This window comes from Anaerococcus hydrogenalis (assembly GCF_002871895.1).
Lineage (GTDB): Bacteria > Bacillota > Clostridia > Tissierellales > Peptoniphilaceae > Anaerococcus > Anaerococcus hydrogenalis.
In genome coordinates, this window is the sequence record NZ_PNHP01000001.1 from 230686 (window position 1) to 288356 (window position 57671).

52 protein-coding genes and 3 pseudogenes (2 of these 55 only partly in view) are annotated in these 57671 nt (G+C 30.1%); 52 read left to right on the forward strand and 3 right to left on the reverse strand.

All coding sequences use genetic code 11. The features are described 5' to 3' along the window. From CJ192_RS01080 to rpe, 21 genes are all read left to right on the forward strand, one after another. A protein-coding gene (locus tag CJ192_RS01080) for a prepilin-type N-terminal cleavage/methylation domain-containing protein (RefSeq protein ID WP_102197444.1) crosses the window boundary here: on the forward strand, positions 1–57 show its 3' end. The gene continues 312 nt to the left of window position 1, outside the view; the window shows 57 of its 369 coding nt (coding positions 313–369); the start codon falls outside the window, past its left edge; its stop codon occupies positions 55–57. Beyond that, on the forward strand, positions 54–749 hold the full coding sequence (locus CJ192_RS01085) for a prepilin peptidase (RefSeq protein ID WP_102197445.1): 696 nt from the start codon (positions 54–56) through the stop codon (positions 747–749). Before CJ192_RS01080 ends, CJ192_RS01085 begins: the two co-directional genes overlap by 4 nt. Positions 750–756: 7 nt before the next feature. Then, positions 757–1188 (forward strand): type II secretion system protein, encoded by a 432-nt coding sequence (locus tag CJ192_RS01090; protein ID WP_102197446.1) that lies wholly within the window; start codon positions 757–759, stop codon positions 1186–1188. Continuing rightward, positions 1157–1468, forward strand: coding sequence for a competence type IV pilus minor pilin ComGE (gene comGE, locus CJ192_RS01095; protein WP_102197447.1), 312 nt, complete (start codon positions 1157–1159; stop codon positions 1466–1468). Before CJ192_RS01090 ends, comGE begins: the two co-directional genes overlap by 32 nt. After that, entirely contained in the window at positions 1465–1935 is a 471-nt protein-coding gene (locus CJ192_RS01100) for a prepilin-type N-terminal cleavage/methylation domain-containing protein (RefSeq protein ID WP_102197448.1), read from the forward strand. The genes comGE and CJ192_RS01100 overlap by 4 nt, the downstream gene beginning before the upstream one ends. Beyond that, a complete protein-coding gene (locus CJ192_RS01105) occupies positions 1932–2840 on the forward strand; it encodes a hypothetical protein (protein ID WP_102197449.1) in 909 nt (302 codons plus the stop codon). The genes CJ192_RS01100 and CJ192_RS01105 overlap by 4 nt, the downstream gene beginning before the upstream one ends. A gap of 11 nt (positions 2841–2851) precedes the next feature. Continuing rightward, positions 2852–4039 carry an acetate/propionate family kinase gene (locus CJ192_RS01110; protein WP_102197450.1) on the forward strand — a complete coding sequence of 396 codons (1188 nt, stop codon included), beginning with the start codon at positions 2852–2854 and terminating at the stop codon, positions 4037–4039. Positions 4040–4108: 69 nt separating this feature from the next. Further along, positions 4109–4288, forward strand: coding sequence for a 50S ribosomal protein L32 (gene rpmF / locus CJ192_RS01115; protein ID WP_004812473.1), 180 nt, complete (start codon positions 4109–4111; stop codon positions 4286–4288). 48 nt (positions 4289–4336) lie between these two features. Then, positions 4337–5311: a phosphate acyltransferase PlsX gene (gene plsX / locus CJ192_RS01120; RefSeq protein WP_102197451.1), complete on the forward strand. Its 975-nt coding sequence runs from the start codon at positions 4337–4339 to the stop codon at positions 5309–5311. After that, the gene (locus tag CJ192_RS01125; RefSeq protein ID WP_004812467.1) at positions 5308–5532 is read left to right on the forward strand and encodes an acyl carrier protein; all 225 of its coding nucleotides are present in this window, start codon (positions 5308–5310) and stop codon (positions 5530–5532) included. Before plsX ends, CJ192_RS01125 begins: the two co-directional genes overlap by 4 nt. Further along, positions 5532–6248 (forward strand): ribonuclease III, encoded by a 717-nt coding sequence (rnc, locus tag CJ192_RS01130; protein ID WP_102197452.1) that lies wholly within the window; start codon positions 5532–5534, stop codon positions 6246–6248. The genes CJ192_RS01125 and rnc overlap by 1 nt, the downstream gene beginning before the upstream one ends. Beyond that, positions 6241–7317 carry an elongator complex protein 3 gene (locus tag CJ192_RS01135; protein WP_102197453.1) on the forward strand — a complete coding sequence of 359 codons (1077 nt, stop codon included), beginning with the start codon at positions 6241–6243 and terminating at the stop codon, positions 7315–7317. The genes rnc and CJ192_RS01135 overlap by 8 nt, the downstream gene beginning before the upstream one ends. Next, a complete protein-coding gene (smc, locus tag CJ192_RS01140; RefSeq protein WP_425319618.1) occupies positions 7313–10834 on the forward strand; it encodes a chromosome segregation protein SMC in 3522 nt (1173 codons plus the stop codon). Before CJ192_RS01135 ends, smc begins: the two co-directional genes overlap by 5 nt. Before the next feature lie 10 nt (positions 10835–10844). Then, a complete protein-coding gene (gene def, locus CJ192_RS01145) occupies positions 10845–11306 on the forward strand; it encodes a peptide deformylase (RefSeq protein ID WP_004818110.1) in 462 nt (153 codons plus the stop codon). Next, positions 11281–12240 (forward strand): methionyl-tRNA formyltransferase, encoded by a 960-nt coding sequence (gene fmt / locus CJ192_RS01150; protein WP_102197456.1) that lies wholly within the window; start codon positions 11281–11283, stop codon positions 12238–12240. The genes def and fmt overlap by 26 nt, the downstream gene beginning before the upstream one ends. 1 nt (position 12241) lies before the next feature. After that, positions 12242–13522: a 16S rRNA (cytosine(967)-C(5))-methyltransferase RsmB gene (gene rsmB / locus CJ192_RS01155; protein WP_102197457.1), complete on the forward strand. Its 1281-nt coding sequence runs from the start codon at positions 12242–12244 to the stop codon at positions 13520–13522. Continuing rightward, entirely contained in the window at positions 13519–14550 is a 1032-nt protein-coding gene (gene rlmN / locus CJ192_RS01160; protein WP_102197458.1) for a dual-specificity RNA methyltransferase RlmN, read from the forward strand. The genes rsmB and rlmN overlap by 4 nt, the downstream gene beginning before the upstream one ends. Before the next feature lie 2 nt (positions 14551–14552). Beyond that, on the forward strand, positions 14553–15281 hold the full coding sequence (locus tag CJ192_RS01165) for a Stp1/IreP family PP2C-type Ser/Thr phosphatase (RefSeq protein WP_102197459.1): 729 nt from the start codon (positions 14553–14555) through the stop codon (positions 15279–15281). Positions 15282–15288: 7 nt separating this feature from the next. Further along, positions 15289–17304 (forward strand): Stk1 family PASTA domain-containing Ser/Thr kinase, encoded by a 2016-nt coding sequence (gene pknB, locus CJ192_RS01170; protein ID WP_102197460.1) that lies wholly within the window; start codon positions 15289–15291, stop codon positions 17302–17304. Beyond that, on the forward strand, positions 17301–18164 hold the full coding sequence (gene rsgA, locus CJ192_RS01175; RefSeq protein WP_102197461.1) for a ribosome small subunit-dependent GTPase A: 864 nt from the start codon (positions 17301–17303) through the stop codon (positions 18162–18164). The genes pknB and rsgA overlap by 4 nt, the downstream gene beginning before the upstream one ends. Continuing rightward, positions 18158–18820 (forward strand): ribulose-phosphate 3-epimerase, encoded by a 663-nt coding sequence (rpe, locus tag CJ192_RS01180; RefSeq protein ID WP_102197462.1) that lies wholly within the window; start codon positions 18158–18160, stop codon positions 18818–18820. The genes rsgA and rpe overlap by 7 nt, the downstream gene beginning before the upstream one ends. An 83-nt stretch (positions 18821–18903) precedes the next feature. Here rpe and rpmB read toward each other — a convergent pair whose 3' ends face one another. Further along, a complete protein-coding gene (rpmB, locus tag CJ192_RS01185; RefSeq protein ID WP_004812430.1) occupies positions 18904–19092 on the reverse strand; it encodes a 50S ribosomal protein L28 in 189 nt (62 codons plus the stop codon). A 158-nt stretch (positions 19093–19250) separates the two neighbouring features. Between rpmB and murB the strand changes: the two genes are divergently transcribed. The 16 genes and pseudogenes from murB to ltrA all read left to right on the forward strand — a co-directional run bounded on the left by murB (position 19251) and on the right by ltrA (position 41404). Continuing rightward, positions 19251–20153: a UDP-N-acetylmuramate dehydrogenase gene (gene murB, locus CJ192_RS01190; RefSeq protein ID WP_004818068.1), complete on the forward strand. Its 903-nt coding sequence runs from the start codon at positions 19251–19253 to the stop codon at positions 20151–20153. After that, complete coding sequence (rapZ, locus tag CJ192_RS01195) at positions 20153–21007, forward strand: RNase adapter RapZ (RefSeq protein ID WP_004818049.1); 855 nt, start codon at positions 20153–20155, stop codon at positions 21005–21007. Before murB ends, rapZ begins: the two co-directional genes overlap by 1 nt. Further along, positions 20995–21717 (forward strand): tyrosine-protein phosphatase, encoded by a 723-nt coding sequence (locus CJ192_RS01200; protein WP_004818060.1) that lies wholly within the window; start codon positions 20995–20997, stop codon positions 21715–21717. The genes rapZ and CJ192_RS01200 overlap by 13 nt, the downstream gene beginning before the upstream one ends. A gap of 11 nt (positions 21718–21728) precedes the next feature. After that, the gene (gene whiA / locus CJ192_RS01205; protein ID WP_102197463.1) at positions 21729–22646 is read left to right on the forward strand and encodes a DNA-binding protein WhiA; all 918 of its coding nucleotides are present in this window, start codon (positions 21729–21731) and stop codon (positions 22644–22646) included. Then, positions 22646–26095, forward strand: a complete 3450-nt coding sequence (locus tag CJ192_RS01210) for a DNA polymerase III subunit alpha (RefSeq protein WP_102197464.1) — start codon at positions 22646–22648, stop codon at positions 26093–26095. Before whiA ends, CJ192_RS01210 begins: the two co-directional genes overlap by 1 nt. Positions 26096–26105: 10 nt before the next feature. Then, positions 26106–27065, forward strand: coding sequence for a 6-phosphofructokinase (gene pfkA, locus CJ192_RS01215; RefSeq protein WP_004818136.1), 960 nt, complete (start codon positions 26106–26108; stop codon positions 27063–27065). Between the two features lie 19 nt (positions 27066–27084). After that, the gene (pyk, locus tag CJ192_RS01220; RefSeq protein WP_102197465.1) at positions 27085–28857 is read left to right on the forward strand and encodes a pyruvate kinase; all 1773 of its coding nucleotides are present in this window, start codon (positions 27085–27087) and stop codon (positions 28855–28857) included. Further along, positions 28857–30383, forward strand: a complete 1527-nt coding sequence (gene rlmD, locus CJ192_RS01225) for a 23S rRNA (uracil(1939)-C(5))-methyltransferase RlmD (protein ID WP_102197466.1) — start codon at positions 28857–28859, stop codon at positions 30381–30383. Before pyk ends, rlmD begins: the two co-directional genes overlap by 1 nt. 150 nt (positions 30384–30533) lie before the next feature. Continuing rightward, entirely contained in the window at positions 30534–30794 is a 261-nt protein-coding gene (locus CJ192_RS09560) for a restriction endonuclease subunit M (protein WP_244897261.1), read from the forward strand. A 57-nt stretch (positions 30795–30851) separates the two neighbouring features. Further along, positions 30852–31049: a hypothetical protein gene (locus tag CJ192_RS09345; RefSeq protein ID WP_219721359.1), complete on the forward strand. Its 198-nt coding sequence runs from the start codon at positions 30852–30854 to the stop codon at positions 31047–31049. A 107-nt stretch (positions 31050–31156) separates the two neighbouring features. Then, positions 31157–31669 carry a hypothetical protein gene (locus CJ192_RS09350; protein WP_219721360.1) on the forward strand — a complete coding sequence of 171 codons (513 nt, stop codon included), beginning with the start codon at positions 31157–31159 and terminating at the stop codon, positions 31667–31669. A 162-nt stretch (positions 31670–31831) separates the two neighbouring features. After that, complete coding sequence (locus CJ192_RS09355) at positions 31832–32437, forward strand: hypothetical protein (protein WP_219721361.1); 606 nt, start codon at positions 31832–31834, stop codon at positions 32435–32437. Positions 32438–32545: 108 nt separating this feature from the next. Next, positions 32546–32713: pseudogene (locus CJ192_RS01240) on the forward strand (replication initiator protein A); the annotation flags it as partial. A gap of 195 nt (positions 32714–32908) precedes the next feature. Beyond that, positions 32909–39565: a S8 family serine peptidase gene (locus CJ192_RS01245; protein ID WP_102197467.1), complete on the forward strand. Its 6657-nt coding sequence runs from the start codon at positions 32909–32911 to the stop codon at positions 39563–39565. A gap of 444 nt (positions 39566–40009) precedes the next feature. After that, on the forward strand, positions 40010–40222 hold the full coding sequence (locus tag CJ192_RS09360) for a hypothetical protein (protein WP_219721362.1): 213 nt from the start codon (positions 40010–40012) through the stop codon (positions 40220–40222). A 9-nt stretch (positions 40223–40231) separates the two neighbouring features. Further along, complete coding sequence (gene ltrA, locus CJ192_RS01250; protein ID WP_219721364.1) at positions 40232–41404, forward strand: group II intron reverse transcriptase/maturase; 1173 nt, start codon at positions 40232–40234, stop codon at positions 41402–41404. Between the two features lie 77 nt (positions 41405–41481). Here the strand turns inward: ltrA and CJ192_RS01255 are convergent, their stop codons facing one another. Then, positions 41482–42447: a phage integrase SAM-like domain-containing protein gene (locus CJ192_RS01255; RefSeq protein ID WP_102197468.1), complete on the reverse strand. Its 966-nt coding sequence runs from the start codon at positions 42445–42447 to the stop codon at positions 41482–41484. Between the two features lie 602 nt (positions 42448–43049). On the opposite strand from CJ192_RS01255, the gene CJ192_RS01260 reads away from it, so the two are divergent. The 9 genes from CJ192_RS01260 to ureC all read left to right on the forward strand — a co-directional run bounded on the left by CJ192_RS01260 (position 43050) and on the right by ureC (position 50377). Then, positions 43050–43223 (forward strand): cobalt ABC transporter, encoded by a 174-nt coding sequence (locus CJ192_RS01260; protein WP_102197469.1) that lies wholly within the window; start codon positions 43050–43052, stop codon positions 43221–43223. A 93-nt stretch (positions 43224–43316) separates the two neighbouring features. Next, positions 43317–44987, forward strand: a complete 1671-nt coding sequence (locus tag CJ192_RS01265) for a recombinase family protein (protein WP_102197470.1) — start codon at positions 43317–43319, stop codon at positions 44985–44987. A gap of 325 nt (positions 44988–45312) precedes the next feature. Then, on the forward strand, positions 45313–45837 hold the full coding sequence (locus CJ192_RS01270) for an urease accessory protein UreE (protein WP_004816607.1): 525 nt from the start codon (positions 45313–45315) through the stop codon (positions 45835–45837). Then, positions 45830–46534 (forward strand): urease accessory protein UreF, encoded by a 705-nt coding sequence (locus CJ192_RS01275; protein WP_102197471.1) that lies wholly within the window; start codon positions 45830–45832, stop codon positions 46532–46534. Before CJ192_RS01270 ends, CJ192_RS01275 begins: the two co-directional genes overlap by 8 nt. A gap of 8 nt (positions 46535–46542) precedes the next feature. After that, positions 46543–47154: an urease accessory protein UreG gene (gene ureG / locus CJ192_RS01280; RefSeq protein WP_004816716.1), complete on the forward strand. Its 612-nt coding sequence runs from the start codon at positions 46543–46545 to the stop codon at positions 47152–47154. Continuing rightward, entirely contained in the window at positions 47154–47969 is an 816-nt protein-coding gene (locus CJ192_RS01285; RefSeq protein WP_102197472.1) for an urease accessory protein UreD, read from the forward strand. The genes ureG and CJ192_RS01285 overlap by 1 nt, the downstream gene beginning before the upstream one ends. Continuing rightward, positions 47960–48262 carry an urease subunit gamma gene (gene ureA, locus CJ192_RS01290; protein ID WP_004816472.1) on the forward strand — a complete coding sequence of 101 codons (303 nt, stop codon included), beginning with the start codon at positions 47960–47962 and terminating at the stop codon, positions 48260–48262. The genes CJ192_RS01285 and ureA overlap by 10 nt, the downstream gene beginning before the upstream one ends. A gap of 9 nt (positions 48263–48271) precedes the next feature. After that, positions 48272–48655 carry an urease subunit beta gene (ureB, locus tag CJ192_RS01295; RefSeq protein ID WP_004816630.1) on the forward strand — a complete coding sequence of 128 codons (384 nt, stop codon included), beginning with the start codon at positions 48272–48274 and terminating at the stop codon, positions 48653–48655. Beyond that, a complete protein-coding gene (gene ureC / locus CJ192_RS01300; protein WP_040397499.1) occupies positions 48656–50377 on the forward strand; it encodes an urease subunit alpha in 1722 nt (573 codons plus the stop codon). Positions 50378–50938: 561 nt separating this feature from the next. On the opposite strand, the pseudogene CJ192_RS01305 reads toward ureC, so the two are convergent. Further along, positions 50939–51920 (reverse strand): annotated as a pseudogene (locus tag CJ192_RS01305) (helix-turn-helix domain-containing protein). Positions 51921–52080: 160 nt separating this feature from the next. Here CJ192_RS01305 and CJ192_RS01310 point away from each other — a divergent pair. The 6 genes and pseudogenes from CJ192_RS01310 to CJ192_RS01335 all read left to right on the forward strand — a co-directional run. Next, entirely contained in the window at positions 52081–53835 is a 1755-nt protein-coding gene (locus CJ192_RS01310) for an ABC transporter ATP-binding protein (protein ID WP_102197473.1), read from the forward strand. Then, positions 53819–55540 (forward strand): ABC transporter ATP-binding protein, encoded by a 1722-nt coding sequence (locus CJ192_RS01315; protein ID WP_102197474.1) that lies wholly within the window; start codon positions 53819–53821, stop codon positions 55538–55540. The genes CJ192_RS01310 and CJ192_RS01315 overlap by 17 nt, the downstream gene beginning before the upstream one ends. Before the next feature lie 112 nt (positions 55541–55652). Next, a pseudogene (locus CJ192_RS01320) lies at positions 55653–55745 on the forward strand (energy-coupling factor transporter transmembrane component T family protein); the annotation flags it as partial. A 25-nt stretch (positions 55746–55770) separates the two neighbouring features. Beyond that, entirely contained in the window at positions 55771–56124 is a 354-nt protein-coding gene (locus CJ192_RS01325; RefSeq protein ID WP_244897262.1) for a hypothetical protein, read from the forward strand. A gap of 161 nt (positions 56125–56285) precedes the next feature. Beyond that, positions 56286–56936, forward strand: coding sequence for a response regulator transcription factor (locus CJ192_RS01330; RefSeq protein WP_102197475.1), 651 nt, complete (start codon positions 56286–56288; stop codon positions 56934–56936). 1 nt (position 56937) lies between these two features. Then, a protein-coding gene (locus CJ192_RS01335; protein ID WP_102197476.1) for a sensor histidine kinase crosses the window boundary here: on the forward strand, positions 56938–57671 show its 5' portion. 127 nt of this gene lie beyond the right edge of the window; only the first 734 of its 861 coding nucleotides appear in the window; its start codon is at positions 56938–56940; its stop codon lies beyond the right edge, outside the window.

A 57671-nucleotide genomic window follows, 5' to 3' on the forward strand; every position in this document is an offset into this window, starting at 1 on the left:
GTTACAATAAATCCGAAAGATTCATCAATAATCATAAATCCAGGTCCTATAGAATGATTTATTTATTTTATTTTTTTATAGGAAGTATTTTTGGATCATTTGCCCATCTTGCATGTCAAAGGTCAATAAAAGGAGAAAATATTGCCTTTCCACCAAGTCATTGTACATATTGTAATAAAAAAATATTAAAAAGAGACTTAATCCCTATAATTTCTTATTTATTTTTAAGAGGAAGATGTAGGTTTTGCCACAAAAAGATCCCGATTTCATATCTAATTTGTGAAATAGTAGGGGGTCTTTTATTTATATTTGCATTTAAAAAAAATTGTGGGATTCAAGGAGTTTTTATATTTTTATCCCTACTAATTGGATTAATAGTTTCAATTATAGATTTTAAAACATTAGAAATACATATGGTCTATCTTTATATTCTAGGATTTATAGGGCTAATTTATAGGATATTTTATATTAAAAATTATTTAGGACTTATAAAAATATTTCTTATATTTAGCCTTTTATTTCTAATAATATATTTTTTATCGAAGAAAAATATAGGAGATGGGGATTATTTTTTCTATATATCTTTATTTTTATTTTTAGAAAATGAAAAAATAATATACTTATTATTAGTATCGGTTTGGATAGGGGCCATACCTGCAATTTTTCTTGCTATAAAAAATAAAAGTACCAAAATAATAATGCCTTTTTGCCCTTATATATTTTTAGCCTACATAATAGCACTTTTGTGAGGAAGATATGAAAAAAAGAGCTTTCACCCTAATAGAACTTATAATTACACTAGCTATAATTTCAACGATAGCAAGCCTAATAATGATAAAAACAGGGATAATATCAAAATTTGAAGAGAAAAAAGAAATAGAAAATCTAATATCCGATTTTAATTATTGTAGGGAGAAATCTTTAGCAAGTGGGAATAATTTTGAAATCCAAATTAAGGATGATAAATACAAAATTATAAAATATGCAGACAATAGCCTGGTAAAAGAAGTTGACTTAAAATATATTAGTCCATTTAACTCTTATAGTTTGATTTTCAAGCCGACAGGAAGTGTTGAAAAAGCAAAAACTTTAGCCTTTTATTCAAAGTATTATAAATATAGGATAATAGTTTCGCCAATAGCGGGGAGGATAAGAAGTGAAAAAGAAAAAAGGATTTACCCTAATTGAAATCATAATAAGTCTTGCCTTAATAGGAATTATAAGCCTATATATACTTCCTTCTATTTTTTCTGTCTATAAAAATTCTAAAAAGATAAAGGATGATTCTAAATCATTATTTATAATGCAAGAAGTATTGGAAAGATCAAAAGAAAGAGAAATAGGCCAATATGAAGATGAAATAGATGGAATTAAAATTTATACAGAAATAAGTCCTTATAGCAAAAATTTGAAAATTGTAGAGGTGAATAATTCTAAATATAAACTAGAAGTGGTGGTCAAAAAATGAGAAAAAGAGGATTTACCCTTATAGAATTAATATGTGTTCTTGCAATTTCCTCTATTCTTATTCTTTTAATAGATAATATAGTAAAAACCAACTTGTCTATAAGTAAAAAAACTTATGAAGAAGAATTATCCTACAAAAATTCGACCAATTGTATACTTTATATAGAAAATATTATAAGAAAAGCAGACAAAATTATAGATATAAAAGATGAAGAAAATTTTAAATTAGAAATTAATGATGGCGATAAGACATCTACATATAGGTTTGGCCAAGAAGAAAATACGCTTTATGTATACATAAATAATATAAATTCATCAAGTCTTAATGAAGCAAAAATTCCTATAGGATTTTGTAAATCATCTAAAATATCCTATGATAAAAAAGACAAGGCCTTTACTATAGCTATAGATTTTTATGAAAAAGATAAAAATTCAAAATATAGAACTTATATTAGGAGGCTAGAATGAAAAAAAGAGGATTTTTATCAGTATATGTACTTTTAATCCTTGTTTTACTATCAATTAGCCTAAGTTTTATCTACAACCAAGCAGTAAATAATCAAGATTCAAACAAGGACATATACAATAGAAAAAAAGCAATCTACAAAGAAGAATCTATCTACTCAATAATTTTTGATGATAAGGAAAATTTAATAAAAACATTAGAAGAAGTTGATAAAATCAATGATCATTCATGGCATCCTTACAATATAAAATATTTTAATCAAATTGAGAAATTTAGGTGTAAAAAAATATCTGATACATATTTCTCTATAAATAGTGTAAATGAAATAGGTGATTCAAGAGCTGAATTACAAGTGTTATTATACTTAAAAGAAAAATATGAATTAAAAGAAGAAGAAAAAATTATTTTAGCTGATAAATTCGATGAGTTTTATAAAAATATAAAATTTAAGACAAAAAAATTTAAAGAATACGAAAATTATCAGATAAAAAATGATAGTGAAAATACTTTTTTAAAGATTAATAAAAACTTAAATATAAAAGATAAAAAAGAAAAATCAAATGAAATATCTGATGAAAAAAATCAAGAAAAAAATGAGAGTAACTTAAAAAACAAAGAGGAAAATTATTCCAAAAAAAGTAAAGCACCGATAAGAATTAGTGGTATAGTAATAATTGGAAATGATTTAATTTTGGAAAATGATTTGATTTTGGATGGTTTACTTATAATAAAAGGTGATATTATTTCAAAAAATAAAAGTAAGCTTACCATAAATGGACAAATAATATCAGAAAATGATTATTCTAATTTAGTAAAATATTCATACGATAAGGATAAAGCTTTAAATTATATAAATGACATAGAAAATCCAAAATATATAGAAATTAAATCGAAAAAAGTATTTTAATGGAGGAATAAATGAAAATATTAGTTATCAACTGTGGGTCTTCATCCTTAAAATATCAATTATTTGATATGGACAATGAAGAAGTTTTAGTAAAGGGGCTTGTAGAAAGAATTGGAATTGACGGATCAAGGCTTAAACAAGAAAAAGGCGAAGACGAATATATTATCGAAGAAGATATGAAAGACCATACTGAAGCTGTAAAACATGTATTTGATGCAATAACTGATAAAGAAAATGGTGTAATATCAGACCTATCAGAAATTGATGCAGTAGGACATAGGTTTGTTCACGGTGGAGAAAAAATTACAAAATCAGTTGTAATTGATGAAAATGTAAGAGAAGCTGTAAAAGAATATTCAAAATTTGCACCATTACACAACCCAGCAAATATGATGGGACTTGAAGCATGTGAGAAACTTCTTCCAAATGTAAAAAATGTTGCAGTATTTGATACAGCATTCCACCAATCAATGCCAGAAGAAAACTTCCTATACGGAATTGATTATAAATATTATGAAGATCAAGCAGTTAGAAAATATGGTTTCCATGGAACAAGCCATGATTTCATAACACAAAAAACAGCTCAAGTTTTAGAAAAAGATCAAAAAGATTTAAATATGATTTCTTGCCACTTAGGAAATGGATCTTCAATTTGCGCGATTAAAGAAGGAAAATCTTTTGATACAACAATGGGACTTACTCCACTAGAAGGACTTGTAATGGGAACAAGAAGTGGTGACTTAGACCCAACTGTTGTAACATTTTTAATGAATGAATATGGTTACGATACTAAAAAAATGGATAATGTATTAAACAAAGAATCTGGAGTTTTAGGAGTATCAGGAGTTTCATCAGATTTTAGAGATCTTGAAAATGCAGCAAATGATGGAAATAAAAGAGCAGATATAGCCTTAAAAATGTTTGCTAACAGAGCAAAAAGATATATAGCAGGATACATGGCAGAAGTTGGAAATGTAGAAGCTATTGTATTTACAGGTGGAATTGGAGAAAATTCTATAACAATGAGAGAAAGTATAATGGAAGGTTTCGAACAATTTGGTATTAAAATTGATCCAGAAAAAAATAATGTTCGTGGCGGATGTCATTTAGTTTCTACAGATGATTCTAAAGTTAAGGTATTTGTTATAGCAACTAACGAAGAATTAATGATTGCAAGAGACACTAAAAAACTAGTTTAACTTGACAATTTTAACATTTACTTATATAATGTTTAAGATTGCTAAAACTCATAACTAGGAGGTGTTAGAATGGCAGTACCTAAGAGAAGAACATCAAAAACAAGAAAAAATAAAAGAAGAGCTTCAGCTTACAGATTAAATAAATCATCTTATGTAGAGTGTCCAAATTGTCATGAACCAATGTTACCACATAGAGTTTGTCCAAGCTGTGGTTATCATAAAGGCAAAGAAGTTCTTGAGTTAAATTAAGATAGTGGTAACACTATCTTTTTTTATTATCAAAAATAAGGGGAAATTATGAAAATAATTATAGATACTTTTGGAGCAGATGATGGGATTGGAATTCCTATAGAAGGTGCAATTGAAGCTCTAAAAACTAAAGAATTTATACCATGTTTTTCTGGTGAAAAAGAAAAAATAGAAAAAATAATTGATGGTAGAATAAAATCTTATGAGATAATTGATGCTAAAGAAAAAATAGAAAATAATGAAGACCCGGTAAGGGCTATTAGAAAGAAAAAAGAATCAAGTCTTGTCAAAGGATTTAATAAATTAAACGAAGACGGTTATGATGGCTTAGTTTCTTCTGGTTCTACTGGAGCAATTCTTGCTAGTGGACTTTTTATTTCTGGAAGAATAGAAGGTATTAAAAGAGCCTGCATAGCAACAAGTCTTCCAACTTATGAAAATACAAGTCTTTTGTTAGATACAGGAGCTAATATGGATTGTAAGGCAGAATTTTTAAGAGAATTTGCAATTATGGGCCATGTATTTGCTAAAAATGTTTTAAATATAGAAAATCCTTCAGTATCTTTATTAAATGTAGGAATTGAAGAACATAAGGGAAATAAATTATCTAAGGAAACTTATAAATTATTAAAGGAATCTTCCCTTAATTTCGTTGGAAATATTGAAGCAAGAGATTTATTTACAGGAAAAACTAATATAATTATAGCTGATGGCTTTGATGGAAATATAGCTATAAAAACAGCTGAAGGAGTAATAAGTCTTTTTAGTAAAGAAATAAAAGATGCGATTTATAAGTCGGTTAAAACAAAAATTGGTGGAGCATTAATAAAAGATAGCTTAAAAGAGAATTTATCAAAATATAATTCTGATGGTATTGGTGGAGCACCACTTTTGGGGGTAAAACAATATGTATACAAGGCCCATGGAAATTCAAACAAAAGAGCATTTGCCTCAGCAATTCTTGGTTTAATAGATTATATAAATACAGATACAATAGAAAAAATTAAAGGAGAATTAAAATGATAAGAGATGAATTATTAGAATTAGTAAGGGAAAATTTAGATATAGATGTGGATGAAGTAGATTTTGATAAGGCTATTTCAGATTATGATATTGATTCAATAGATATGTTAGATTTTATCATGGCTATTGAAGACAAATATGATATAGAATTTTCTGATGACGAACTAGATGAAATTGAAAAATTTTCAGATGTAGTATCCTTAATAGAAAGCAAAAATTAATGACAATAAGCAAAGAAAGAAAAGAAGAATTAGAAAAACTTGAAGAAAGTATTGGCTACAGCTTTAAAAACAAAAATTTAATTGATGTAGCCCTTACTCATTCTTCTTATATAAACGAAAGTAAAGATAAAAATAGATCTTCTAATGAAAGGTTAGAATTTTTGGGAGACAGCATTTTGGATTTGGTGGTTAGCGAAGAATTATATAAAAATCACAAGTCATATCCAGAAGGAAAACTTACAAAAATTAGGTCAAGAATTGTTTGTACATCTTCTTTTTCAAAGGCAAGCGAGAAATTTAATCTTTCTTCTTATTTGTTATTTGGAAAAGGTGAAATTAGCCATAATGGTAGGGAGAAAAAGTCTGTAAAGGCTGATACCTTTGAAGCTTTTTGTGCTGCGATTTATCTTGATGCAGGATATGCTTTTTTGAAAAACTTTTTGATGGAAAATTATTATCAAACTGTAAAAGAACTTTTAGAAAATGACCTACTTTTTATTGATTATAAGACAAAATTACAAGAATATTTTAATAAAACAAATAGGACAATTTTAAAATATAAACTTGCAAAAGAAGAAGGCCCTGAACATAACAAGACATTTTATATGGATGTTTATGCTAAAAACAAAAAATTAAGCACAGGAAAAGGAAAAAATAAAAAAGAAGCAGAACAAATGGCTGCGATGAAGGCTTATAAGAAGTTAAACTATGAGTAAAAAAGAATATATAATACCAATCTTTATACCGTTTTTAGGTTGTCCCCATGATTGTGCTTTTTGCAATCAGGTGAAAATTACGAATTATAAAGATAGTATAAATAAAGAAAATACCATAAAGCAAATTGACCAATACTTATCCTATTTTCCGAATAATGATAATCCAAAAGAAATTGCATTTTTTGGTGGATCATTTACAGGTCTTGAAACAGATGTCATGATTTCTTATCTTGAAATTGCTTTAGCTTATAAAAAGAAGGGAATTATTGATAGAATCAGATTATCTACAAGGCCTGATTATATAAATAATTCTATTCTTGATATATTAAAAGAATATGAGGTTGATGTAATAGAACTTGGTATTCAATCTCTTGATAATGAAATATTGAATGCTAATGAGAGAGGACACAGTAGGGAAGATTCAATTAGGGCAAGTAAATTGATAAAAGAATATGGCTTTAAATTAGGCCATCAAATTATGCCAGGTCTTTACAAGGATACTTATGATTCAGCAATAAATACAGGACTAGAATCTATAAAAATGAATCCGGATATGGTAAGAATATATCCTACCTTGGTTATTAAAGATACAAAACTTGAGAAATTATATAAAGAAAATTTATATAAGCCTTTGACATTAGATGAAGCAATTGACATTTCTAGTAAGCTTTATATGATTTATTCTTATAAAAATATTCCAGTTATAAGAATAGGACTTCAACCAACAGAAAATATAAATGACAAAGAAGATGTTGTGGCTGGTCCATTTCATCCATCAATAAGACAATTAGTAGAATCAAATATACACAAAATTTATTTAGAAGAACTAATCAAAAACTTTGATTTTAAAGATAATATAATAATTCATGTAGGAAATAGGGAAATTTCTATAATTTCTGGAAATAAAAAATCAAATAAAGATTATTTTTACAAAAAATATGGTTTAATAATAAATTTTAAAAATGATAGTGAAGAATTTATTGAATGTAAAGACAAAAAAATCCCTTATGATATTGATGGATTTATAAAAAAATTTGTAGAAAAAACTTACGGTGGTGATTTATATTAGATTAGAAAGTGTAGAACTTAAAGGATTTAAGTCCTTTGCTGAAAGAACGAAAATAAAATTTAATAACCAAATAACTGCTGTAGTAGGACCGAATGGATCTGGAAAATCTAATATAGCTGATGCCATAAAATGGGTTTTGGGAGAACAATCTGTAAAATCTTTGAGAGGAAAAAAGATGGATGATGTTATATTTCAAGGCTCTGACCGAAAAAAACCTATGAATATGGCAGAAGTAAACTTGTCTTTCGATAATAAAGATAGGGCCTTATCAAGTGACTATGACTTGGTGAAAATTTCTAGAAGAATTTATAGAAATGGTGACAATGAATATAGGTTAAATGGAAAAAGAGTAAGGCTTAAAGATGTAAAAGAATTGTTTTTGGATACTGGAATTGGTAAAGAAGGATATTCTGTGATTGGTCAAGGAAGAATTGATGAAATATTGAATTCTTCTAACCAAGAAAGAAGAAATATTTTTGAAGAGGCAAGTGGAATTGCAACTCATAAATATAGAAGGGAAGAATCCTTAAAAAAATTATCAAAAGTTGATGATGATCTAGAAATAATTCAAAGGGAATGGGAATATAAAAATAAAGATAAAAATAAGTTAGAAATAGAAGCTAAAAATTTTGACAAGTATCACGAAATTGAAGATTTACTTGATAAAAAATCTTATTATTTTTATATTAGAAGGTCCAAATCTTTAGAAGAAAAAAATAAAGAATTAATTGAAGATATAAAAAATATAAAAAAAGTTCAAGAAGAGAAAACAAGAGAATTTGATAAGGTAAATGAGTCTTTACTTCCAATAGCAGATTCAATTAGAAATCTTGAAAAAAATTATGAAAAAATTTGCCAGGATATTTTAAATAAGGAAAAAAATATAGATAGGCTTACTAATAAAATTCAATTAGATGAGCAAAAATTATCTTACAATCAAAAAGATTTAGAAAGAAATAAAAAAGATTTCGAATCTTATGATGAAAAAATAAAAAAATATAAAATTTCCCTAGATGATCAAAAAAGTAAATTAGATCAAACTAAAAACCTTATTAAAAATCTAGAAATTGAAAATGAAGATTTTTTAAAAAAGAAAAAGCAAAATTTATCTACTTTATCAAATATAAAAAATGACCTTTTAAGTTTAAAAGACTCGGAGAAAAAACTAAATAAATTAATATATGATTATGATATAGACCAAAAAACAAGGTTAATTTTAAAAGAGAGAAGAGATAAAAATAATAAAGAAATAAAAGAAAAGATAAGTGATTTTGAAAAAGAACTTACTGATATAAAAAAAGATTTATCTGTTTTTGAAGAAGAAAAAAATACTTTATCAAAAAAAATTAATGATACAGATGAAAACATTAATAAAATAAAAGAAAAAATCTTAAGTGATAACAATCAAAAAGATTTATTAGAAAAAGAAATCAATCAAAATAATTTATCATGTAAGGAAGAAATTTCTAAATATAAGATTCAAAAATCAATGATTGAAAGAAATGATGGATATTTTTATTCTGTTTCAGATTTTTTGAAAAAAACAAAAAATACAGAAATTGAAAAATACTATATAAATACTCTGGCAAATCTTATTACAGTAAAGTCAGGCTATGAAGAAATAATTGAAAATCTTATTGGACAGGGCCTTCAAAATATAGTTACTTGGTCAAAAAATGATACTAGAGAAATTATTAACTTTGTAAATAAGAATAAACTTGGAAGAATAACCTTCTTACCTCTTGATTCAATTAAACAAAATAAAAAACCAAGAGTTGATGAGAAAGAAGTCATAGCTATGGCTTATGATCTAGTAAGCTATGATGATAGGCTTGAAAATATTATAAATCATTTTTTATCTAATACTGTTGTAGTAAAAAATATTGATGATGCTATTAGTCTTTCAAATAAAATAAAGGGTTATAGGATAATCTCCCTACAACTTGACCTCATAAATACATGGGGTTCTATGGCTGCAGGTGTAAATAAATCGAGAAAATCAAATATTAATATCTTAAATAGAAATAAAAAAATCAATGAAATTAAAGCTAGAATAAATAATCTTAGAAATGAAAGAAATGAATTATTGGATTCTTTTAATAATATAAAAATAGAAATCGAAAAAAATAAAGAAATATTAGTTGAAAATGAGCAAGTATCACTTGATTTAAAGGAAAAATATTCCAATAAAAATTTAGAGCTTGATAGGAAGACTTATCAAGAGGAAACTTTCCTTCAAAGAATTAAGGAGTTAAAAGAATCTCTAAGAGAGTCTTCGGAAGATGAAGAATTTAAAGATATTGAGAAAATAAAATTAGATTTAGAAGATATTATTAAAAAAATTAAAAACTTAGAAAATCAAGCTGATGAAAAAAATAACTTAATAAATGATTTATCTAACCAAATATTTAAAAATAAAAATAGTATTGAAATAAATACAAGAGACTTAAATATTTTAGAAAATAGGATTGGTGAAGATCAAAATAGCCTAATAAATTTAGAAGAAAATATTAAATTTAATCAAAAATTAAAAATAAGCTTAGATAAAACTTTGGAGAATTTAGAAAATGAAATTTCTTTGAGTAAGGAAAAAATTGAAAAATCTAAAAATAATCTAGATAAATTTGAACAAACAAAGCTTGATCTAAATAAAGAAATCGATGATAAGAAAAAGGCTAACCATGAACTTTTATCCTTATCCAAAAATATAGAAAATGAATTAAATGAATATTCTATGAAAATAGTTCAGTTTAATTACAAATTGGAAGCTATTAGTAAGGATTTGAAAAATTTAGAAGATGAAATCAGACCATTTATTTCAAAACCCTTGGATAAGTTAAAAGAAAATAATTATGAGGAAAAAGAGCTTTCTATAAAAAAAGAAGACTTGTTCGATCTTCAAAAAAAACTTGGAAAGATAGGATTTTTTGATGAAAATTCAAAGGAAAATTTCAAGAAAATCAATGAAGAATTTGAGTTTTTAGACAAACAAAAAATAGACTTAGAATTAGCTAAAAAAGATATTGAAAAAATGATAAAAAAATTAGAAAATGACATGAAAGATGAATTTATCAAAAATTTCAATATAATAGATAGAAAGTTTCAAAGAATATTTAAAGAATTATTTATGGGTGGAAATGCAAAATTAAGTTTAGATTCTAATGAATTATTAGATGCTGGAATTGATATTTCTGCTTGTCCTCCAGGAAAAAGTACTAAGAATATTTCACTTTTATCTGGTGGAGAGAAATCACTTACAGCAGTAGCACTTTTATTTGCAATATTTGAAACAAATCCTGCACCATTTTCACTATTAGATGAAATTGATGCAGCTATGGATGAATCAAATATAAAAAGATATATAGACTATCTAAAATCCTTATCAAATAATACTCAATTTATAATGATAACTCACAGGCAAACAACCATGCAACTTGCAGAAAAAATACATGGAGTAACAATTGGAGATGGTGGGATATCAAAAATTTACTCAATTGATTTTGAACAAAATAAATAAAGGAGAAGTTATGGCAATTAGAAATATAAGACAAGTAGGAGATCCAATTTTAAGAAAAACTTCAAAAGAAGTTAAAGAAGTTAATGATAGAATTAAAATTTTGTTAGATGATATGGCTGAGACTATGTATAAGGCTGACGGAGTTGGACTTGCAGCTCCCCAAGTAGGTCTTTTAAAAAGAGTAATAGTTGTAGATATTAGAGATGAAGATGGGCTAATAAAACTTGTAAATCCAGAAATTATTGAAAAAGATGGAGAGCAAGTTGGAGTTGAAGGATGTCTTTCAGTTCCAAACTTTAATGCAAATGTAAAAAGACCTGCCCATGTAATAGTAAAATATTTAGATGAAAATGGAGAAGAGAAAAAAATTGAAGCTGAAGGATTAAAGGCTGTTGCTCTTTGCCATGAAATTGATCACTTAAATGGTGTTTTATTTATAGATAATTATGAAGAGGAAGTTAAATTTGACTAAAAAAATAAATATATGTTTTATGGGAAGTCCAAAGTTTTCACTAGAAACTTTGGATATTCTTAATAAAAATGAAAATATAAATGTAAGTTTAGTAGTAAGTGGAAAAGATAAAAAAAGAAATAGGAATAAATTCAAACCAACTGTAATCAAACAATATGCTTTGGATAATAATTTGGAAGTACTTACACCAGATAGTGTCAATACAGACGAATTTATTAGTATTTTGAAAGAAAAAGAGATAGATTTTATTGTTGTGGTTGCCTTCGGTCAACTAATAAAAGAAAATTTATTGAAAGAATTTGAAAATAAAATTATAAACCTACATCCTTCATCCTTACCAAAATATAGGGGACCAAGTCCTGTCCAATTTAGCTTATTAAATGGTGATAAAACAACTCATGCATCAGCCATGCTTATAGAAAAAGGAATGGATTCTGGAGATATTTTATATCAAAAAGAATTGGAAATACAAGATGAAGATGATTTTACATCATTGAGTGAAAAATTATCTAAAATTGGAAGCCAGGCAATTTTATATTCCTTATTAAATTACAATGATTTAATTGAAAAAAGTATAAAACAAGATGATGAAAAGGCTACATTTACCAAAAAAATATCAAAAGATATGGGAAAAATCGATTTTTCTAATGATAAAGAAGATATAATCAATAAAATAAGGGCTCTTGTAGAATTTCCTAAGGCTTATTTTACTTATAAGGGAGAAAACGTAAAAATTTTAAAGGCAAGTCCTGTTCAAATAGAAAATCCAAAAATATCTTTTGTATATAAGGCAAATAAGGAAGATAAGATTATTATAGGCTGCAAAAATGGTGGGATAAAAATAGAAAAAATTCAATTTCCTGGGAAAAAAGCCATGGATACGAAGTCATTTTTATTAGGAAATGATTTTGAAGAAGGAATTTATTTAGAATAATATGCAAGATTTCAAATTAATATTAGATGGACTTTATAGGATATGCTATAAAAATGAAAAATCTACAGATATTATAAATGATATAGCAAGAGAAGTTAGTGATATATCTTATATTACAAAAAATATCTATGGTGTTTTGGAAAATAAGCTTTATCTTGAATATATTATTGGGAAATTATCTAAAATAAAAATAAAAAGAATAGATAAAAAAGTTTTACTAATTTTAGAAATTGGAATATATAATATTCATTTTTTAGATAGAAAGAACTACGCCATAGTAAATGAACTTGTAAATTTAACAAAAAAAGTTTCTTATAAGTCTAAGTCTTTTGTGAATGCTATTTTAAGGTCATACATTAGAGATGAAGAAAACCTATCAAAAATAAAGGCAAAAAATAAAGAGCAGTTTCAATCTATAAAATACTCTATCCCTTTATGGATTATTAATTATTTGAATGAATCTTATGGATATGACTACACAGAAAAATTTTTAAATTCCTTAAATAAAGAAAGAAAATTGTCAATTAGGGTAAATGAAAATAAGATTGATAAAAATAAATTAAAAAATCTTCTAGAAGATAAGGGATATCAACTTGCAGAATCTAAAATTTCTTCTAGAAGTTTGATAGTTAAAAACCCAAGCTCCTTGGCAGATACGAAAGAATTTAAAGAAGGCTTATTTACTATCCAATCAGAGGCATCAATTAAGGTTTGTGAAGTATTAAATCCTAAAAAAAATTCTCAAATACTTGACTTGTGTGCGGCTCCAGGAACTAAAACTTCTTTTTTGGCAGAGCTTTGCGAAAATTCATCTCGAATTGTAGCCAATGATATATCATTTAATAAACTTTCTAAGATAAATGAAAATATAAAAAGACTTGGCCTTAAAAATATAGAAATTACAAATTTTGATGCTAGTATAGTAAAAGACGAGTTTAAAGAAAAATTTGATTATATTTTGTGTGATTTGCCATGTTCAGGTCTTGGTGTTATGGATAGAAAACCAGAGATAAGATATAATAGGACTATGGAAGATGTGATAAATCTTTCAAAACTTCAAAAAAATATTTTGGATAGAGCTTTTTTATACCTTAAGAAGGGTGGCATTATGGTATTTTCAACTTGCACTATTGGAAATATTGAAAATAAAGATAATTTTACCTATTTAAGCAAGAAAAAAAGTCTTAAGAATATAAAAATTAATGGTGAGGAGTATTTGGAATATAATACTTTTGAAGATGAAACCGATGGATTTTTCCTTACAAAATTTGAAAAGATATGATTATGAAACAAACTATAAATGATAAGACAATAGAAGAGTTAGAAAAAATATTTTTGGACTTAGGATTTAAAAAGTTTAGGGCAAAACAAGTTTTCAGGCAAATTCATGTAAATAAAATAAATGATTTTTCTAAAATGACAGATTTATCAAAAAAGATGCGTGAAGATTTAGATAAGTATTTCTATTTTCCAAAAATAAAGGTAGTAAAAGAATTTAAATCCAATCTTGATAAAACTAAAAAATATTTATTTGAACTTGATGATAAAAATATAATAGAAGCTGTTTTTATGGAATATAATAATAGAAATACTATTTGTATTTCATCACAAGTAGGTTGTAGGATGGGGTGCAAATTTTGTGCATCTACAAAAAATGGCCTTGAAAGATCTCTTTCAGCAGCAGAAATAATTGAAGAAATTTATCTTTTGGAAAGAGAAAATTCTGATATAAGCAATATTGTAGTTATGGGAATAGGAGAACCTTTAGATAATTTTTCAAATATTGAAAAATTTATTAAAATTATAACAGATCAAAAGGGTAGAAATTTATCCCATCGTTCTATAACTGTATCTACTGTTGGCCTAGTTGATAAGATATATGATTTAGCAAATTTAGGTTATGATATTAATTTGGCAGTTTCCCTACACTATGCTTTCGATGAAAAAAGAATGACTTATATGCCAAGTGGGAAAAAATATAAAATAAAAGATATTATAAAAGCTTGTGACTATTATCTTGAAAAAACCAAAAGAAGAGTCTCATATGAATATGTTGTAATTGATGGGGTAAATAATTTAAGAGAAGACATTGACCAATTAGAAAATCTTTTTAAGGGGAAAAATATTCATATAAATTTGATCCCCTTAAATCCAATAGAAGAGTTTAAACATTCAAAAACTAAAAACAATGTAATGGATCAATTTCAACAAAAACTTACAAAAAAAGGCCTAAATGCTACTATTAGAAGATCGATGGGTTCTGATATTGATGCATCATGTGGTCAGTTGAGAAATAACTATGCGAGGTAAAAATGAAATTTAGTACTATTTCAAATATCGGCAAGGTAAGAAGCGAAAACCAGGATTATTATGGTAATTTAGAATTAGATAAGTATTGCTTTTTTATAGTTGCTGATGGTATGGGTGGATACAATGGTGGTGAGATAGCTTCAAAACTAGCTGCTAAATATTACATAGATTTTATTAAAGATGCAAATATTGAGGACTTTCCATCAATTATCGATTTACAAGAAGAAGCCTTAAGGGATGCAAATAATAAAATTTATTCACTATCAAAATCTTATGAACAATATTCTAATATGGGCACGACTGCTGTTTGTGTTTGTATTGATTATGAAAAAAAATCTTATCATATAAGCCACATTGGAGATTCAAGGGCTTATATTTATTCTGATAAAAAATTACAAAGAATAACCAGAGATCATTCCTTGGTTAATGATTTAATCGATTCAGGTTCAATAACAGAGGATGAAGCCCAAAATTTTGCTAATAAGTCTACTATTACAAGAGCAGTTGGAGTAGCTAGTAAAATTAAACCAGAGTCAAGGTCACTTGATATGAAAGATAGTGATATATTACTAATGGTGACAGATGGGTTGACAAATGAAGTCAGTGATGTAGAAATTGAGTCAATCATTGCTAATAACTCAACAGCTGATAAAATATCATCTAGCCTAGTTGATTTAGCTATAAGAAATGGTGGACACGATAATATCACTGTAACTACAATTTTGATTTGAGGTAAATATGGACAATATTATTTTAGGTAATAGATATCAATTGCAAGATCTCATTGGTGTAGGAGGAATGGCTAAAGTTTATAAGGCGACGGACAGACTCTTACAAAGAGATGTTGCAATTAAAATTTTAAAGGACCAATATGCAGAAGATGATGAATTTGTAAAAAAGTTTTCAAATGAAGCCTTATCTGCTGCAAGACTTACGCATGTAAATATAGTAAGTGTTTATGATATTGGTGAAGATTTGATAGAAGGCAAAAAAATCCATTATATAGTTATGGAATATGTGGATGGAGAAACCTTAAAGGATCTTATTGATAGGGAAAAAATTATATCGAACCATGATATAGTTGATTATTCAATACAAATTGCTCAAGCTTTAAACCAAGCGCATTCATCAAATATTATCCATAGAGATATTAAACCACAAAATATTTTGATGGATAAGTATGGTTTATTAAAAGTAACGGATTTTGGAATAGCAAGAGTCTCAACAAATGCAACTATAACTTATACTTCATCGATTTTAGGAACTGTTCATTATATTTCACCAGAGCAGGCCAAGGGTAAATTTGTTGACGAAAAATCAGATTTATATTCTCTTGGAGTTGTAATGTATGAAATGGCTACAGGCAAAGTTCCTTTCGATGCTGATAACTCTGTTGGAATTGCTGTTATGCATATTCAAGATGAACCAGAAAGTCCAATAAAATTAAATGAGAATTTATCACCAAGATTAAACGATATAATAATGAAACTTCTTGAAAAAGATCCTCAAAAAAGATTTAAAAATGCAAATGAATTGATAAGAGCTTTGGAAGATAACTCTTATGATATAGGACTTATAAAAAAGGAAGATACTGCAAAGATAGAAAAACCAAAAGAAATTACAGAAACAACTTTTATTCCTGTCGTTGAAAATAAAAAGAAAAAAGATAAAGAAGAAGGAAAAAAAGAAGAATTAGAAAATGAAGCAGTTTATGTAACTCCTACAGATAAGGATGAAAAAAATCCTAAGGAAAAAAAGAAAAAGAGAAAATTGTGGCCTTTTATTTTACTTTTAATAGCTGTTCTTGCTGGAGGACTTTATTATGTAAAATCAAGTAATTCTAATATGGTTCAAGTTCCAACAGTGTTAAATTTAAGCGAAGAAGAAGCAGTAAAGATTCTAGAAGAAAAAAATCTTAAAGCTAATATTTCTCGTTATGCTCAAAGCAATAACTATGAAGCTGGCAAAGTAATGGAACAAGATCCAACACCAAAGACTAAAGTTAGGAAAAATTCAACAGTAAACTTAGTTGTAAGTCAAGGAAGAGAAGTAAAAGTTCCAGATCTTTCAGGTCTAACTTTAGAACAAGCTGAGGAAAAATTAAAAGAATTGGATTTAGAACTTGGAAAAACCAGTACAGATTTCAGTGAAAGTGTAAAAAAAGATAAAATAATAGACCAAGATCCAAGGAAAAATGAAAAGGTTCAAGCTGGAAGTGAAATAGATGTTACAGTAAGTTTGGGTAAAGAAGAAGACGATGTAAAAAATGTAAAAGTTCCAAATTTTGTAGGAAATTACGAAGAAGATGCAATAAGTTTGGCAAATGAAAATGGTCTTACTGTAGGTAATATAACATACAAATACTCTGATAAATATGAAAAAGGAGTTGTAATTAGCCAATCAATAGCAGCTAAAACTCAAGTAGCAGAACACTCTAGTATAGATTTTGTTGTATCAAGAGGAAAAAATCCTAATGATTCTAGTGATGAGGGTACAGATGATGAAAATAAATCACAACAAGTGAATGTTAAATTTACTATTTCAGTTCCTACTGATAAGGATTCATTTAATGTAAAAGTTTATAAGCTAGGAGATAATAACAAAAATTCAGATCTCTTATATAATCAAAACCATACAAAAGATGAACTAGACTCTAATGGAAATTTAAATTTAGATTTTAAATCTGTAGTAGGAACAAAGGTAAATATACTTATAGATGATAAGTCACAGGGAGTATATGAAGTAAATAGATGATTGGTAAAATTATAAAATCTCAAAAAGAAATATATTATGTGTTAAGTGATGAAAAAAGCTATATGTGTAAGGCTAGGGGTGTTTTTAGAAATAAAAATATAAAGCCCCTGGTTGGTGATAATGTTGAATTTGATGTTACTGAAGATTCTAAAGGTTATATAACGAAAATTTTAGATAGAAAAAATCAGATTAAAAGACCTAATATTGCAAATATTGACCAAATTTTGTATTTTATAACTATAAAAAATCCCAGTTTAAATCTTTTTAATATCGATAAGTATCTAGCTATGTGTGAATATATAAATATAGATGTTATAATTATTGTTTCGAAAAAAGATTTGGCTGATAAAAAAGATTTAGATTTTATAAAAATGTATGAAAAAATTGGTTATAAATTAATTTTTATAGACAATTATAAGGATTTTCCTGAATCTGAGATTTTAGAAATATTAAGAGGAAAAACTTCAGCTGTTTCTGGATCTTCCGGTGTTGGCAAGTCTACATTTTTATCTAACTTAGTTGAAAAAGATATTGAAATTGGCTCAATTTCGGAAAAATCAAAAAGAGGTAAAAATACAACAAGACATGTTGAGATATTTAATCTAGAAAAAAATACAAATATTTTTGATACACCTGGATTTGATAGTTTTGATATAGACTTTATCGATGATGAAAAAGATTTGAAATATTGTTTTAGAGAATTTGATAACAATTCTTGCAAGTTCAAGGATTGTAACCATATTAATGAACCTAAATGTAAGGTTAAAGATGACTTATCTAAAAATATAATTGAAAAAACAAGATATGAGAATTATTTAACTTTATTTGAAGAAATAAAAAAAAGGAGACAAAAATGGTAGAAATATCTCCATCAGTTTTATCGGCAAATTTTGCTAATTTACAAAATGATTTAGACCAATTGAAAAAGACAAAGGTAAAATATTTACACCTTGATATTATGGATGGAAAATTCGTTCCAAATATTTCTTTCGGTTTTCCAATTATCAAGTCGATTCGTGAAGATAATGATTTTATTTTTGATACCCACCTTATGATTGATGAACCAATTAGATATATTGATCAGTTTAAAAAAAGCGGAGCTGACCTTATAACTGTTCACTATGAAGCATGTTCAAATTTGGATGAAACTATTGAAAAAATTAAAAATTCTGGTCTAAAAGTAGGCCTAAGTTTTAAACCAAAAACCGACATAGAAAAAATTATTCCTTATCTTGAAAAAATTGACTTATGTTTGGTAATGAGTGTAGAACCAGGTTTTGGTGGACAAAGTTTTATTGAAGATTCTATTGGAAAAATTCAAAAATTAAGGTCTTATATTGATGATAATAATCTATCATGCTTAATTGAAGTTGATGGTGGAATTAAAGATCATAATTTGAAAAAAGTTATAGATGCAGGAGTGGATGTCGTTGTTAGTGGATCAGATATTTTCTCCCATAAGGAAAATTCTATAATTGATCAAGTAAATAAATATTATGAGATAATAAATGAATAAAAGAAATTAAAAAAAGAAAGTAGTTCAAGGCTACTTTCTTTTTTTAATGAAAAAATAGTGCTTATCGCACTATAAAATTTCTATTAAGCTTTTTCTACTTTACCGCTTTTTATACATTTTGTACAAACGTTGATTGTTTTTACGCTTCCATTAATTTTAGCTCTTAATTTATGAACGTTTGGTTTAAAGTTTCTATTTAGTCTTCTGTGTGAGAAAGTTACTTTATTTCCAAATTTTGTACCTTTTCCACAGATATCACATTCTCTTGCCATACTTTACACCTCCAAGTCTTAATTTTATCTTAGTTATTATACCAAATTTATTAAAAATTTACAAATATAATCGCTACTTGCTATTATATAGAAAAACGGACAAAAAATCAAATAAGAGTATAATAAGATTAGATTTTAGTAAGTTAGAAGGAGTGTTTATGGATTATAAATCATTGTATGAAGGAAAAGATTTTGGAATTATTAGATTTAATGAAAAACTAAAAAATTATACAAATTTTGGCATTGGGGGATGTGCCGATGTTTTGGTTGAGGTTGAAGAGGAATATCAACTTGTAGATTTGATTAAATTTAATAAGGAAAATAATATAAAAACTACAATTATAGGAAATGGTACAAATATTTTGGTCACCGATAAGGGGATTAGGGGCTGTGTTATAATAATTTCTAAAAATTATAATAGGATTTCAGTAGATGGAAATCTTTTAAAGGTTAGTGCTGGTGCTCTCTTATCTGAAGCTAGTAAATTTTCTTTCAAAAATTTTTTGACAGGAATGGAAGAAGTATCAGGAATTCCAGGTACTGTAGGCGGAGCTGTTGCAATGAATGCTGGAGCTTATGGGGTAGAGATGAAAGATATTATAAAAACTGTTAAATTAATTTCAAGAGATGGTCAAATAATTGAACTTTCTAACCAAGATATGGATTTTTCTTATAGACATTCAAAAGTCTTTGATGATGACTTAATTGTTTCTGAAGCTATTTTTGAACTTAAAGAGGGAAATCAAGAAGAAATTAATGAAAAATATAATGATTTTACAAATAGAAGGGTTACAAAACAACCTTTAGAAAAAAAATCAGCTGGATCAACTTTTAAAAGACCAGTGGGCTCCTATGCATCAAAGTTAATTGATGAATGTGGACTTAGGGGATATAAAAAAGGAGATTGCCAAGTAAGTGAAAAACACTGTGGATTTTTGATAAATAATGGGGATGCAACTTACAATGAAATGATTGATTTTATTGAAGAAGTTGCAAGCATCGTCTTTGAAAAAACAGGTTTTAAACTTGAAAGAGAAGTTAAGGTTATAGGTGAGAAATAATGAAGGTAAAAATTATAACAGGTCTTAGTGGTTCTGGAAAAACTACTGCCCTTAGAATTTTTGAAGACCTTGATTATTATGCCATGGATAATGTCCCATCAAGCCTGATTGAATCTTTTATTAAATTAAATATGTCCCAGGATAATCCTATTGATAAACTTGCTTGTGTAGTTGATTTTAGGTCTATGGAAGTAGATAAAAACTTAGTTAAAAATCTTGAAAATCTTAAAAAAATAAATGAGGATACCAAAATAATTTATCTTACAAGCCAAGATGAAATAATAATGAAAAGATATAATGAGCTTAGGCGTCCTCACCCTTTAGGATCTTTTGGTGATGTAGAAGATGGGCTTAAAAAAGAGAAAAAAGAATTAAAGAGTGTCGAAAAATTAGCAGATTTAATAATAGATACTAGTAACTATAATAATAAAGACCTTAGAAAGGTAATCTTAGATGTTTCTGAAAAAAAGGAAAATTTCATCATAAATTTATTTTCTTTTGGTTACAAAAACGGTCTAAGCCTGGATGTTGATGTTGTATTTGATTTGAGATTTTTACCAAACCCTTTTTATATAAAAGAATTAAAACACCTAAATGGTAGTGATAAAAAATTACAGGAATATCTTGATAAATTTGAAATTGCAAATGATTTTAAAAACACAGTTTATGAAAATTTGACCAAATTAATACCTTATTTTGTAAAAGAAGGCAAAAATTCTATTTCTATAGGATTTGGTTGTACTGGCGGCCAGCATAGGTCAGTTTATATGTGCGAGAAAATATATGAGCTTTTAAAAGATAGCAATTATATTGTGGTAAAAAAACATAGGGATAGGGAAAAATGGAAAAAATAAAGTATTTAAAAATCTTACCCTTTGAAAATATAAAAAATGCCAGGAGTTTGGGAGGATATCCAACTTATGATGGAAATATTACTTCCTGGGATTCTTTTATAAGAAGTGCAAATCTAGATAGTCTTACAGAAAAGGATATGGATTTGCTAAAAGATTTAAAAGTATCTACAATAATTGATTTAAGAAGAGAAGAAGAGACAAAAAACAAGGGTGAGAAAATTGAAATTATAAAAAATAATTTTACCTATAAGCAAATCTCCCTTATGCCTTGGCCTATGAAACAAGAAGATATACAAAATATTATTGAAAGAAAAATTTCTATAGGAAATTCATATATATCCTTGATAGATAATTTCCCAGCTATCAAAGAAATTCTTGAAATAATGGCAAGTTCTGATGGACGTGTCTTGTATCATTGCCAAGAAGGAAAGGATAGGACTGGAATAATTTCTATGATTCTTCTTTTAATAGCAGGAACTTCAAGAGAAAACATTATGGCAGATTATGAAATTTCATCTGCAAATTTAGGCTATATTGATAGGTTTGAAGCTGATGAGGCAGAATCAATTTTTAGAATTACAAGTCCATATAATATGAAGGAAGCCATGGACTATCTTGAAAAAAAATATAAAAATATAGAAACCTACCTAAAAAAAGTTGGAATTGATGAAAAAACATTTAAGAAATTAAAAGAAAAAATGATTGAATAGAGAGTGATTTGATGTCTTTTTCAAAAAGATGTAAAAAAGAAATATTAAAAAAAGAGCCTGAATATAAAGAGATTGATATGGAACTATTAGCCTACTTTTATTTTCAAGGCTCTATTAGGATTGTTAAAAATTCTTACCAAATTTTATTTAAGGCTAGTGAAAATATAGAGGCGAGATATATTTATAAAATAATAAAAGAAAAATATAAGTATTCTCCGGCTATGGAGATACAAAATAAGAGAAAATTTTCAAAGGAAAGGTCGTTTATAGTTTTAGTAGAAGATAGCCTTGTTTCTGATAAGATTTTAAAACTTGCAGATACTTATAATCTTTATGAAATGGAAAAATTTTATGAAAATTTGAAAACAAGGGAGCAAAAAAAGATAATTTTAAAGCTAGCTTTTTTATTAAAAGGCTCAATAAACGATCCCTACAGGGGCTATAATCTTGAAATAAATCTTCAACAAAAAGAAGAGGCTCTTTTGATTGGAAAAATTATGGAAGATTTTTATATAAATCCTAAATTAAACTTAAGAAATGATTTATATTGTGTTTATATAAAAGATTCAGATAAAATATCGGATTTTTTGGCTATTATTGGGGCTAATAAGTCTCTTTTTGACCTTGAAAATGTTAGAGCAATGAAATCAATAAGAAATGACATAAATAGGCAGACGAATTTTGATAAGGCAAATATAGATAGGACTGTAAAGGCAGCCTTTAGGCAGATTGATGCCATAAATAAATTAAAAGATAAAAATATTTTAGAAAATTTATCTGAAGACTTACAAGAAATATCAGAACTTAGACTAACTTATCCCTACATTTCCCTAGAAGAATTAGGAAAAATGATGACACCAGCCCTTTCCAAGGCAAAGGTGAATTATAGGCTACAAAAACTTATAAAACTTGCAGAAAGTGAGGATTAATGACAAATAATTTTACCCACCTCCACCTTCATACCGAATATTCTCTTTTGGATGGCTTTACCAAGATAGATAAATTAATGGAAAAATTAAAAGAATATAAGATGAATTCTTGTGCCATAACAGATCATGGAAATATGTATGGGGTTATAGAATTTTATAAAAAATGTCAAGATAATGGGATAAAACCCATAATAGGATGTGAAGTTTATGTAAGTGAAAATGATCATAAGATAAAAAATCCTCAAAATAAAAGATATTATCACTTAATACTATTGGCAAAAAACAATAGGGGCTATCAAAATCTAATAAAAATAGTGTCAAAGGCCTACACAGAAGGGTTTTACTATAAACCAAGAATTGACTTTGAAGTTTTAGAAGAATATAAGGATGATATAATCGCCCTTTCTGCCTGCTTAAATGGAGAAATAAACCAAAGAATTTTAGAAAATGATATAGAAAAAGCCTACCAAACAGCCCAAAAATATTTAGACTTATTTGGAAGGGAAAATTTTTACTTAGAAATTCAAAACCATGGACTTAAAGAGCAAAAAATAGTAAATCAAAGCTTACTAAAAATTCATGAAGATTTGAAAATTGAAATGGTCTGTACAAATGATGTCCACTATGTAGAAAAAAATGATGCCTTCTACCAAGACGTTTTATCGTGTATACAAACAGGCTCTCTTTTGGAAGATGAAAAAAGGATGAAAATGCCTTGCGATGAATTTTATTTAAAAGATCAGGAAATGATGAGAGAAATTTTTAAAGATTTTCCAAGAGCCTACGAAAATAGTCAAAAAATAGCAGATATGTGCAATGTGAAATTAGAATTTCACAATCCCCATCTTCCATATTTTACAAAAGTTCCAGAAAATATGACAAATTTAGACTATTTAAAATATTTGGTAAATGAGGGACTTTCAAAAAAATACGGAAAAGTTGATGAAAAAATTAAAAAAAGATATGAAAAAGAAATATCTGTAATAAATAATATGGGCTATGTCGATTATTTTTTGATAGTTTGGGATTTTGTAAGATATGCAAAGGATAATAAAATTGCAGTAGGACCAGGAAGAGGTTCTGCTGCAGGATCTATAATTTCATATGCTCTAGATATTACACAAATTGACCCAATCAAATATAATTTACTTTTTGAAAGATTTTTAAATCCTGAAAGAGTGTCCATGCCCGATATAGATATAGATTTTTGCTATGAAAATAGGGACAGGGTTGTGGACTATGTATATGATCTTTATGGAAAAGACCACGTTTCTCAAATTGTAACCTTTGGAAGGATGAAGGCAAGAAATGCTATAAGAGATGTGGGAAGAGTTATGGATATTTCCTTTAAAAAAGTCGACAAAATAGCCAAATTAATTCCTCAAGCTATAGGAATGACCATTGATAAGGCTCTAGAAAATACAGAAAAATTAGCCTACGAATATGAAAATGACGTAGAGACGAAAAGAATGATTGATACGGCAAGAAATATAGAAAATCTTCCAAGACATACCTCAATTCATGCTGCAGGAGTTGTAATTAGTAAAGAAATATTGACTGACATTGTCCCACTCGCCCTTTCAAATGACCAAATAGTTACTCAATTTAATATGACTGAAATAGAAGAATTGGGACTATTAAAAATGGATTTTTTGGGACTTAGAAACCTTACAGTAATTCAAGATACCATAAAAGATGTTAAAAAATATAAAAATATAGATATAAATTTGGATGAAATTGATGAAAATGATCCTAAAGTTCTTGAACAATTTAGAAAGGCAGAAACTATTGGTATATTTCAGTTTGAATCTGCAGGGATGAGAAATTTTTTAAAAAACTTAAAGCCAACAAGGTTTGATGATTTAGTTGCAGCAAATTCACTTTTTAGGCCAGGGCCAATGGACCAAATACCAAATTATATAAAAAATAAAATGCACCCACAAAATATATCCTATATTGACCAATCCTTAAAGCCAATCCTTGAAGTTACTTATGGAATAATTGTCTACCAGGAGCAAGTTATGCAAATAGTTCAACAACTTGCAGGTTTTTCTCTAGGAGAAGCTGATAATTTAAGACGAGCTATGAGTAAGAAGAAAATGAGCGTAATGGAGGCAAATAGAGAAATATTTGTCTACGGAAAAAAAGATGCAAAGGGAAATTATGAAGTATTAGGTTGTGTAAATAATGGAATTTCAGAAAAAAATGCCAATAAGATTTATGACGAAATGATATCTTTTGCCAAATATGCCTTTAACAAATCACACTCTGCTGCATATTCTTTGGTTGCCATCCAAACTGCATATTTAAAATGCTATTTTAAGGAAGAATATATGGCAAATTTATTAACATCTATAATGGGAGATAGCTCCAAGGTATATCTTTATATATCAGAGGCAAAAAGATTGGGGATAGAAATTGTTCCTCCAGATATAAATAAATCTGAAAGAAGGTTTATAGCTGAAAAAAATAAAATAATTTTTGGAATGTCGGCTATAAAAAATGTTGGTGATAATCTGATAGATTTGATAGTAAAACTTAGGTATGAGAAAAAATATAAGACCTTTAAAGATTTTCTAGAAAGAATTGAATCAAACGATCCTACAGCCTTAAATAAAAAAGCCTTAGAATCTTTAATAAAATCAGGTGCCTTTGATTCACTTGGCTACAAAAGATCAGAACTAATAGCAGTCCATGAGACAGCCCTTCAATCAATCCATGACAATGAAAAAGTGAATTTAAAAGGACAAATGAACCTGCTTGATTTCGACCAAAAAGATCAAAATGAGGAAGATGATATAAAATTTCCTCCTGTAAATGAATACAAAAATAAGCAAAAACTTAGTCTTGAAAAGGAGGTTTTAGGTTTTTATATATCGGACCATCCTCTAAACTCACTTGGTGATAGGGTAAAAAAATATACAAATTTTTCAACAGAAATTTTAAGTGAATTAAGGCCAATTGATCTTGATAAATATGACAATAAAGAAGTAGTAATGGCTGGAGTTATCACTAACAAATCTGAAACTATGACTAAAAAAAATACCTTAATGGCTTTTTCTACGCTTGAGGATATGTATGGATCAATAGAGATGATAATTTTTCCAAACATCTATAAAGATTTTAGAAATGTTGTTGAAAATGATACACTAGTTATGGTTAAGGGAAATCTTCAATCAAGTGATGATGAATTGAAATTGATTGTATCAAATATAAAAGAAATAGATGAAAATTCTTTTAAAAATTTATATATAAAAATGGATTATATAAGGTATAATAAGATACGAAAAGATTTATTAGACAATCATGGCACAACGCCTGTGATAATTTATTTTACTGACAAGAAAAAGACAGTCAAGCTTGATGAAAGTTTGTGGATTGATCAAAATTCAGATATAATAAATTATCTAAAGTTAAAGATTGGAAAGGATAATGTTAAATTAAATTAAAGGAGATACTATGAAGACAATAGGTATACTTACTAGTGGTGGAGATGCACCAGGAATGAATTCAGCGATTAGAGCTGCAGTAAGAACAGCCCTAAACAATGGGATGAGAATTAAAGGAATTAGAAATGGTTATGATGGACTAATGAAAGGTGATATATACGAAATGAATGTATCATCAGTTGCAGACATCATACATAAGGGTGGTACAATTCTAGGAACAGCAAGATCGACAGAATTTAAGCATGCAGAAGGTCAAAAAAGAGGTGCTCAAATTCTTAGAGATTATGGAATTGAAGGACTTATTGTAATCGGTGGAGATGGATCATATAAGGGAGCGAAAGCCCTTAGTGATTTGGGAATTAAAGCTATAGGTATTCCGGGAACTATTGATAATGATATGGGATATACTGATTTTACAATTGGATTTTTTACTGCAATTGAAACAGTTACAGATGCAATTGGAAAATTAAGAGATACTTCATCATCTCACGGTAGAGCAGTTGTAATTGAAGTTATGGGACGTAACTGTGGAGATTTGGCCCTATTTTCAGGACTTGCTGGTGGAGCAGAATCAATAATAGTTCCTGAGCATAAATTTTCAATTGATGAAATAGTTGAAAAAGTAAACCATGGAAGAAAAAGAGGAAAATTACACCACCTAATAGTTCTTGCAGAAGGTGTAGGTAATCCATATACAGTAGCAAAAGAAGTTGAAGAAAGAAGTGGTGTTGAAACAAAAGTAACAGTTTTAGGTCACGTTCAAAGGGGTGGATCACCATCAGCAACTGATAGGCTATTAGGATCAATTATGGGTGCAAAGGCTGTTGAATTATTAAAAGAAGAAAAAACAAATATTGCACTAGGATATACAGGTGGTAAAATTACTCAAGTAAGCCTAGATGAAGCTGTTTCAATAAAAGGCGACTTTAACGAAGGTCTATACGCATTAGCAAATAAATTGTCAAAATAGAAATCAGTGGAGGATTATTATGAAACCAGATATTTTAAAGAAAACAAAAATTGTATGTACAATAGGTCCAGCTTCAGAATCACCAGAAGTTTTGGAACAATTAGTAAAAAACGGAATGAACGTAGCAAGATTAAACTTCTCTCATGGATCTCATGAAGAACATCTTGAAAAAATCAAAACAATTAAAAAATTAAGAAGAAAATTAAATGTACCATTGGGACTAATGCTTGATACAAAAGGACCAGAAATTAGAATTGGTAGATTTGAAGAAAAAGAATATTTTTTAAAACCAGATGATATTTTTACAATCACAACTAGGGATATAATTGGTAATAAGGATATAGTTTCAGTTTCTTACTCAGGACTTCCAAATGATGTTGAAAAAGGATCAATTATTTCTGTAGATGACGGTTTAATTCAACTTGAAGTTATGGAAATAAAAGACGGTACAGAAATTGTATGTAGAGTTCAAAATAATGGTGTAATTTCAAACAACAAAGGAGTAAACCTTCCAGGTAGAGTTACAAATCTTCCAGCAATTACTCCAAAAGATGTTGATGATATAAAATTTGGTATCGAAAACGGTATCGATATGATAGCAGCATCATTTATAAGAAAAAAAGAAGACATTTATGATATAAGAAAAGTACTAGAAGATCACGGTGGAGAAGATATTTTAATTTTATCAAAAATAGAATCACAAGAAGGTGTTGATAATATTGATGAAATTATCGAAGCAAGTGATGGAATCATGGTTGCTAGGGGAGACCTTGGTGTAGAAATTAGAACAGAGCTAATTCCATTAGTACAAAAAGAAGTAATAAGGAAATGTAATAAGGCTGCAAAACCAGTAATTACAGCTACACAAATGCTTGATTCAATGCAAAGAAACCCAAGACCAACAAGGGCAGAAACAACTGACGTAGCAAACGCAATTATAGATGGAACAGACTGTGTTATGCTTTCAGGAGAAACAGCAGCAGGAAAATATCCAGTAGAAGCTGTAAAAACAATGAGAGATATCTGTATAACAACAGAACTTTCTGATGACTTCGAAGAAAATATCTACCAAGCAGAAATTGATAGAAAAATTACAACAACAAATGCTATTTCAAAATCAACATGTACAATAGCTAGTCAATTAAATGCAAAAGCAATTATTACCTGTACAGCATCAGGAAATACAGCAAAAGCAGTTTCTAAATTTAGACCAAAAACAAATATTATAGCATGTACAATTGATGAAAAAGTTGCAAGAAGACTTTCAGTTTCATGGGGTGTATATCCAGTAATAGTAGAAAAAGCACATGAAACAGACGAACTAATCGAAAGAGCTATAGTTGGTGCTTTAAAAGAAAACTATGTACAAGAAGGAGATATCACTGTACTAACAGCTGGAATTCCACTAGGAGTATCAGGAACATCTAACCTTATCAAAGTTCATGTAATAGGAGATATAATTGCAAATGGAACTGGTGTAGGAAACAAATCAGTTTCAGCAAAAGTTGTAGTTGGATCTACAAAAGAAGAACTTGAAGGAAAATTTGAAGACGGAGATATAATTGTTGCAAAATACACAGACAAAGATATCAATGAATTTATGGAAAGATCTTCTGGAGTAATAGCTGAAAACGGAGGATTAACAAGTCATACAGCAGTAGTATCAATCCACTTTGGAATACCTGCAATCTTAGGTGTAAAAGATGCAACAAGTTCATTAAAAGATGGAGATGTAGTAACAATCGATCCACTTGGAGGAATAATCTACAAGGGAGAAGCAAAGGTACTATAATGCAAATAAAAGATATCAAAATAGTTGATATCCTACAAGATGGCAGGGGAGTTGGAAAAGCCGATTCTAAAGTTTATTTTATAGAAAATGCTAGTTTCGGCGAAATTTGTGATATAGAAATAACAAATGAAAAGAAAAATTTCATAGAAGCAAAAAAAATAAAAACAATTAAACAAAGCTGCCATTATAAACAACCACCATGTCCATATTATTATGAATGTGGTGGTTGTTCTATTATGGATATAAATTATAAAAGTCAAATAAAATTAAAAGAAAACCTAATAAAAAATGCTCTACTTAAATCTGCTAAAATACAGTTAGAGGATATAGAAGTTCTTAATAGTAAAGAATTTTACTATAGAAATAAAATAAGACTACAAATTACAAAAGATGGAAAACTTGCATATAATAAAAAATATTCCAATGATCATGTAGAAATAAAAGATTGTATTCTGGCAAAAAACTTAATTAGAAAAAATTTAGGACAAATTGAAACCATAACAAAAGAAATTTCAAAAAACTATCCAAATAGCCTTGAAGAAATAACAATAAGGGCAAACGACAAAGAAATTCTTTTAAATATAAAAATAAAAGACGATAAAATAATCCCATATATAAAAAAGCAATATAAAAATTCATCTTATAACATTAACCTAATAAATAAAAAAGAAAAATTAAATATTTCAGGAAAAGACTATTTAATTTACAATCTTTTAGACAAAAAATTCAAAATATCTATGAACGATTTTTACCAAGTAAATGACTATATGACAGAAAAATTATACAAAACTGCCAAAGAATTTTTGGGAGAAAATCAAAAAGTCCTAGACTTATTTTGTGGATCAGCGACAAGCTCCATTGCCATAAATGATGACCATGTAGTAGGAATAGAAATAAATAAAAACGCCATAAAAGATGCAAAAGAAAATGCTGATTTAAATGGGTTAACAGATTATAAATTTATAGCAAAAAATGCAAACTATATAGACCATAAATTTATAAAAAAAGAAAAAATAGACGCCATAGTAGTAGATCCACCAAGAGCTGGTCTTGATAAAGAAATAATAAAAACTATAGCAAAAACAAAAATAAAAAAAATAGTCTACATATCCTGTAACCCACAAACACTAGCTAGGGACATAAATAGATTTCAAAACAAGGGTTATAAATTAGAAAAAATAAAAGCTTGTGATATGTTTTCTCAGACTATGCATGTAGAGACGGTAGCACTTTTGTCCAAACTCGATGTCGATAAGCACATAAGTGTTGAAATTGAGCTGGATGAGATGGATTTGACAAGTGCGGAGAGCAAAGCAACATATACTCAAATCAAAGAATATGTTTGGAATAAATTTCAATTAAAAGTTTCAACATTATATATTGCACAGATAAAAAGGAAATATGGAATAGAATTACGAGAACATTACAATAAGTCTAAAAAGGATAAACAAAATATTCCACAGTGTACACCTGAAAAAGAAGAAGCCATCACGGATGCCTTGAGACACTTCAAAATGATTGAATAGAAAGGAATGACTGCCTATGACTCTCAGCATTTAAGACATTCATGCTCGGTATAGGAACAGCTATTATTCCTTTCTTACAAGGTATCAGTGAGAGAACAAGCTCAATATAAAGATTGATAGGATCATTTTTATATTTAAAGGAGCGTTGAAATGATTGATAAAATCAACAAAAAATTTTGGGATAAATTTTCTAAGTTGTATGCCCCTTTTATGAAAAAAGATAAAGAGGTTTATGAAAAAGTTTGTGAATATCTTAGTCCTCATTTGAATAAAGATATGGGGGTGCTTGAACTTGCTTGTGGGTTTCGTGTCATAATAGCGATAGAGGCAAATAGTTATGTAAATATAAGGAGTTCAAAACTTCTACCAAATTTTAAAACTCAAAAAATAAATAGTTGGTGTGCTGCTTAGAGTAATTATTATATAATAATTATTGTAAAGAGTACATCAACATAAGGAGGTAGTTAGATGCCAAGAAAAGGGGTAACCATATATGATTTATTAATATCTTGTCCAGGCGATGTTACAGATTTTTTAGAAATAATAAAAGAAAGTGTTGAAAGCTTTAATAGAACTTTTGGTGATTTAAATAATATCGAAGTAGTTACTAAACACTGGTCTACAATAGTTATCCTGAATCAGGTGATAAACCACAAGAATTATTAAATAAACAATTTGTTAGAAATTGTGATGCTGCAGTTGCAGTTTTTTGGACAAGATTTGGTACACCAACTGATAAGTATGGATCTGGTACAGAAGAGGAAATAGAAGAGATGCTTTTAGCTAATAAGCAAGTATTTATGTATTTTTTGAATGCTCCTATTAATCCTTCCGAATTCAATCAAGAACAATATCAAAAAGTGTTAGAATTTAGAGGAAAATATAAGGATAAAGGAATATACGCAATAGTTCATGATAAATTTGATTTTCAGCTACAATTTACCAATCATTTATCATTATATTTTTTATCATTAATTTGGGATTCAGGAAACTCGAAAAGTGAAATATTAAATCCTATGTTAAAAATAAGAGATTTAAATACATTTTCAGAAGAATATTGTTCAATAAGTATGAATAAGTTGTTAGAGTCAAAATTTATTAACAATCAAAAAGATAAAATAATAGAGAGTATTGAAACTTTAAATAATTTTATTTTGCCAGAACGTAGTAAAGATATAAGTTCAGAAAAATATAATTTTAACGAATTAACTAATATTACCAAATCATATGGACAAATTAGTAAACTTAGTGGGATAAATAATTATGTAAAAATTAGTGACGAATAGATAAAAGCTATTAATGATTTTGCTAATAAAAATCAAATTAACATTGAAGAAAATTTTTGGAATTTGGGAAACTTAAAGAGTTATAGTTCTCAGCTACAGCTTCCATTTGGGAGTAGTGGACCTTCGTATTATGGAACTGATGAGGAGAAAAAACGCTATTCGTTGTTAAAAAAACTTTATATTAGTATAAAAGAATATAATGAATATAACGAGTATTTTGGATATATAGATAATGTTAAAGTTATTAAATTAATGATTTCAAATTTAGGTAATACATTTGATGAAGATATTGATATTAAATTGATTATACCAAAAGGATACATTCTTAAACATAAAGATTCACCTGATCCAGGCATGAATATTATAGAAGACTTACTTGAAATGAAACTTTTTGATTTCATATTTTCAATTCAAGAGAGTGATACTGTTAATAGATATGAAGATTCAAAAGTGGATAATTTAAATTTTAGACATGTTAATAGACTTAGTCCAATTTTAACAAAAAGCATTAAGGATGAATATGAAGATAACAAATATGATTATCGAGATTTATTAGATGAAATATTTTCATATAAGCAATTTGAAAACTCAGATTCTGATATTTTGATTTTCGATATAAAGTATTTAAAACACAACTCTTCAATGGCATTTCCTTCTATTTTAATGTTTAAAAACCTTCCAGAATCAATAGAATATGAGATTACATCAAAACATATACCTGAAATTATAAAAGGGAAAATATATATTAAAGACAATATTAGTGGATGAAAAAGAGTTTTTAAGGTTATCTAATGATGAAAATTTAATATGTGAATCTCAGACGATAGAAAGTAATAATTCTGTCGTCTTTTTTTATTTCAAAGAAAGGAGGTAAGAATGAATTTTGATTATTTTTATAATAGGCAATCTGAGATGTATTACTTCATTAGGTTACCTATGGTATTAATGAAAGATGAAATTTTTGAGAGTATTTCTATTGAAGCTAAAGTTTTGTATTCATATATGCTTAAATTATTTGCTAACCACAAAATAAATGGCTATATAAGCTTAATCTAGCGAGTGCGATAAATCTTGAAAAAGTGTTAAAATATTTAATGATTATATTGACAAGCTGATATAAAAGTGTTATTATGCTTTTGTGATACTGAAAATCGCTATCACATTTTTATATTTTGTATATTCATATGAATTAATATTTAACATGTTAAAAAAATATTTAGTAGAGGATATGGGGAATAAATGAATAATAAAAGAATTATTAAGGCGACATTAATTGCCGCCTTGTCTATTTCATTCTTATTTAACGAGCCTTCCTTTGCCAGTAGCGAAGAAGAAAAACCGCTAGAAGCAAATAACCAAGGTCTTTTTGAAGAAAATGAAGCAACTGTAGAAAAAAAGGAAGAAGCAAAAAAAGAAGAAGCAAAAAAAGAAGAAGCTTCTGATAAAGAAAGTGAACAAAAAAAAGAAGAAGCAAAAAAAGAAGAAGCTTCTGATAAAGAAAGTGAACAAAATAAAGAAGATGCAAACAAGGACAAAGCTCCTGCTTTGGAAACTTCCCTCAAAGAAGATAAGTCTGTTGAAAAAGAAGGGAAAGCAACAGAAGTTACACATAAAGCTGACCTTAATAAGGATTTATCTACTGAAGAAAAGAAAGATGATATAGCTGTAGAAAAGAAAGACGAGGGAAGGCTCATATACATAGCCGAATTTAAAGATAAAGAGGCTGGGGAAAGGGCAATGAAGGAAATATCAAAACTTTCTTCTACAAAAGTTTTGTATGCCTATAACACAATTTTTAATGGTTGTGCAATTGAAACAAAACAAGATAATCTTGATTTGATTAAACACATCGAAGGAATCTCATCTGTAGAAAGATCCCAAAAAGTTGAGCCAATGATGAATCACGCTAGGGAAGAAATTGGTGTCAACGAAGCTATCGACTACCTAAAAGCTATCAACAAAGACATGATAATGAAGTTTGATGGTAGGGGCATGGTAATTGCAAATATCGATACTGGGACTGATTATAGGCACAAGGCTATGAGAATTGACGATGATGCTAAGCCTTATATGAGATATAAAAAAGAGGACATGAAGGGAACTGACAAGGACTTTTGGTTGAGTGATAAAATTCCTCATGCCTTTAACTATTATAACGGTGGCAAAATCACTGTCGAAAAATATGACGATGGTTCTGACTATCATGATCCACATGGTATGCATATAGCGGGAATCCTTGCTGGTAATGATACTGATAAGGATATAGCTAAGTACAATGGAATAGACGGAATAGCACCAAATGCTCAAATCTTTTCTTACAAGATGTACTCAGATTCAGGTGATGGCTTTGCTGGTGATGAAACAATGTTTCACGCTATTGAAGATGCAATCAAACATAAAGTTGATGTAGTATCTGTATCTTCTGGATTTACAGGAACAGGTCTTATAGGTGAGAAATATTGGCAAGCAGTTAGGGCTTTAAGAAAAGCGGGGATTCCTATGGTAGTTGCTACTGGTAATTATGCAACATCTGCTTCAAGCTCATCATGGGACTTGGCTGCTAATAACCAACTAAAGATGACCGATACAGGAAATGTAACTAGAACTGCTGCCCATGAAGATGCCATAGCTGTTGCATCAGCTAAAAATCAAATAGTAGAGTTTGATAAGGTAAATATTGGTGGCGAAAGCTTTAAGTATAGAAATATCGGTACCTTCTTCGATAAAAATAAGATTATTAGAAATGAAGACGGAAGCAAAGCAGCAGACAAAATGAAATTTGTTTATATAGGCAAGGGTCAAGATGAAGATCTAGTTGGGCTTGATCTTAAAGGCAAAATTGCCGTTATGGATAGAATATATACAAAGGATTTAAAATATGCCTTCAAAAGAGCTGCCGATAAAGGTGCTCGCGCAATCATGGTTGTAAATACTGTTAACTACTATAACAGGGATAACTGGACAGAGCTTCCAGCCATGGGCTACGAAGAAGATGAAGGAACAACTTGCCAAGTATTTTCAGTATCTGGTGATGATGGACTTAAAATTTGGAATATGATTGCTCCAGCCAATAAAACTGAGGTTAAGAGAAACAAGAAAGAAGACTTCAAAGATAAGCTTGACCAATACTATCCAATTGATATGGAAAGCTTCAACAAAAACCGTCCAAAGCTTGGTGATGAGAAAGAGCTAGACTTTAACTTTGCTCCTGATACAGACAAGGAACTTTATAAAGAAGAAGTAATCGTGCCAGCAGCTTCTACATCATGGGGTCCAAGGGTTGACCTCCTACTAAAACCAGATGTATCAGCACCAGGAAAGAACATCAAATCAACCCTAAATGTAATTGATGGCAAATCAACTTATGGTTATATGTCAGGAACAAGTATGGCAACACCAGTGGTCGCAGCATCAACAGTATTGATTAGACCAAAACTAAAAGAGATGCTCGAAAAATCTGTCCTCAAAAACCTAGAAGGTGAGGATAAAATCGACTTAACTACTCTTACAAAGATTGCCCTACAAAACACAGCAAGACCAATGATGGATCCAACAGCTTGGAAGGAAAAATCACTATATTATGCTTCGCCAAGACAACAAGGTGCAGGTCTAATTAACGTTGCTAATGCACTAAGAAGTGATGTTATAGCAAGCTTTAAAAATGTTGACTCCGCAGGTCTAGTAAACTCATATGGATCTATATCACTTAGAGAAATTAAGGGAGACAAGAAATATTTCACAATCAAGTTGATTAATACATCAGATAGGCCTCTTACATTTAAGGCTTCATCATCTGCAATCACCACAGATTCCCTTACCAATAGGCTAAAACTTGATGAAACTTACAAGGATAAGAAATCATTAGATGGCAAACAAATTGTTCCAGAAATTCATCCAGCAAAGATTAAGGGTGCAAATATTACTTTCGAACACGATGTATTTACAATTGCTCCAAACTCTTCATATGAATTGAAGGCTGTAATAAATGTAGGAGAAGCAAAAGATAAAAACCAATTTGTAGAATCTTTCATTAGACTTGAATCTAAAGAAGAACTTGAGGCAATGTGTGGTGGGGAAAACAAGACAGTATTCCAACCATCTCTATCAATGCCACTTATGGGCTTTGCTGGAAACTGGAACAAGGAGCCAATCCTTGACAAGTGGGCTTGGGAAGAAGGCTCTAAATCAAAAACCATGGAAGGTTATGACGATGATGGTAAACCAAAAATACCTGGAACCTTGAACAAGGGTATAGGTGGAGAACATGACATCGATAAATTCAATCCAGCTGCCGTTATCCAAAACAGAAAAGATGGAAATACAAAATCACTTGATCAAGATCCTGATTTATTTGCACTAAATAACAACCAAGGATTATTTGATCCATCACAAAGCGAATCAAAAGTCGCAAGAATTTATCCACTTGATAATAAGGGAGAAACACAAGAAGTTCAAATAGAAAGAGGGCTAACACCTTCCCCACTCGTTCTAAGAAGTGCAGAAGAAGGCTTAATCTCAATTGTAAATACAGACAAAGAGGGCGAAGGACAAAAAGACCTCAAGGTTGTATCAAGAGAGCACTTCATCAAAGGAATCCTAAACTCAAAGAGAAACGATGCTAAGGGTATTAAGTCATCCAAGTTAAAAGTTATGGGAGATTTGAAATGGGATGGCCTTATTTACAATCCTAGAGGAAGAGAAGAAGGCGCTAATGATGATAATAATAACCAAGACTTGGAAACAAAACTTAGGGGTCAATTTGAACCAATAGCTGAGGGTCAATACTTCTACAAGTTCAAATACAGATTAACTAAGGATTATCCATGGCAAGTTTCTTATATACCAGTAAAAGTTGACAATACAGCTCCAACAATTGTCGATGTTGATTTCTCTGATCCAAACAAAATCAAATTAATAGCAAAAGATACTTACCACAAGGCAAAAGATAAGTACAAAAACGAAACCTTGTTTGTAAGAGATCAAAAAGACCATCCAGAGAAATTTGAAGAAGTAGCCAACGAAGTATGGTATGCAGGTGCAGCTATAGTTGACGAGTATGGTGATGTTGAAAGAAACCTTGATGTAAAATATGCAGGAGAAGGCGAAGGTAGACATAGAAAGCTTGATGCTAAAGGAAATACTATCTACGAAATTAAAGGAGCTGGAGATTTAAGAGGAAAAATTATCGAAGTAATCGCCCTAGATGGTGCAAGCAACTTCACCAAAATCCATAGGATAAAATTTGATAGTAAAGCTGATGCAAAGGGAATGATTTCTTATTACCTAGTAGATCCTGACAAAGATTCTTCTTCTTACAAAAAACTTGGAGAAATTTCTGAAGAAAAACTCAAAAATGCAATAAGCTCAGAGGAAAATACCAATAATAATAAAGCTAAGGATGAAGACTCAAAACCAGCTGAAGAAAGTTCAGTTGAGGGAGAAGCTAGCCTTGAAATAGATAAAAATATTTCAACAATTAGAGAATTTGAAAATAAAGACCTAAAGAAACTAATTAAAAAGAAATATAAGGAAATAGAAGACTTTACAACTGGTGGAATGAAAACAGTAGAGCTTGATTATCTATATGATGAAAAAGGAAATGTAAAATCCTACGAAGATGGAAGTGATCTAGAATATGAAACTGAGAAACTTGATGATGTTAAATCAAGGCTTGGTGGAGTGTTAAGTCCATCAAAGGATGGCCATTTTGAAATTCTTGGAGAAGTAAATAATGTATCAAAAGATGCTAAGGCCTACTATGGTAATGACTTTAAACTAATAGAAATCAAGGCAAGTAAATACGACCCACAAACAAAAACTCTAACCTTTGACTTATTTGCAAACACAAATGATGTAGTCGATGGTCTATCCTTTACTGGAGATATGAATATTATCGTAAAAGATAAGGGTCAAACAAAAGCTAAAACTATAATAAGAATGTCAGAAAAGAAGGATGAAGCCGAGGAAGCTTCACCATATGCTTCAAGCTATGGAAATATTATCGAACTAGGTGAAGGTGAACTAACTAAACAAAAACCAAAAGATCCAAGCAAGATGGATACAAACAAGATGTTCTTCGATAATGAAAAGGGTCAATATGTATTAAATGATAATATGATTGTAAGAAAGGGATATGCCCTAAGAGTTACGACATTTAACCCAGGAAAAACTGATATGCTTGATGGTAATGGAGTTTATAGCAAGGAAGTTATAGAAAAAATCCAAAATACTGCCCCTAACATCAAGGCCCTATCACAAAAAACAATCTACTGTGATAGTAGAAATGTTGAAGATGGTAGAAGCACTCAATCAGTTCTCATGTCAGCCTTGGACGGATTTAATATAGTTAGATATCAAGTCTTTAAATTCAAAACTAATGAAAAGGGAGAAGCTATAGATAAAGATGGAAATCTTGTAGATGATCCTTCTAAACTAGTTCTTCTTGGCAAAGATGGCAAGGAATACCTTGGAGATGATAAATCCAACGTAGAAGCCATCAAAGAAGACGGAGCAATGCTATTTATAGATGCAAAACCAGTAGATTTGACTATGGATAGAAACTATTTCAATCCAACAAAGGACAATAAAATCTATGTAAGAAAACCAGAATTCTATCTTAGAGGAAAGATAGGAGATAAGGGTGGTTTCAACTGGGAAATGAGAGTTAACGAGTCAGTTGTTGACAACTACCTAATCTATGGTGATTTACACATTGATAATACAAGAGACTTTAATATTAAGCTTGATGTAAAAGATGGAGACATCATGGATTGGGGAATGAAGGACTACAAGGCTAATGGCTTCCCAGATAGGGTTAAAGATATGGATGGCAATGTCTACCTACAAACTGGTTATAGTAATCTCAATGCCAAGGCTGTAGGTGTTCACTATCAATTCCTCTATGATACTATAAAACCAGAAATCGAACAAAAAGATGATGGTAACACAGCTATTGAATATGATAAAGATAAATTCATCAAATTCAATGTTACAGACAAGAGAGATGGGGATAAGGCTGGAGAAATCCAAGATAAACAAATCTTTGTAAATGGTAAAGAATACAAGTCCTTAGATGATATCAAAGATATCAATGATGATAAGCTAACAATTAAGTTTGTAGTAAAAGACTTTGCAAACAATACTAGGGTAAAAGAATTTAGCTTTGACAAAAAAACTGGCTCATTAACTCCTGTAGATCCCGAAAAAGTCAAGATTACAATAGGTAATAAGGAAAATGAACTTGTAAAGGGAGAGGACTTCCAATTACCAGAATACAAGGGAGAACTTCCAGAAGGTAAAGGCTTTAAGGGTTGGAAAGTCAAAGACAAAGATGGAAAAGAAAAAATCAAAGCACAAGGTTCCTTCCTATTTGCTGAGTCTGATCTAAGTGTTGAACCAGACTTCTACGAGCTTCATAAAGAAGTTAAAGAAGAAAATAAACAAACTTTTGATGAAACAAAGAAAAAAGATGAGGATTATTCAAAGATTTGGAATATAACTTGCCCAAGTGATACAGAAAAACCTTCAGACAATCCTTGCGAAGAACCATCAGAAGTACCTTCAGAAAATCCACAAATTCCAGAAACAAATATAGCTCATAAGAGTGAAAATCCAAAAGACAATCAAGGATTAGTAGTAGAGGCAAGCTCAGAGACTAAAAAGCTTAAAGGAGATCCTTCAAAAGACGATAACTTAGTTCAAATTCCAAGGGAAGATAAGGATAAAGAAGAAGCAAGGGAAAATAAGAACCAAAGAAGTGATGACAAATCACAAGCAAACAATGATAAAGCTCCAACAAGTACAAATGTTAAAACAGGAGTAGAGAGCCTATCATCAGTAGTTATGGGACTATTTGCAGCAAGCCTTGCCTTATTCAAGACTAAAAAAAGAAAATAAAAAGACCTAGTATAAGCTAAGCAAATATTAGACCTTATGCCAGAGTTAGCTTTAGGCTTGCTCTGGTATTTTTGTGTGCTCGGCATGAGCATATTCTAACAGGTGTAAGTCCTAAGTGTGCCCGGTAGTGGGAAACATATAGCCAAAGGCAAGGGTGTCCATCGTGAGGTGGAATCTGAAGGAAGCCCTAGGCAAACTCTTGGTCTGACGAACAGAAATCACATAAGGCAGTTACGTAGGATAAGCTTGCAAAACAAAGTAAAGTCCAATAACTACACGGAATACGTAAATGTAAATGTGGCAGATAGATGAGAGGAAAGAATATGCCCTTACCCGAGGAGGTCTCATAGGCGACTTAGTAGTAACAACGAACTATGAGAAGTCAGCAAAAGTCATAGTACTAGTTAAAACTAGGAAGGACCGAACTACAGGAGGTATAAATTTATGAAAGAAACTAATCATGACAAAGACTGTAGAGAATTAACCAGACAAATCAAAGATAACTCGGAAAGTGAAAATAAATTAGCTATACACAGTCATGATAAGATTAACTCAAAAGAAGAAAATACCAAAAATGAACTAATTGAAAAGATACTCCATAGAAACAACCTAAACGAAGCCTTTAGAAGAGTAAAATCCAGCAAAGGTTCAGCATGAGTAGATGGAATATCAACAGAAGAACTCCTAAAACATCTAAAAGAAAACAAATATAAAATACTAGGACAAATAAGAGCAAGGAAATACAAACCCAAACCAGTAAAAAGGGTACAAATACCAAAATCAAATGGTAAGAAACGAAATCTAGGAATACCCACAACAACAGATAGGGTGATACAACAAGCAATAGCACAAATACTAAGCCCCATCTATGAAAAGAAATTTTCAGAAAACAGCTATGGATTTAGACCAAAAAGAAGTGCACACGATGCCTTAAAAAGGATAAAAGAAATAGCAGATGAAGGATACACATGGGTAGTAGATTTAGACCTAGAAAAATACTTCGACACAGTAAATCAATCCAAACTCATACAAATCCTATCAGAAGAAATAAAAGATGGAGATGTAATATCCTTAATACACAAATATCTAAAATCAGGAATAATGATAGATGGGATAAAAGTAAAATCATACAAAGGAGTACCACAAGGTGGACCCCTAAGTCAATTACTCGCAAACATCTACCTAAATGAAGCTGACCAAGAACTTGAAAAATGGGGATACAAATTTGTAAGATATGCAGACGACATGCTAATATTCGCAAGAAATAGGAAAGCAGCCGAAAGATACTATAAAAGAGTCAAAAATCTGTTAGAAGGAAAATTAAAACTTAAAGTAAACGAGGAAAAGACCTCAATAAGAAAATTAAGCCAAACAAAATATCTAGGATATGGATTTTACCATAACAATGGAACCCAATTAAAAGCACACAAAGAAAGCCTAAAGAAACTAAAGGCAAAACTAAAAGCGGTAACAAGCAGAAGTAATGCACTAGGCTATAGGCAAAGAAGAATAAAAATCAACCAAATCGTAAGAGGATGGATACAATATTTCAAACTTGCAAATATGAGAAAACATCTTCAAATTTTAGACGAATGGTTAAGAAGAAGAATCAGAATGTGTGCGTGGAAAGGCTGGAAGAAAATAAAAACCAAATTTAAAAACTTAGTAAAATTAGGTACAGCTAAATATCAAGCTTGGCAATGGGCAAATACACGCAAATCCTATTGGAGAATAGCAAAAAGCCCAATACTGAGCAGAGCTCTTAACAACAAAAGAATAGCTGAAAGGGGCTATATATCCCTAGTCAGCTATTACAATAAAGTTCAAATTAAACGGTAGAACCGCCGTATACGGAACCGTACGTACGGTGGTGTGAGAGGTCGGTAGATGAATTAATCATTTACATCCTACTCGATTTATACAATATAATTTACTACAGTAACATCTAATCTCCAATGACTTAAAGCCAGTACAGAAACAGCCATAAGGGCTAGACGATTATAGATAACGGGTTTCCCATTTTGGATAGCTCTTTTTTTATTTTCTCCTCTGAGTTCATAGGGAGTATCATTCATATCATCAATAAATCGTTTTAATTTAGCTTCATATTTTTGGGGATTTGCTTTATATAAATCATAATTTCCTCTTTCAAACATTTTAATAAGTCTTTCTCTTAATGATCTAGCGAATCCATTAACTGTTAATATTATATTTTCAAAGAATTGGTAAACATCATTAGCGTGTTCTCTTCTTAGGGCATGAAGATTTATTTTATTATTCATCTCATCTTTAGAGAATACATTATGACCTGTAGGAACTTCTTCGAATATATTTTTAACTATAGGTACATCTTTAGGGAGAATCATTTGAAAAGTTTCTTTTCCGCCTTTTCCTTTTCTTACATGGACATAATATATGCCATATTCTCCCTTAATAAAATCCTCTCTTTTTAGATTTTCAAGTTCATTTCTTCTTATACCAACAGCTTTTTGTAAGGTAATTAGCCTTTTAAATTCAGGTGAAGTTTCTTGTAATTTTCCAAAAGGATTTTCTGCTTCTTGTCTACCTTTGGTTATGGTATTAGATTTCCTCCTAGGCTTATTAATATCTCTCATATTTACTCCACAAGCCTTGCAAATAGGGGCAAGGTAGGTATGAATAGTACCAGCAGAAAACTTAAAATGATCTTCCTGTAAATGGTTTGAGTATTTTTGTATTAAATCTTTATCTACTTTTTCTATTTGTTTAATTCCTTGTTCTTTGCACAAGCTTGCAAATTTCTTACAGGCATATTTATATTGCTTTCTGGTTGTATTTCCTTTTAATCCTTCAGATGCTCTCTTAAATAGTTCAAATTGTAAGATATTTTTATTTCTTGACATTCTGGAATCCTCCTAAATAAATTTGGTTTCTATATTATTGTTAATTAGCCTCCTCCTTTTTTTACGAGCTTAAGATGCTCTAAAAAATCTAAATAATATAGGCTTAAATATTATTGTTATTTCAATTCAGCAGATACCGTCTTGATATAACTTTTAGATTTTGCCATTTGATTAAACAGTTAATTTTCAAAGATGACTCTTTTAAAATTACCATTTAGGTTCTTCTAATAAATACATATGGAAGAACCCTTGAGATCATGAATTTTAATGGCATCAATTCAAGACCTTCGACTATTTTGAAATAATAAAGTTACCGTAGCCGGACCTTATTACTTTGAAAATAGTTGAGCCTAGCAAGTAGGACTACCGTTTTTTATCTGGTGAGATAATAGAGTTATATCATCTCTTTTTTCCTTTACGAATGTCAAATTGTGTTTCCTCCTTTTTCATCTCCATTTCTTCAATCTTCTATTTTTAATATGTAATAAAGTCATTTGGATAAAAAAAAGAGTAGAATATGAATATTAAAAACTAAAAAAACACCTTTCTAAAAAAATTATGGCATATAAAAAGTGAAGAAATTTTTTAAGGAGGTGGTTATCATGGCTGATGAGTTAGACGGGCTTGCTCGTCTACTACAAGAATTTATAGAGAAATATGCAGATCAAACAGATTTTAAAAGCCTAGATATGCCACCAGAAATTTTAGAATCTAATTTAGATTTTGATAAGAAAAATGATGAAAATAATAATGAGGACTTAAAGCCAACAAATTAGTTTATTTGTTGGTTTTTAAATTGGAATATAGTAAAATATAGTGTATAAAAGAACTTGCTATTTTGTCCAAACTTATTTAAAGGAGGTGTTTCCATGAAAAAGAAAAGAGCCTATGTTTATACTAGAGTGTCTACTTCTATGCAAATTGATGGCTATTCCCTAGATGCTCAGGAAGAAAGAATAAAACAATATGCTAAAGCTTATGATATAGAGATAGTAGATGTTTATAAAGATGCTGGAAAATCAGGGACATCAATAATTGGTAGAAACAATTTTATAACTATGTTAGATGATATCAAAGAAGAAAAAGACAACGTTGATTGTGTTTTAGTATTCAAATTATCTAGATTTGGTAGAAATGCAGCTGATACATTAAATTCTTTGCAAGTAATGGAAGAGCATGGGGTATATTTGATATCAGTTGATGATGGCCTTGATAGTTCAAAAGATGCAGGAAAATTAGTCATAACTATACTATCGGCAGTAGCTGAGATGGAAAGAGAGTACATCATCGCTCAAACCATGGAAGGCAGAAAACAAAAAGCAAGAGAAGGAAAATGGAATGGTGGTTTTGCTCCAATTGGGTATAAGCTTCAAGATGGAGAATTGATAATTAATGAAGACGAAGCTAAAGCAATAAAAATGATTTTTGATTTATACACTAATTCAGATATGGGAGCAAATGGAGTTGCAAAATATTTAGCATCATTAGACATAAGAAAACCTATCAGACAAAATGGAAAATCACTATATTTTTCTGCTTCATTAATTCGCCAAATTTTAGATAATCCTGTATATAATGGGAAAATTGCCTATGGTAGAAGAAAGACAAAAAAGAATAAAATTACAGGGAAAATTTCGCAAGAAAAAGCTGATAATTATATTATAAGTAAAGGAATACATGAATCTATTATTGACGATGAACTTTGGGAATTAACGCAGAAAAAGAGAAAGTCACAAGCTAAGAAATATGAAAAGATAAATAGAGGAAATGATGAGAAAACTTATCTATTGTCAAGCCTTATAAAATGCCCAGTTTGTGGTGCAGGTTTATATGGAAATAAAAGTCGTAAACGCAAGAATAATGGAGAACACTACAAGGATTATTACTATTACTCATGTAAGCATCGACAATTGATGAATGGATATAAGTGTAACTTCAGTAAACAAATTAAGGCGGATGCAATCGATAGTGAAGTTGCAACAATAATAACAAAAATAATTAGTAATCCAAGTTTCGCAAAAAAATTAGAAGAAAAAATTAATATACAAATAGATACTGATGAAATTGATAAAATCATTGACAAGCACATGGCTAAAGAAAGACAATTATTGGGAACAAAAGCATCTTTGATAAATCAAATTGATTCTTTAGATTTTGAAGATAAACATTATGAAAGAAAATTTGAAGATTTAAATCTAAGGTTAGATGCAATCTATGATCAATTAGATTATGTAGAATTACAGATTTCAGACAGCAGAAAAAGAAAAGAAGCTATCTTAGAAGAAAAGATAACTTCTGATAATATTTATAAGATTTTGATTAATTTTCATAAGCTATATTCAGTGCTTTCAGACGTCGACAAGAAGAGATTATTCAATCAATTGATAGAAAAAATAGAAATATATGGAGAAAAGAATGAATCGGGTAGATGGGTTAAATCGCTTACTTTCAAGCTTACATTGATAGATGAGGATATCAATTTAAGTTTGGACAATGATAGTTCCGTTGAGAGTGTCGTATTGATGTCAAAGGCTGATTAGGTGAGTGCAAATTTGCCCTTGTGTAGTAGGGCTTAGCGAGAGTTATCGTTAAAAGGTTTAATGATTGGCGGTTGTAAGCTGGCTCGGTGCGCTTTTTGAGCGTATTTTGGATGTATGGGGGAAGATATCAATGCTCTAGGGTCGAGTGCACAGGATGTTAACGTTAAAATGTCCACCCACTTTGCACCCACCTAGTTAAGTGGGAATTTTACTAAGCTTGTCTTCAAAAAGTATAATAAAGAAAATTACACTTAATAAAATGCAAAATCATTGTTTTTTTTGTTTTAAGGGGTACTATTAAGTTTGTAAAAAAGGGGTGAATAAAGTGATAATAGAAAAAATTATTGGAAATGTTTTTGATATAAATGAAGAAAATTTAATAATCAACTGGCTTAATATGCCTTACGACCATGCCCACAAGAAAATTCAAAGATTTGAATATGAGGGTCTGGATTTGGGTCTAAAGCTTTCTGAAGAAGATAGACAAAGAGGTCTAAAGCATGGAGATATAATTTATCGAGAAGCTAATGTAATTTATGCTATCAATATCGAAGAGCTAGAATGCTTAAAGCTCTCCATAGATGATGCTAAGTTCTTTGTTAACTTGGCATATATTATTGGCAATCGTCATGCAAAATTATACTGGTCAGAAGATGGCGAATCTTTAATTACACCATATGAGAAGACCCTTGAAGATATGCTAAAGACTGTAGAAGGGATAAAGATTGATAAGGTCATGGCTAAATTATTGCCAAAAAACAACTTGATGGCAATTCTACCTCAAGGTCAAGTAGTAGATCACCATAGTCACCATCACGACCACAATCATGACCACCATCACCATGAATAGAAAAAAATATGAAGAAGAGCTCATCCTCCTTCAATTAAATGATAGTCAATTTCCTATAGGTTCTTATTCTCATTCTTATGGACTCGAAAATTATATCCTAAAGAATTTGATTAAAGATTCGAAAGACATAAAAAAATATTTAATTAACTATTTAAAAACTAGCTTCTATTATAATGACCTTTTAGCTGTATATCTAGCTTACAATTATTTTATAGAAGGAAAAAAAGATGAGCTTTTAGATTTAAATATAAGATTACAGGCTCAAAAAAGCCAAAAAGAGTTAAGGGAAGCTTCAGAGAAGTTAGGCTCAAGACTTATATCGACAGTTCATAAGATGGACATAGCTATGTCAGAACAATACTATGACTACCTAGATTATCATAAGAAAAATGACATTATCATCCATCATTCAGTCGCCTATGCTCTAATTACAGCAAGTCTTGATATTGATTTGACCGCATCTCTTTTGAGTTTTGCTTTCAATATGGCACAGAATCTAGTTATTACAGCGGTTAAGACTATTCCTATCAGCCAGTTTGATGGGCAGAAAATCTTATATGAAATCTATGACTTGATAATAGATTTAGTTACAAAGATAGATAAATTGGATGAGGAGTATTATTTTACTTCATATCCAGGTGTAGAAGTTGCTTCAATGCAACATGAAGTATTATATTCAAGACTTTATATGTCTTAGGGAGGCTTATGGATTACGTAAAAATCGGTGTCGCAGGCCCTGTTGGCTGCGGAAAGACACATTTGATAGAAAAACTAGTAGAAGAATTCAAAAAAGATTACAAGGTAGCAGTAGTTACTAATGATATATATACAGAAGAAGATGCAAACTACCTAAAAGATCAGGGGATTCTTGAAAGAGATAGGATAAGAGGAGTAGAAACTGGAGGATGTCCTCATACAGCTATAAGAGATGATGTTTCTATGAACCTTGAAGCTTGTGAGGATTTAGTCAGAAATTTTAAGGATATAGAAATAATCTTTATCGAAAGTGGTGGAGATAATCTATCAGCAACCTTTAGTCCTGACCTTGCAGATGCCACCATCTTTGTAATAGATGTAGCTGCAGGTGGGGATATACCGCGAAAAGGAGGCCCAGGAATTTTAAGATCAGATCTTCTTATCATAAACAAAAAAGATTTAGCTCATTATGTTGGCGTTGACCTTGATGCTATGAGAAAGGATACCCTAGCCCAAAGAGGAGATCGTCCATTTATCTTTACTAATATCAAAAATGGCGATGGCCTAAATGAGGTCTATGACTGGATAAGAAAGCAAGTCTTATTAGAAGATTTAAAATAATGAAAAAAACATATGCAAGAGCAAGCAGATTATATTTAGAGTTTGAAAATAAGGATGACACAACAATCCTAAAAGATATTTACAATTCTCCACCATTCTTAGTCATGCACACCTTCAAATACGGCAACTTTACCAAGGCTATGATTATGAGCTCAAGCCCAGGTATCCTGGAAGGCGATAGGCAAGAAGAAAGATTTTATGCAAAAAAAAATAGCAAGGTCTTGCTTTCTTCTCAATCATATGAAAAAGTTTATAAGATGAACGAGGATTCTTTCGCAAGTCGTAGGGTCGAAATTCGTGGAGAAGAAAAATCTGACTTTATTTTTAAACTTTTACCCATGATTCTCTACAAGGATGCAGACTTTAGGGAGGAGATCAAGGTGGATTTAGAAAAAGATGCCAGGCTTATTTTTTCTAACTGTTTTGTATCTGGTAGAATTGGAAGGGGAGAAAGCTTTGAATTTAAAAGCTACAAGACTAATCTAGATATAAACCTTGATAGCAAACTTATCTATACCGAAAAAAACCTCATAAGGCCAAGAGAACAAAATATAAATGAACTTGGTTTGATGGAAGGCTATGACCACTTTTTGTCCATGGTTGCTATAAATTTTTCCAATGAAGATAACATTGGCGAAATCCGCAAAATAATTGAAAAGAATAGCCAAAAAAGAGGCCTAAAAGGTGGGGCAAGTTTAAGTTTTAGAAATGATATTCAAATTAGGATTTTGGGCAAGATGGGCCAGGATCTAATAGAATGTGAAAAAGAAATAATAGATTATTTAATTGAAAAAGGGGGAAGGATATGCATTTAGTACCAAAAGATATTGAACGCTTGATGATATTTACAGCTGGAGAAGTTGCCAGAAAGCGTAAAGAACGTGGACTTAAATTAAACTATCCTGAAGCAGTCGCTCTAATCAGTGCCGAGCTTTATGAAATGGCTCGTGATGGCAAGACTGTTTCAGATTTGATGCAAGAAGGCAGGAAGATTCTAACGAGGGATGATGTCATGGAAGGTGTCCCTGAAATGATTAAGGATGTACAAATAGAAGCCACATTTCCTGATGGAACCAAGCTTGTAACAGTTCATCAACCAATAGTGTAGGAGGCAAAAATGATTCCAGGTGAAATTTTTTATAAAGACGAAGATTTAATTTTAAATGAAGATTTCGAATCTATTGAAATAAAAGTAACAAATACTGGAGATAGGGCCGTACAAATCGGTTCTCATTTTCATTTTTTTGAAGTGAATAGATTTTTGAAATTCGATCGTAGCATGGCCTTTGGCAAAAAGCTAGACATTCCTGCAGGAAATGCTATTAGATTTGAACCAGGTCAAACCCATAGGGTTAGATTAGTAGATATCGGCGGAAATGGAAGGGTGATCGGCTTTAACGGACTCACAAATGGTGTAGCCCATGATATAAAAAAAGATGAAGCCATGAAAAACTTAGTTCAAAAAGGCTACGCTAATATTAATAGTGATGGAGAGGAATAGATGTCATTTAAAATCTCAAGAGAAAAATACGGGTCTATGTATGGGCCAACTACAGGCGATAAAGTTAGACTAGCAGATACAAATATTATAATAGAAATAGAAAAAGATTATGCAATTTATGGAGATGAATCAATCTTTGGTGGTGGTAAGACTGTAAGAGATGGTATGAACCAATCTTCAACTGCAAGCTATGCCTCAGGAACTTGCGATACAGTAATTACAAATGCGATTATCCTAGACTATACTGGTATCTACAAGGCAGATATAGGAATTAGGGATGGTATTATTACAGGAATAGGCAAGTCAGGTAACCCTGATATGAACGATAATGTCAACCCTGGTCTTGTAATAGGGGCAAGCACTGAGATAATCTCAGGCGAAAATAAAATCGTAACCGCTGGAGCAATTGACACCCATGTTCATTTTATATCAGCCGATCAAGCAAATACCGCTCTAGCAGGAGGAACTACTACCCTAATCGGAGGCGGAACAGGCCCTGCTGATGGAACAAATGCTACAACCTGTACTCCAGGCCCTAACCACCTAGAAGCTATGCTAAAATCAGTAGAAGGATATCCAGTAAATGTTGGACTATTAGGTAAGGGTAACTGCTCAAGCAAAGAGCCACTTTATGAACAAATAAAAGCAGGAGCTTGCGGACTAAAGATTCATGAAGACTGGGGAGCAACAAGAGCCGTTATAAATGCCAGCCTTGAAGTTGCTGATGAGTGCGATATAGCAGTTGCAATCCATACCGACACCCTTAACGAAGGCGGTACAATCGAAGATACCCTAGATGCCATAGGCGGAAGGGCTATACATTTCTTCCATACTGAAGGAGCAGGAGGAGGACATGCACCAGATCAAATAGTTGCAGCTGGCTTTAACAATGTCTTTCCAGCATCAACAAATCCAACTATGCCTTTTACCATAAATACATCAGATGAGCACTTGGATATGGTTATGGTTTGCCACAATCTTGACAAAACCATAGAAGAAGATGTAGCCTTTGCGGACTCAAGGATTAGACCGGAAACAATAGCTGCAGAAGATGTCCTCCAAGACATGGGAGTATTCTCAATAATGTCTTCAGACTCTCAAGCCATGGGTAGGATAGGAGAAGTTGTCATGAGAACATGGCAAACAGCATCAAAGATGAAGGACCAACGTGGAGCCCTTAAAGAAGATGAAGGAAATAATAACGATAACTTTAGGGCTAAAAGATATGTAGCCAAATATACTATAAATCCAGCCATAGCCCACGGAGTATCTGAATATATTGGTTCAATCGAAGTCGGTAAACGTGCAGATCTTGTTCTTTGGGAGCCAAAATTCTTTGGAGTTCGTCCAAAACAAATCCTAAAAAATGGTCTAATAATAATGGCACCATCAGGAGATCCTAACGCATCCATACCAACACCACAACCTGTTATATATAGAAGAATGTATGCAGCCGTTGGCGGAGGAATCGGAAACTCTTGCATGACCTTTGTTTCAAAAGCAGCCTATGAAGCAGGCATAAAAGAAAAACTAGACCTAAAAAGAATGGTACTACCTGTTCATAATTGTAGAAACATCGGCAAAAAAGACATGAAACTAAACTTAGAAACACCAAATATCAAGGTAGACCCAGAAACTTACGAAGTAACAATTGAAGAAAAGAAAATAACATGTGACCCAGTAGACAAAGTCGCTCTAGGTCAATTATACAATCTATTTTAAAATAAATATTAGAGCTTAACAAGAATCCCAAAATCCTTACTAGAGGTGTAAGGGTCTTAGGGTTCTCCCTAACAAGGTTAAAATTAATGGAGCATTCCGTAAAGGTCTGCTCCATTAATTTTTTCGTAAGTGTCCGTACACTTACTGTGCTTGCTTCTTTTAAAGCTCCTTTCAAAGTTTATATATTTTTTCAAAAAATACCGTAATTATAATTTGGTTATTTTTTATTGTTAGAATTGATTACATAAGAAATGGAGGAATAATATATGGAAATTATGCTTGAAACAAGAAATTTAACAAAGAAAATCAAATAACAAATGATACTTGAAAATGTATCAATTAAAGGATAAAATGTCTATATTAATGCAAATAAAAAGTCATAATACAGACGATAAAACTAAATCAAACAAAAAATACCATAGCAAAGGTGCAGAGAGGTAAATATCGGCAGTCTTCGGACTGCCTTTATTTTTTTTTGATAATATTTTATCAAATTCATACACACCAACACAGATATCTATGTATATCTATTTAAACTAACACAAGAAATAAAAAAATAGTTTAATCACTGCAATCACATTCTAACTTGTGATCATTGCAAACTAAATTACGAACCTCACTTGGAAGTTTTCCTTTGTATCTTTTGTAATAAATGGAAAATTTGCTATGTGATGTGTATCCAACAGACTCAGCAATTTCTTTTATAGGCAGTTCAGTATTTAAGAGAAGAGTTTCAGCCACATTCATTCTTTTTCTTTGAGTGTATTCTGTAATGCTTTGACCATATTTTTCTTTGAACAAATTTTTTAATTTTGTTCCGCTCATTTTAGATATTTTTTCAAGGGTTTCTTGATTTACATTCATGGCGAAATGATCATCTAAGAATTTTGCTACATCTTCAAGTGCTTTATTATCGTCTGACTCAATTTTATATTTCCTTCTATTTAAGTAGGTATCAATTACTATACTTACCCATTCATTTGCTTTGGCTTTAAAGAAAAAATCCGCAGCAGGAGGGTCCATCTTGCAATTTAAAATTTCCATTGCTACTTTTTCTAAAGACTTTGTAAGTATTATTTGATAAAGCCCCATAAAATGATTCTGGATCAATATTAATGGATGATAGGTGCTTTTCCAAAAGTTCTCTTTTAAATCCAATAGAAACACAAAGATAATATGAATTCTCGTGTAATAAAAATAGGAAGTCATCTTTTATATTATCAAAATTAAGAGTGCATAAGGAGTTTGCGGTCAAAGTTTGATAAGGACTAAACTTTTCTCCATTTGCGCTGACAATGTAGCTTGAATAAATTGAAACATAGTCTGCCATACTATAAGTGTTATTTTGAACTACTTCCTCTCTGATATAAAAATCATGTATATCGATAATGAAGACGTCTCCTTCATAAAACCAATATAGGCCTTCTCCATAAGTAGAATCCTCTTTTTTCCAACAAAAAGTGTGTCCTGCACTTGAATACTTCTTATTATTCTTACATTCATCTACTTTCATATAATCTTTTACAAAATCAAAATAAGTCATACTACACCTATCCCTTTTAGACAATATTCCAATTAGCCTTATTAATTTAAAACTATTGTATTAGCAATTATAACCGATGTATAATAAAAATACAATGATAGTTATTATCAAGTAAGCGAATTTATATCTAAAAGGGATATCAAAGAAAGGAGATGTCAATATGAAGATTTACAAAAAACTATTTGCTTATGTACAGGATAAAAAATATCTTGGCTTTTTAGCTATAGTTTTTTCTGCTATATCTGCTGTACTTACAGTATATGGATATTATTTAATCTACAAATTTTTAGATAAGTTAATAATTAATTCAAATTTATCTGGTGCAGAAAGCATAGCATTAAAATCTGTTATTACACTAACAAGTGGGGCGATATTTTATTTTGTTTCAGGAACATTTTCACACATTTTGGGATTTAGGCTTGAAACAAATTTGAGGAAAAGGGGAATCGATGGTCTGGAAAAAGCTAGTTTTAGGTTCTTCGACCTAAATCCATCTGGTCAAATAAGAAAGATTATAGATGACAATGCAGCACAGACTCATCAGGTGGTAGCGCATATGATACCCGATAGTTCTCAGGCAATAGTTACACCTATACTTGTACTTGTGCTAGGCTTTATAGTAAGCATAAGAGTTGGTATCACCTTGCTTGCTCTTACAATAATTGGAGGCTTAATTTTAGGGGCAATGATGGGTGAGCAAGAATTTATGATCATATACCAAGAAGCCCTATCAAAACTAAGTGCTGAAACTGTTGAATACGTTAGAGGGATGCAAGTTGTAAAAATATTTAGAGCAAATGTAGAGTCCTTTAAAAGTTTTTACAAGGCTATAAAAGATTACTCTAAGTATGCTTATAATTATTCCCTATCTTGTAAAAAGCCTTATGTTTTGTACCAATGGTTATTTTTTGGTCTGATTGCAATTTTAATTATTCCTATAGTTTATTTTATGACTAGCTTAGGCAGTGCAAAGGTGATTTTACTTGAGCTTATCATGATTTTATTTTTATCGGGAGTTCTCTTTGTTTCATTTATGAGAATGATGTGGTACTCCATGTACATTTCTCAAGGAAATTATGCAGTAGATACCTTAGAGGAACTTTACGAAGATATGCAAAAAGACAAATTAGTCCATGGTGATGTAAATAATTTTAAAAACTACAATATAGAATTTGAGAATGTTAGCTTTGCTTATAACGATAAAGCTGTCATTGAAAATTTATCCTTTAAATTAGAAGAGGGAAAGTCCTATGCACTTGTCGGTTCATCTGGATCAGGTAAATCAACAGTAGCAAAACTTATATCAGGTTTTTACAATGTTAATGAAGGAAGGATTAAGATAGGCGGGATTCCAATAAGTAAATATTCTGACGAAGCTTTAATTAAAGCTATATCCTTTGTTTTTCAAGATTCGAAATTATTTAAAATAAGTATTTATGACAATGTAGCTTTAGCCAATAAAGAAGCAAGCAAAGATGAGGTTATGAGAGCCTTAAAATTAGCTGGATGCGATTTGATATTAGAAAAATTCCCAGAAAGAGAAAATACAGTCATAGGCTCAAAAGGGGTTTATTTATCTGGTGGAGAAAAACAAAGGATTGCAATTGCTAGAGCAATTTTAAAGGATTCCAAAATTATTATTATGGATGAGGCATCTGCTTCTATTGACCCAGATAACGAGTTTGAATTACAAAAAGCTTTCAAAAATCTTATGAAAGATAAAACGGTCATTATGATTGCACACAGGCTATCTACAATTAAAGACCTTGATGAAATTCTTGTCATGGATGGTGGAAAAATTATAGAAAGAGGCTCTGACAGAGAGTTAATGTCAAAAGATACAAGGTATAAAAGGTTGCAAGAGATGTTTAACAGTGCAAATGAATGGAGGGTTTCAAATGAAGGAGTTTTATAAAAAAAGATTTGCTCTTACAGATAAGGGAGCGAGAAATTTATCTAAAACAACACTGGCTTCATTTTTCGTTTATTGTATAAACATGCTTCCTGCCATATTATTAATGATTTTTGCTCAGGAAGTTTTGGAAAATATGAGTAGAAGCAAGGACTTTTATATATTATTCTCAGCCTTGACCTTGATAGCAATGTATATTTTGCTTTCTATCGAATACGATAAATTATATAGGGCAACCTATCAAGAAAGTGCAGATTTAAGAATAAGAACAGCAGAAAATTTATCAAAACTACCTCTCTCATACTTTTCTAAACATGATATTTCAGACCTAGCACAAACAATTATGGCTGACATTGAAGGCATAGAGCATGCAATGAGCCACTCGATACCAAAAGTAGGCGGCATGGCACTCTTCTTCCCACTAATATCTGTAATGATGCTAGTTGGCAATGTCAAGATGGGTTTAGCTGTAATTATTCCAACGATTTTGAGCTTTATATTTATACCACTATCTAAAAAACATTCAGTTAAGGGGGAGAAAGAATATTATAAGGTCTTAAGAGAAAACTCAGAAAGCTTTCAAGAAAATATTGAGATGCAAATGGAGATCAAAGCCTATGGCTTAGCAGAGGAAATGAAAGAAATCCTATATGAAAAAATGGATAAAAGTGAAAAAGTGCACTTAAAGGCAGAAATTGCAAACATCTTAATTATGTCCATATCTTCAATTTTTAGCTTTATATCCCTTGCTGTTGTAATATTTGTTGGCGTAAATCTAATTATTAATAAAGAAATAAGCGCTCTCTACCTTGTAGGATATTTACTAGCGGCTATGAAGATAAAAGACTCTTTAGATGCATCTAAAGAGGGCATGATGGAGATATTTTATTTAACACCAAAAATTGAAAGATTAAAAGAAATTCAAAATCAAGAATTACAAGAAGGCGAAGACTATAATCTACAAAAATTTGATATTGACCTAAAAGATGTTGAATTTGCTTATAATAAAGACGCAAAAGTTTTAAATGGCCTAAGCTTTAAAGCAAAGCAGGGTGAGGTTACTGCTTTGGTAGGAGCAAGCGGCTGCGGTAAAACAACTATCTTGAAACTCATATCAAGACTTTATGATTATGACGAGGGACAAATCTTAATTGAAGGCAAAGATATAAAAGAAATATCAACAGAATCTCTTTTTGACAAGGTTTCAATAGTTTTTCAAGATGTGGTTCTTTTTAATCAAAGCGTTATGGAAAATATTAGAATCGGAAATCAAAATGCAAGTGACGAAGAAGTTAAAAGAGCAGCAAAACTTGCAAACTGCACAGATTTTATAGAAAAAATGGATAAGGGTTTCGATACAGTTATTGGTGAGAACGGTGCTGAGCTATCAGGAGGAGAAAGACAGAGATTATCAATAGCCAGAGCCTTCTTAAAAGATGCACCAATCTTGATTTTAGATGAGATAGCAGCAAGCCTTGATGTTGACAACGAGAAAAAAATTCAAGAGTCTTTAAATAATTTGATTAAAGATAAGACGGTTGTAATCATTTCACACAGGATGAAATCCATAGAAAATGCTGACAAGATAGTAGTTCTTGAAAATGGAAGAGTAGAAAGCCAAGGAAACCGTGAAGAGCTTTTACAAAAATCAAAAGTTTACAAGAATTTAATAGAAAAGACAAAAATGGCAGAAGAATTTATTTATTAGGAACAATAATTGGAGCATATATAGGCAAGGCTCTATTCAAGAAACACTTTGAAAACGCAGGCTTTGCATAATGCCTACTTTTTCTTAGAATGTTCCGTTTAATCCAAATACTATCAGATTGATATTAGTTGTATTCATAAAAGGCTTAACAGTTATGCATAATATAAATATCCGTTTTAAGCTAGAAATTGTTTGTTTTATTGGTTTTCAAGCTTGCCTTGGATACGACTATGACCCTACAACAAAAAGAAGAATTACTTGATGAAAAGAAAACCCTAGAGCCAACAATAAAAGATGAAAACTCTATTAAGGAAAGACTAAAGCAATTTAAAAAGATCTTAGAGAATAGAGAAATTATAGAGGAATTTAACAGAACAGTTCATCCATATGACTTAACATTCTATTTCAAAACAGGAGTTAAAGATAGTCAAGATTCTAATGATTTCAAAGATAGAAGAAAAAATGCTAAAGAGAATGACATTAATAAATTGTGCTCCTACAAGAATGACGAGGATAAAAAATCATGTTCCCAAGCAAAAACAATGCATGTTGAATCAGTTTCTCTTCTTGAGAAAATAAAATAAATATTTAAAGCAAACAGATCCTTGAAGGGTCTGTTTTTAATATAAGTGATAATGGTATAGTATAAGTGTAATTATTGGTTATTAGCATCAAATTGCTTATAGACAAATGATACAGAACAAATTAATTTAATAGATTTAAGTTGATAAATGAGAGGGTTAAAATGAAGAGTGTTTTGATTATAGAGGATAACAAAGAAATTGCTTTACAAATGGAAAAGTATTTGCTTAATAATGGTTATGAAGTAGAGCTTGCATCATCTTTTTACGAAGCAAGCTATAAGATGAATGTATATGTGGATGTGGCACTACTTGATATAAATCTACCAGATAAAGAAGGTCAACATTTGATAGAAAAATTAAAAGATAAGGACATAAGAGTAATTGTAACAACAGTTAAAAACGATGAAGATTTTATAATTGCTGCCCTAGATCAAGGAGCAGACGACTATTTAACTAAGCCATTTTCCCTTGCAATATTAAGGGCTAGAATCGATGCGGTTTTAAGGACAATCCCTCTAAGTCAAGACAAAATAATTACTTACAAGGATATCAAAATAGATTTTAATGATTCAAAAGTTTATTTTAAAGCTAATCAAATAGACCTAACTCCACTTGAATATGAAATATTACTGTTATTTATCAAAAATCCCCACAGGGTTTTCACAAGAAGCCAACTTTTAGAAATGTTTTGGGAAGATAGGGATAAGTTTGTAAATGACAATACTCTCACATCAACTATTAAGAGAATAAGAGAAAAACTTGATAAAGAAGTAATTACTACTGTCAGAGGAATCGGATATAGGATGGATTGAGATGCTATATATATTTTGGATAATAAGTCTTTTACTTCTTTATTATTTTTTGGAAAAAAGAAAGAAAAATAGAATAAATGAGCTTATAGATCTGATAGAAAAAATGAAGAATCAAGACTATAAAATTCCTATGAAGCAAGATGATTTTTCGATTTTAGAAGATAAGATTTACAAACTTTTTATAGAAATAGTCGAAGCAAAAGAGACAAGTACTAGAAATAGTGAAAAGCAAATCGAATACCTAGAAGATATCGCCCATCAAATCAAAATTCCCATTACATCTATGCTTTTTTCCATAGAAAATTTGGAGATGGACTTTCCAGATAATAGAGATATAGAGATTTTAAAAAGGCAAACAATCAGATTAAATTCTCTATCAGATATTTTACTTAAACTATCAAGCCTTGATGCAAACAAAGATCTTATGAAAAAAGATGAAATTCGTTTGGATGAATTAGTGGATTATGCTTTAGATAGTTTGAATTTAAAGAAATCTACTAATGTAGAAATAAAGAAGAGTTTAAAGGAAAATAGCATCATTGGGGATTTTTATTGGCTGACAGAAGCTATCATTAATATTATAAAGAATGCTGATAATAGACCGACTTGTGACAAAATTGTGCTTTCATCATACAAAAACCCCCTATATACAAGCTTAATCATTGAAGACAATGGCGGAGGAATAGAAAAAGGAAATATTAAAAAAATCTTTAAGCGCTTTTATAAAACCCCCGA

What these genes read in the sequence shown, in the direction of transcription:
- CJ192_RS01085 (WP_102197445.1), top strand. Translation starts at nt 54, where the DNA reads ATGATTTATTTATTTTATTTTTTTATAGGAAGTATTTTTGGATCATTT.
- CJ192_RS01090 (WP_102197446.1), top strand. Translation starts at nt 757, where the DNA reads ATGAAAAAAAGAGCTTTCACCCTAATAGAACTTATAATTACACTAGCT.
- CJ192_RS01100 (WP_102197448.1), top strand. Translation starts at nt 1,465, where the DNA reads ATGAGAAAAAGAGGATTTACCCTTATAGAATTAATATGTGTTCTTGCA.
- CJ192_RS01105 (WP_102197449.1), top strand. Translation starts at nt 1,932, where the DNA reads ATGAAAAAAAGAGGATTTTTATCAGTATATGTACTTTTAATCCTTGTT.
- CJ192_RS01110 (WP_102197450.1), top strand. Translation starts at nt 2,852, where the DNA reads ATGAAAATATTAGTTATCAACTGTGGGTCTTCATCCTTAAAATATCAA.
- rpmF (WP_004812473.1), top strand. Translation starts at nt 4,109, where the DNA reads ATGGCAGTACCTAAGAGAAGAACATCAAAAACAAGAAAAAATAAAAGA.
- plsX (WP_102197451.1), top strand. Translation starts at nt 4,337, where the DNA reads ATGAAAATAATTATAGATACTTTTGGAGCAGATGATGGGATTGGAATT.
- CJ192_RS01125 (WP_004812467.1), top strand. Translation starts at nt 5,308, where the DNA reads ATGATAAGAGATGAATTATTAGAATTAGTAAGGGAAAATTTAGATATA.
- rnc (WP_102197452.1), top strand. Translation starts at nt 5,532, where the DNA reads ATGACAATAAGCAAAGAAAGAAAAGAAGAATTAGAAAAACTTGAAGAA.
- CJ192_RS01135 (WP_102197453.1), top strand. Translation starts at nt 6,241, where the DNA reads ATGAGTAAAAAAGAATATATAATACCAATCTTTATACCGTTTTTAGGT.
- def (WP_004818110.1), top strand. Translation starts at nt 10,845, where the DNA reads ATGGCAATTAGAAATATAAGACAAGTAGGAGATCCAATTTTAAGAAAA.
- fmt (WP_102197456.1), top strand. Translation starts at nt 11,281, where the DNA reads ATGAAGAGGAAGTTAAATTTGACTAAAAAAATAAATATATGTTTTATG.
- rsmB (WP_102197457.1), top strand. Translation starts at nt 12,242, where the DNA reads ATGCAAGATTTCAAATTAATATTAGATGGACTTTATAGGATATGCTAT.
- rlmN (WP_102197458.1), top strand. Translation starts at nt 13,519, where the DNA reads ATGATTATGAAACAAACTATAAATGATAAGACAATAGAAGAGTTAGAA.
- CJ192_RS01165 (WP_102197459.1), top strand. Translation starts at nt 14,553, where the DNA reads ATGAAATTTAGTACTATTTCAAATATCGGCAAGGTAAGAAGCGAAAAC.
- pknB (WP_102197460.1), top strand. Translation starts at nt 15,289, where the DNA reads ATGGACAATATTATTTTAGGTAATAGATATCAATTGCAAGATCTCATT.
- rsgA (WP_102197461.1), top strand. Translation starts at nt 17,301, where the DNA reads ATGATTGGTAAAATTATAAAATCTCAAAAAGAAATATATTATGTGTTA.
- rpe (WP_102197462.1), top strand. Translation starts at nt 18,158, where the DNA reads ATGGTAGAAATATCTCCATCAGTTTTATCGGCAAATTTTGCTAATTTA.
- rpmB (WP_004812430.1), bottom strand. Translation starts at nt 19,092, where the DNA reads ATGGCAAGAGAATGTGATATCTGTGGAAAAGGTACAAAATTTGGAAAT.
- murB (WP_004818068.1), top strand. Translation starts at nt 19,251, where the DNA reads ATGGATTATAAATCATTGTATGAAGGAAAAGATTTTGGAATTATTAGA.
- rapZ (WP_004818049.1), top strand. Translation starts at nt 20,153, where the DNA reads ATGAAGGTAAAAATTATAACAGGTCTTAGTGGTTCTGGAAAAACTACT.
- CJ192_RS01200 (WP_004818060.1), top strand. Translation starts at nt 20,995, where the DNA reads ATGGAAAAAATAAAGTATTTAAAAATCTTACCCTTTGAAAATATAAAA.
- whiA (WP_102197463.1), top strand. Translation starts at nt 21,729, where the DNA reads ATGTCTTTTTCAAAAAGATGTAAAAAAGAAATATTAAAAAAAGAGCCT.
- CJ192_RS01210 (WP_102197464.1), top strand. Translation starts at nt 22,646, where the DNA reads ATGACAAATAATTTTACCCACCTCCACCTTCATACCGAATATTCTCTT.
- pfkA (WP_004818136.1), top strand. Translation starts at nt 26,106, where the DNA reads ATGAAGACAATAGGTATACTTACTAGTGGTGGAGATGCACCAGGAATG.
- pyk (WP_102197465.1), top strand. Translation starts at nt 27,085, where the DNA reads ATGAAACCAGATATTTTAAAGAAAACAAAAATTGTATGTACAATAGGT.
- rlmD (WP_102197466.1), top strand. Translation starts at nt 28,857, where the DNA reads ATGCAAATAAAAGATATCAAAATAGTTGATATCCTACAAGATGGCAGG.
- CJ192_RS09560 (WP_244897261.1), top strand. Translation starts at nt 30,534, where the DNA reads ATGATTGATAAAATCAACAAAAAATTTTGGGATAAATTTTCTAAGTTG.
- CJ192_RS09345 (WP_219721359.1), top strand. Translation starts at nt 30,852, where the DNA reads ATGCCAAGAAAAGGGGTAACCATATATGATTTATTAATATCTTGTCCA.
- CJ192_RS09350 (WP_219721360.1), top strand. Translation starts at nt 31,157, where the DNA reads ATGCTTTTAGCTAATAAGCAAGTATTTATGTATTTTTTGAATGCTCCT.
- CJ192_RS01245 (WP_102197467.1), top strand. Translation starts at nt 32,909, where the DNA reads ATGAATAATAAAAGAATTATTAAGGCGACATTAATTGCCGCCTTGTCT.
- CJ192_RS09360 (WP_219721362.1), top strand. Translation starts at nt 40,010, where the DNA reads ATGAAAGAAACTAATCATGACAAAGACTGTAGAGAATTAACCAGACAA.
- CJ192_RS01255 (WP_102197468.1), bottom strand. Translation starts at nt 42,447, where the DNA reads ATGTCAAGAAATAAAAATATCTTACAATTTGAACTATTTAAGAGAGCA.
- CJ192_RS01260 (WP_102197469.1), top strand. Translation starts at nt 43,050, where the DNA reads ATGGCTGATGAGTTAGACGGGCTTGCTCGTCTACTACAAGAATTTATA.
- CJ192_RS01265 (WP_102197470.1), top strand. Translation starts at nt 43,317, where the DNA reads ATGAAAAAGAAAAGAGCCTATGTTTATACTAGAGTGTCTACTTCTATG.
- CJ192_RS01275 (WP_102197471.1), top strand. Translation starts at nt 45,830, where the DNA reads ATGAATAGAAAAAAATATGAAGAAGAGCTCATCCTCCTTCAATTAAAT.
- ureG (WP_004816716.1), top strand. Translation starts at nt 46,543, where the DNA reads ATGGATTACGTAAAAATCGGTGTCGCAGGCCCTGTTGGCTGCGGAAAG.
- CJ192_RS01285 (WP_102197472.1), top strand. Translation starts at nt 47,154, where the DNA reads ATGAAAAAAACATATGCAAGAGCAAGCAGATTATATTTAGAGTTTGAA.
- ureA (WP_004816472.1), top strand. Translation starts at nt 47,960, where the DNA reads ATGCATTTAGTACCAAAAGATATTGAACGCTTGATGATATTTACAGCT.
- ureB (WP_004816630.1), top strand. Translation starts at nt 48,272, where the DNA reads ATGATTCCAGGTGAAATTTTTTATAAAGACGAAGATTTAATTTTAAAT.
- ureC (WP_040397499.1), top strand. Translation starts at nt 48,656, where the DNA reads ATGTCATTTAAAATCTCAAGAGAAAAATACGGGTCTATGTATGGGCCA.
- CJ192_RS01310 (WP_102197473.1), top strand. Translation starts at nt 52,081, where the DNA reads ATGAAGATTTACAAAAAACTATTTGCTTATGTACAGGATAAAAAATAT.
- CJ192_RS01315 (WP_102197474.1), top strand. Translation starts at nt 53,819, where the DNA reads ATGAAGGAGTTTTATAAAAAAAGATTTGCTCTTACAGATAAGGGAGCG.
- CJ192_RS01325 (WP_244897262.1), top strand. Translation starts at nt 55,771, where the DNA reads ATGACCCTACAACAAAAAGAAGAATTACTTGATGAAAAGAAAACCCTA.
- CJ192_RS01330 (WP_102197475.1), top strand. Translation starts at nt 56,286, where the DNA reads ATGAAGAGTGTTTTGATTATAGAGGATAACAAAGAAATTGCTTTACAA.